General features: G+C 39.7%; 46 protein-coding genes. 33 read left to right on the top strand and 13 right to left on the bottom strand.

Annotation, left to right across the window (positions count from 1 at the left end):
- Together HWQ37_RS29765 and HWQ37_RS29760 are read left to right on the top strand one after the other, a co-directional pair.
- A partial coding sequence (locus tag HWQ37_RS29765; RefSeq protein WP_292754008.1) for a class I SAM-dependent methyltransferase occupies positions 1-750 on the top strand: 750 nt, incomplete at its 5' end.
- 170 nt (positions 751-920) lie between these two features.
- Positions 921-3,185: a cation:proton antiporter domain-containing protein gene (locus HWQ37_RS29760; RefSeq protein WP_292754007.1), complete on the top strand. Its 2,265-nt coding sequence runs from the start codon at positions 921-923 to the stop codon at positions 3,183-3,185.
- 305 nt (positions 3,186-3,490) lie between these two features.
- Here the strand turns inward: HWQ37_RS29760 and HWQ37_RS29755 are convergent, their stop codons facing one another.
- The 5 genes from HWQ37_RS29755 to HWQ37_RS29735 form a co-directional block, all read right to left on the bottom strand.
- On the bottom strand, positions 3,491-4,903 hold the full coding sequence (locus HWQ37_RS29755; protein ID WP_292754006.1) for a TolC family protein: 1,413 nt from the start codon (positions 4,901-4,903) through the stop codon (positions 3,491-3,493).
- 115 nt (positions 4,904-5,018) lie between these two features.
- The gene (locus tag HWQ37_RS29750; protein WP_292754005.1) at positions 5,019-5,690 is read right to left on the bottom strand and encodes an ABC transporter ATP-binding protein; all 672 of its coding nucleotides are present in this window, start codon (positions 5,688-5,690) and stop codon (positions 5,019-5,021) included.
- Positions 5,691-5,890: 200 nt separating this feature from the next.
- Positions 5,891-7,171 (bottom strand): ABC transporter permease, encoded by a 1,281-nt coding sequence (locus HWQ37_RS29745; RefSeq protein WP_465249726.1) that lies wholly within the window; start codon positions 7,169-7,171, stop codon positions 5,891-5,893.
- A 292-nt stretch (positions 7,172-7,463) separates the two neighbouring features.
- Complete coding sequence (locus HWQ37_RS29740; protein WP_292754004.1) at positions 7,464-9,035, bottom strand: efflux RND transporter periplasmic adaptor subunit; 1,572 nt, start codon at positions 9,033-9,035, stop codon at positions 7,464-7,466.
- 101 nt (positions 9,036-9,136) lie between these two features.
- Positions 9,137-9,736 (bottom strand): hypothetical protein, encoded by a 600-nt coding sequence (locus tag HWQ37_RS29735; RefSeq protein WP_292754003.1) that lies wholly within the window; start codon positions 9,734-9,736, stop codon positions 9,137-9,139.
- A 405-nt stretch (positions 9,737-10,141) separates the two neighbouring features.
- On the opposite strand from HWQ37_RS29735, the gene HWQ37_RS29730 reads away from it, so the two are divergent.
- On the top strand, positions 10,142-11,029 hold the full coding sequence (locus tag HWQ37_RS29730; RefSeq protein WP_292754002.1) for a tetratricopeptide repeat protein: 888 nt from the start codon (positions 10,142-10,144) through the stop codon (positions 11,027-11,029).
- A gap of 200 nt (positions 11,030-11,229) precedes the next feature.
- Here HWQ37_RS29730 and HWQ37_RS29725 read toward each other — a convergent pair whose 3' ends face one another.
- Positions 11,230-11,634 (bottom strand): response regulator, encoded by a 405-nt coding sequence (locus HWQ37_RS29725; protein ID WP_094353192.1) that lies wholly within the window; start codon positions 11,632-11,634, stop codon positions 11,230-11,232.
- Positions 11,635-12,028: 394 nt separating this feature from the next.
- Here HWQ37_RS29725 and gyrA point away from each other — a divergent pair, with 394 nt between their 5' ends.
- A complete protein-coding gene (gyrA, locus tag HWQ37_RS29720; protein WP_292754001.1) occupies positions 12,029-14,578 on the top strand; it encodes a DNA gyrase subunit A in 2,550 nt (849 codons plus the stop codon).
- Between the two features lie 398 nt (positions 14,579-14,976).
- The gene (locus tag HWQ37_RS29715; protein WP_292754000.1) at positions 14,977-15,162 is read left to right on the top strand and encodes a chlorophyll a/b-binding protein; all 186 of its coding nucleotides are present in this window, start codon (positions 14,977-14,979) and stop codon (positions 15,160-15,162) included.
- Between the two features lie 131 nt (positions 15,163-15,293).
- Here HWQ37_RS29715 and rpoD read toward each other — a convergent pair whose 3' ends face one another.
- Both rpoD and gyrB read right to left on the bottom strand, forming a co-directional pair.
- Complete coding sequence (gene rpoD, locus HWQ37_RS29710) at positions 15,294-16,463, bottom strand: RNA polymerase sigma factor RpoD (protein ID WP_292753999.1); 1,170 nt, start codon at positions 16,461-16,463, stop codon at positions 15,294-15,296.
- 1,626 nt (positions 16,464-18,089) lie between these two features.
- The gene (gyrB, locus tag HWQ37_RS29705; protein WP_292753998.1) at positions 18,090-20,027 is read right to left on the bottom strand and encodes a DNA topoisomerase (ATP-hydrolyzing) subunit B; all 1,938 of its coding nucleotides are present in this window, start codon (positions 20,025-20,027) and stop codon (positions 18,090-18,092) included.
- A 227-nt stretch (positions 20,028-20,254) separates the two neighbouring features.
- Here gyrB and miaA point away from each other — a divergent pair, with 227 nt between their 5' ends.
- Positions 20,255-21,160: a tRNA (adenosine(37)-N6)-dimethylallyltransferase MiaA gene (miaA, locus tag HWQ37_RS29700; RefSeq protein ID WP_292753997.1), complete on the top strand. Its 906-nt coding sequence runs from the start codon at positions 20,255-20,257 to the stop codon at positions 21,158-21,160.
- A gap of 56 nt (positions 21,161-21,216) precedes the next feature.
- Here miaA and HWQ37_RS29695 read toward each other — a convergent pair whose 3' ends face one another.
- Positions 21,217-21,945: a Uma2 family endonuclease gene (locus HWQ37_RS29695; RefSeq protein WP_292753996.1), complete on the bottom strand. Its 729-nt coding sequence runs from the start codon at positions 21,943-21,945 to the stop codon at positions 21,217-21,219.
- A gap of 171 nt (positions 21,946-22,116) precedes the next feature.
- Here HWQ37_RS29695 and HWQ37_RS29690 point away from each other — a divergent pair, with 171 nt between their 5' ends.
- Positions 22,117-23,073, top strand: a complete 957-nt coding sequence (locus tag HWQ37_RS29690; RefSeq protein ID WP_292753995.1) for a WG repeat-containing protein — start codon at positions 22,117-22,119, stop codon at positions 23,071-23,073.
- A gap of 43 nt (positions 23,074-23,116) precedes the next feature.
- Here the strand turns inward: HWQ37_RS29690 and HWQ37_RS29685 are convergent, their stop codons facing one another.
- Complete coding sequence (locus HWQ37_RS29685; RefSeq protein WP_292753994.1) at positions 23,117-23,239, bottom strand: DUF2281 domain-containing protein; 123 nt, start codon at positions 23,237-23,239, stop codon at positions 23,117-23,119.
- Between the two features lie 301 nt (positions 23,240-23,540).
- Here HWQ37_RS29685 and glcD point away from each other — a divergent pair, with 301 nt between their 5' ends.
- From glcD to HWQ37_RS29650, 7 genes are all read left to right on the top strand, one after another.
- Entirely contained in the window at positions 23,541-25,013 is a 1,473-nt protein-coding gene (gene glcD / locus HWQ37_RS29680; RefSeq protein WP_292753993.1) for a glycolate oxidase subunit GlcD, read from the top strand.
- Positions 25,014-25,368: 355 nt separating this feature from the next.
- Positions 25,369-26,607 (top strand): glycoside hydrolase family 10-like protein, encoded by a 1,239-nt coding sequence (locus HWQ37_RS29675; RefSeq protein WP_292753992.1) that lies wholly within the window; start codon positions 25,369-25,371, stop codon positions 26,605-26,607.
- Positions 26,607-27,170: a hypothetical protein gene (locus HWQ37_RS29670; RefSeq protein WP_292753991.1), complete on the top strand. Its 564-nt coding sequence runs from the start codon at positions 26,607-26,609 to the stop codon at positions 27,168-27,170. The genes HWQ37_RS29675 and HWQ37_RS29670 overlap by 1 nt, the downstream gene beginning before the upstream one ends.
- A 518-nt stretch (positions 27,171-27,688) precedes the next feature.
- Positions 27,689-29,938 (top strand): GAF domain-containing protein, encoded by a 2,250-nt coding sequence (locus HWQ37_RS29665; RefSeq protein ID WP_292753990.1) that lies wholly within the window; start codon positions 27,689-27,691, stop codon positions 29,936-29,938.
- 161 nt (positions 29,939-30,099) lie between these two features.
- Complete coding sequence (locus HWQ37_RS29660; protein WP_292753989.1) at positions 30,100-31,521, top strand: site-specific integrase; 1,422 nt, start codon at positions 30,100-30,102, stop codon at positions 31,519-31,521.
- A gap of 66 nt (positions 31,522-31,587) precedes the next feature.
- The gene (locus HWQ37_RS29655) at positions 31,588-31,758 is read left to right on the top strand and encodes a hypothetical protein (protein ID WP_292753988.1); all 171 of its coding nucleotides are present in this window, start codon (positions 31,588-31,590) and stop codon (positions 31,756-31,758) included.
- Positions 31,759-31,830: 72 nt separating this feature from the next.
- Positions 31,831-32,472, top strand: coding sequence for an endonuclease NucS domain-containing protein (locus HWQ37_RS29650; RefSeq protein ID WP_292753987.1), 642 nt, complete (start codon positions 31,831-31,833; stop codon positions 32,470-32,472).
- A 1,119-nt stretch (positions 32,473-33,591) separates the two neighbouring features.
- Here HWQ37_RS29650 and HWQ37_RS29645 read toward each other — a convergent pair.
- The 3 genes from HWQ37_RS29645 to HWQ37_RS29635 all read right to left on the bottom strand — a co-directional run bounded on the left by HWQ37_RS29645 (position 33,592) and on the right by HWQ37_RS29635 (position 37,138).
- Positions 33,592-33,912 carry a hypothetical protein gene (locus HWQ37_RS29645; protein WP_292753986.1) on the bottom strand — a complete coding sequence of 107 codons (321 nt, stop codon included), beginning with the start codon at positions 33,910-33,912 and terminating at the stop codon, positions 33,592-33,594.
- Positions 33,913-34,548: 636 nt separating this feature from the next.
- A complete protein-coding gene (locus tag HWQ37_RS29640) occupies positions 34,549-36,198 on the bottom strand; it encodes a hypothetical protein (RefSeq protein WP_292753985.1) in 1,650 nt (549 codons plus the stop codon).
- A gap of 175 nt (positions 36,199-36,373) precedes the next feature.
- The gene (locus HWQ37_RS29635) at positions 36,374-37,138 is read right to left on the bottom strand and encodes a phage antirepressor KilAC domain-containing protein (protein WP_292753984.1); all 765 of its coding nucleotides are present in this window, start codon (positions 37,136-37,138) and stop codon (positions 36,374-36,376) included.
- Between the two features lie 1,777 nt (positions 37,139-38,915).
- Between HWQ37_RS29635 and HWQ37_RS29630 the strand changes: the two genes are divergently transcribed.
- The 19 genes from HWQ37_RS29630 to HWQ37_RS29540 all read left to right on the top strand — a co-directional run.
- Entirely contained in the window at positions 38,916-39,359 is a 444-nt protein-coding gene (locus HWQ37_RS29630) for a hypothetical protein (protein WP_292753983.1), read from the top strand.
- A 291-nt stretch (positions 39,360-39,650) separates the two neighbouring features.
- A complete protein-coding gene (locus HWQ37_RS29625; RefSeq protein WP_292753982.1) occupies positions 39,651-39,929 on the top strand; it encodes a hypothetical protein in 279 nt (92 codons plus the stop codon).
- A 54-nt stretch (positions 39,930-39,983) separates the two neighbouring features.
- The gene (locus tag HWQ37_RS29620) at positions 39,984-40,154 is read left to right on the top strand and encodes a hypothetical protein (RefSeq protein WP_292753981.1); all 171 of its coding nucleotides are present in this window, start codon (positions 39,984-39,986) and stop codon (positions 40,152-40,154) included.
- 143 nt (positions 40,155-40,297) lie between these two features.
- Positions 40,298-41,413 (top strand): hypothetical protein, encoded by a 1,116-nt coding sequence (locus HWQ37_RS29615; RefSeq protein ID WP_292753980.1) that lies wholly within the window; start codon positions 40,298-40,300, stop codon positions 41,411-41,413.
- Between the two features lie 188 nt (positions 41,414-41,601).
- On the top strand, positions 41,602-41,994 hold the full coding sequence (locus HWQ37_RS29610) for a hypothetical protein (protein ID WP_292753979.1): 393 nt from the start codon (positions 41,602-41,604) through the stop codon (positions 41,992-41,994).
- Between the two features lie 32 nt (positions 41,995-42,026).
- On the top strand, positions 42,027-42,401 hold the full coding sequence (locus HWQ37_RS29605) for a hypothetical protein (RefSeq protein WP_292753978.1): 375 nt from the start codon (positions 42,027-42,029) through the stop codon (positions 42,399-42,401).
- Between the two features lie 59 nt (positions 42,402-42,460).
- Positions 42,461-42,964, top strand: a complete 504-nt coding sequence (locus HWQ37_RS29600) for a hypothetical protein (RefSeq protein WP_292753977.1) — start codon at positions 42,461-42,463, stop codon at positions 42,962-42,964.
- Positions 42,961-44,226, top strand: coding sequence for a terminase large subunit domain-containing protein (locus HWQ37_RS29595; RefSeq protein ID WP_292753976.1), 1,266 nt, complete (start codon positions 42,961-42,963; stop codon positions 44,224-44,226). The genes HWQ37_RS29600 and HWQ37_RS29595 overlap by 4 nt, the downstream gene beginning before the upstream one ends.
- 7 nt (positions 44,227-44,233) lie before the next feature.
- Positions 44,234-45,727, top strand: a complete 1,494-nt coding sequence (locus HWQ37_RS29590; protein ID WP_292753975.1) for a hypothetical protein — start codon at positions 44,234-44,236, stop codon at positions 45,725-45,727.
- Between the two features lie 145 nt (positions 45,728-45,872).
- Complete coding sequence (locus HWQ37_RS29585) at positions 45,873-46,442, top strand: hypothetical protein (RefSeq protein ID WP_292753974.1); 570 nt, start codon at positions 45,873-45,875, stop codon at positions 46,440-46,442.
- Positions 46,443-46,478: 36 nt separating this feature from the next.
- Positions 46,479-47,429: a phage major capsid protein gene (locus HWQ37_RS29580; RefSeq protein ID WP_292753973.1), complete on the top strand. Its 951-nt coding sequence runs from the start codon at positions 46,479-46,481 to the stop codon at positions 47,427-47,429.
- Between the two features lie 2 nt (positions 47,430-47,431).
- Entirely contained in the window at positions 47,432-47,788 is a 357-nt protein-coding gene (locus tag HWQ37_RS29575; RefSeq protein ID WP_292753972.1) for a hypothetical protein, read from the top strand.
- A gap of 5 nt (positions 47,789-47,793) precedes the next feature.
- On the top strand, positions 47,794-48,108 hold the full coding sequence (locus HWQ37_RS29570; RefSeq protein ID WP_292753971.1) for a hypothetical protein: 315 nt from the start codon (positions 47,794-47,796) through the stop codon (positions 48,106-48,108).
- Positions 48,105-48,578 carry a hypothetical protein gene (locus tag HWQ37_RS29565; RefSeq protein WP_292753970.1) on the top strand — a complete coding sequence of 158 codons (474 nt, stop codon included), beginning with the start codon at positions 48,105-48,107 and terminating at the stop codon, positions 48,576-48,578. Before HWQ37_RS29570 ends, HWQ37_RS29565 begins: the two co-directional genes overlap by 4 nt.
- Positions 48,575-49,189 (top strand): hypothetical protein, encoded by a 615-nt coding sequence (locus HWQ37_RS29560; RefSeq protein ID WP_292753969.1) that lies wholly within the window; start codon positions 48,575-48,577, stop codon positions 49,187-49,189. The genes HWQ37_RS29565 and HWQ37_RS29560 overlap by 4 nt, the downstream gene beginning before the upstream one ends.
- A 1-nt stretch (position 49,190) precedes the next feature.
- A complete protein-coding gene (locus tag HWQ37_RS29555; protein WP_292753968.1) occupies positions 49,191-50,657 on the top strand; it encodes a phage tail sheath subtilisin-like domain-containing protein in 1,467 nt (488 codons plus the stop codon).
- 66 nt (positions 50,658-50,723) lie between these two features.
- A complete protein-coding gene (locus HWQ37_RS29550; RefSeq protein WP_292753967.1) occupies positions 50,724-51,182 on the top strand; it encodes a hypothetical protein in 459 nt (152 codons plus the stop codon).
- Between the two features lie 16 nt (positions 51,183-51,198).
- Positions 51,199-51,606 carry a hypothetical protein gene (locus HWQ37_RS29545; protein WP_292753966.1) on the top strand — a complete coding sequence of 136 codons (408 nt, stop codon included), beginning with the start codon at positions 51,199-51,201 and terminating at the stop codon, positions 51,604-51,606.
- 235 nt (positions 51,607-51,841) lie between these two features.
- On the top strand, positions 51,842-52,562 hold a 721-nt coding region (locus tag HWQ37_RS29540), incomplete at its 3' end, for a hypothetical protein (RefSeq protein WP_292753965.1).

The raw sequence follows: 52,562 nt of genomic DNA, 5'->3' as shown, positions 1-52,562 counted from the left end.
CGATCGCCTCCCATAAGTATTGTCATTTTTCTCTGTTTGTATGAAACCACCCTGCTACATTCGGGACAGAAAATCCTTGATGTGGCGACTGGAACAGGTTTAATTGCGATACCCGCAGCTGAAAAAGTTGGTTCAGATGGGTACGTGATTGGGATTGACATGACCCCTGGAATGTTGTATCAAGCAAGACAAAAAATTGCCGCAGCAAAATTACAAAACATCGAGTTAATTGAGGCAGATGCAGAGTATTTAAACTTTAGCGATCGCAGTTTTGATGTTATCTTTTGCTGTGAGGCAATTGTACTTTTTCCTGATATTCTTGCTATTTTAAAAAAATGGTATCGTTTCTTGAAAACCGCAGGGTTTGTGGCATTTACCTGTCCTCCCGAAACTGCTTATATGGCATCTCTTCAGCAGAGGATCTGTGCTAGGGTTTTGGGTGTATCGCTACCACATATCCTTGAACCACTGGGAAGTCCAGAAAAATGTCAGAATTTGCTTAATCAGGCAGGTTTTAGAGATATCGAAATTAAGATTGAACCATCAGGACGTTATCGCCCTCTTAGGGATAACAGATTATCAGAGATAGCAATTAAGATAAATTTTAAAGGTAATCCCCGGTTGTCAAACTTATCACCAGAACAATTAAATCAGTTGCAAGTTGAGTACCAAGCAGAAATTGAGAAACTAGCAACCGATCGAGGTATTTGGGAAGATACTACAAAGTTGTTTGTTCGCGCTCGAAAATAAGTTGATGAGCTTTGCTGCTGAACTGACAGATGAGGGCGATCGCACACAATCGTCATTGCAATTAATAATGACAATGATACTTTAAGCTTCTAGGCCGATGTGTAAGTAAACATTTTCAGGATTTACTTGAACAGCCCGGTTAAAAATTTGTAATCTCACCTTTGGAAATTATGCAAAACCTGCCCCTGATCTTAGTGCCTGTACTCGCTGCACAGAAAGTAGCAGGTGACGGTGTAATTAAACCTCTTGGTCATCATGAACTACTATTAGTGCTGGTGCAACTGTCACTATTGCTTCTGGTAGCGCGGGGATTAGGTGAGTTGATGCGCCGGATTAACCTACCGCCTGTTGTTGGGGAATTACTAGCGGGTGTGCTGCTTGGCCCTTCTCTATTTGGTTTACTCCTTCCAGACTTACAGGCGCACATCTTTCCCAAAAGTCAAGAACAGTCTAATTTACTTTCGGTAATTTCTTGGTTGGGGGTGTTATTTTTACTGATTGTGACTGGGTTGGAGACGGATCTCAAACTGATTCTTCGTAAAGGTAAAACGGCTCTTTTAATTTCACTAGGCGGAATTATTGTCCCCTTTATCACCGGATTTGGACTAGGCTGGCTATTACCAGAAAGTTTTTTAGCCAATCCAGAAAAGCGATTGGTATTCAGTCTGTTTATCGCCACAGCAATGAGTATTTCGGCAGTACCAGTGATTGCCAAGGTGCTGATGGATTTAAACCTGATTCGCCGTGACATTGGTCAAGTTACCCTAGCTGCTGGGATGACTGACGATACCATCGGCTGGATTTTACTTTCTGTGGTTTCAGGTTTAGCTAGTAGCGGCAAATTTGACTTTGGGACAATTTTCCATTCCGTGAGTGCAGCTATATTATTTTTAGCGATCGCTTTCACAATTGGGCGTACCATCGTAGATCAGATTTTGCGCTGGGTTGATGACTACGTTGGCGGTATCGCCGCTAGTATATCGGTTGTGTTGATTCTTTCGCTCTCGGCAGCAGCACTGACCCACGGATTAGGTCTAGAAGCAGCATTAGGTGCTTTCGTGGTGGGTATTCTGGCCGGTCAATCCCGCCGCTTTAGCAATGAAGCTGGACATCTGTTAGAAGTCTTCACAGCAGCCTTTCTCGCGCCAATTTTCTTTGCTTCAGCTGGCTTGAAAGTTAACTTGCTCACCTTGTTAGTTCCCCAAACGTTTATATTTGGCCTGATTGTTCTCGTTGTCGCTTGTGTTGGGAAATTTACAGGTGCTTACCTTGGTTCTCGCGTCGGCGGTTTGAGTCATTGGGAAGGATTGGCGATGGGTTCCGGGATGAATGCTCGCGGGGCGATGGAAATTGTCGTTGCTACCATTGGTTTATCTTTGGGAGTGCTGAATCCCCAGATGTACTCGATTATTGTTATGGTGGCGATCGTCACTTCCTTAATGGCTCCACCCCTGCTGCGCTGGACTTTATCAAAAGTGGTTATGGGTGAAGAAGAAGCTCGACGTTTGGAACAAGAAGAACAGGACAGCCGCAGCTTTATCAAACAGATTCAGCGTGTCTTAATACCCACTAGCGGTGGCCCCAACATCCAACTGGCGGCGCAACTAGTCGGTTACATGGCTCACCAAAACTCGATAGAAGTTACATCACTATATGCCCTAAGTGATAAGCAACCTCAAAGCAGAGAACGCCGGATGGAGGCAACCCAGCTGAAAGATACCGCCGCCGAACAAGCTATAGCTGCTGTCATTGAGGAAATGCAGCTACCTGCTGATACCATGCTGCAAACAAAAACGGAGTCTGGGCGTAATAAAGCGGAGATAATTCTGCATGAAGCGAACAAAAACTATGACTTGATTGTACTGGGAGCTTCTGAACAGATAAACTCCCAAAAAGCGTTATTTAACTTGCTTGTCGATCGCGTTGTTCAAGAAGCGCCATGTGCAACGATGGTAGTAAAGTCGCACCTACCGCACCCCAAAGGCGAGATATGCAAAATCCCTCAACAACAGCTCAAAAAGATTTTGGTGCCAACGGTGGGGACAGAATACAGCAAAAATGCCGTAGAGATGGCAAGTACGATCGCAGCTCAAACCGGGGCATTAGTGATGATCGTTAACGTGATTAATTTGCCACAGATTGAGTATATTCTTTACGAACAGCGATCGCTTGCTCCAGTAAAGGAAATTGCTCACGATATGCTCGAACAGCAAGCAGCCATTGGCCGCAATCTGGGTGCTGATGTCAAAACTTATATTCTTCAAGGAACCAGCCCAGAAAAGGAAATCCTCAAGTTTGCCCGAGCCGAGGAAGTTGACCTAATTATTCTAGGCAGTAATATCCGAATGGTTACGGGTCGCGTTTTCTTCGGTCATAGAGTCGATGCAATTCTAAGTAAAGCCCATTGCCCAGTAGCAGTAATTACAGTGCCATAAGAGTGCTGAGTGCTGAGTGCTGAGTGCTGAGTGAGGAGTAGGAAGTGGTGAGTGGGGAGTGCTGAGTGAGGAGTAGGGAGTGGTGAGTGCTGAGTATAAACCCAAGTTGCTTCAAGACTTTTAGTAATCAACACTGTGCTAATGCCAATTCTCTATGAAGATGCAACTAATTATCTTGGGACGTAGCGAATTATCTTTAAAAAACCTCCGCGTACCTTTGCGTTAACCTTTGCGTACCTACCCTGCGGGAAGGCGTTCGCGTAGCGTCTCGTAGAGAAGCGCCTATGCGTTGAAAAAAAGTTATTTTAGCGCGATGCCCTGGATGTTACCGATCTTTGCAAATTAGCTAGAGCGCGATTGTAATCCAAAATAGCTGTGACTCGATTACCTTCTGCTCTTGTCAGGTCATTTTCAGCAGCAATCACTTCTGTTTGGGTCCCCACACCAGCTTGGAACCTCAACCTTGCCAAAGTCAGAGCTTCCCTGGCTTGATTTAAAGCCACACTAGAAGTCTGCACATTATTTAAATTGGATTGCAATTGAGCATAGTACTGTTCGACATCAAAGCGAATTTGGTCGCGCTGGGTAGCAAATTGATTCTCTGCGATCGCAATATTCGCTTTCGATTGAGCCGCCTGTGCTTTTGCTGCGCCCCCATCAAACAAAGTTAGACTTCCTTGAATTCCTGCTGAATAGCCATCAGTAACGCTCACGCCATCATTATACCGATCTAGCAGATTGTAGTTTCCTGTCAAACTAATTTGCGGCCCTAGCTGTGAAAGTGCCTGTCGTCGCTGTTGCTCGGCAATATTACGTTGTCCCAAAAACTGCTGCAACTCTGGACGATTTTGAAACGCTTGGACAATACTTTGTTCTACTGTCTGCGGCCAAAGACCAGCTAACTGTACTGGATCTGAGGCACTAATCTCAACTGATTGCGACAAACTTAACGACGTGGCAAGCTGACGACGGGCAATTTGCTGCTGTGAAATCGCATTAGTCAGTTGTTGTTGGGCGTTTGCTAAATTCACCTGAGCTTGTAACACATCAAACCGCGTACCCACTCCCGCCTGTTCTCTGGCTTGAGTATCGCGCAAACTAGCCTGGGCATTTTCGACAGCAGACCGATTAATTCTGACTAGTTGATCTGCTTGTTGCAAATCGTAGTATTGAGTCGTGGCATTCAACCTAATTGTCAAAGACTGACTTTCAACATTTAATTCATCTATCCGTAGCTGTTCCTCTGAGGCTCGGATAGCCGCTTGTCGGTTCCCAGAAGTATAGAGATTGTAATTCAGTTGGGCTGAACCATTAAAAGAGGTACTGGCTTGAGATGAATTGTTACTAAAACCATTACCACTATTAGTCACACTACTATTGAGTCCCAGAGTCGGAAACAAGGCAGCTTGAGACTCGCGTAACGCCGAGCGACTGCGTTCTAGCTGTAATATAGCTACCTGTAAGTTTCGATTGTTGCGTTTTGCGAGTTCCAAAGCTTGTGCCAAACTGATTGGTACAGTTCCCTGAATCTTTACTTCCTCTGGTTTAGTCGGAAATTGGAGAGGATTGGGATTGGGGTTGAGGCGATCGGGAACCTGTATAGAGCTTGAGGAATTCTGTGCTTTTGGCGGAGTTGCTGCACTGACTGCATTTGGAAGAAAAATCGTTAACGCGACAGTAAGCCAGATAGAATGCACGAACAATAAGCTAAAATTCATAATCTAGAATAGTCATTAATTAGGTTTTTTGAGGATATAACAAAAAGTTTTCATCCTGATTCACCTACAGAGATTTTAATCTTAAATTTCCCCTCAAAGCGTTGATCCTAACAAATTAGCCGACAATCAAACCATCCTGAACTCGAATAATCCTTTGGGTTTGAGCAGCGATATCTGGTTCATGAGTGACAATTACAATCGTAATCCCTTGGTTATTCAGTTCAGTTAGCAAACTCATCACCTCATGAGAGGTTTCAGTATCTAAAGCTCCTGTTGGCTCATCTGCCAAAACTAATGCAGGTCGGTTAACCAAAGCCCGAGCGATCGCTACTCGCTGTTGTTGTCCCCCAGAAAGTTGACTCGGACGGTTAGCGATGCGTCCCCCTAATCCTACCTTTTCTAAGGCTTCTAATGCCCTTTCCCGGCGTTTTGGCTTGGGCAAGTTAGCGTAAACCATAGGCAACATGACATTTTCCAACGCTGTCGCCCGCGCCAATAGGTTAAATTGTTGGAACACAAAACCAATCCTTTGGTTGCGAATATAGGCTAATTCATCATCATCAAAAGTCGTTAGGTTTCTGCCCTCAAAAATATAGTCTCCAGTTGTCGGACGATCCAGACATCCCAAAATATTCATGAGTGTAGATTTACCCGAACCTGACGCACCCATAATCGAGACATATTCCCCTTCCTCAATAGAAAGTTGAATTCCCTTGAGTATGGGAACACTAACTTCTCCCAAGTGGTAGGTTTTAGTAATAGATTCCATCCAAATCATTGTTGGCATAAGATTTAAAAGTTAGGAGTTAGGAGTTAGGAGTTAGGAGTTATACCAATTCTGTATGAAGATGCGCCAAACTACCAAACTATATGAGGAACGAACCGCAAAGGGCGCAAAGGACACAAAGAAAGAAAGAAAATTTGGCGCAGCCTCACAAAGAAATAGTATTAGGAATTACGAATTACGAATTACGAACTACGAATTATCTAGTCGCTTCTTAAAGCATTGATTGGATCTAATTTAGATGCGTTCCTTGCTGGAATTACCCCAGCGATTAAGCCAACGGTTAAGGAGAGTACAAAGCCAGCAATGATTGACAAGAAGGAAATTACAAAGGGAAATTTGAAAACGTTTGCAGCCACAAACGCTAATAAAACCCCAGTCGCCATCCCAATACCTCCACCGACAATGGAAATCACGATCGCTTCGGCTAAAAATTGATTAAGTATTGCCGAATTGGTGGCTCCTACAGCTTTGCGAATCCCGATTTCTCGCGTCCGCTCAACCACGGAAACTAGCATAATATTAGCAATCCCAATTCCACCAACCACCAGCGAAATTCCTGCGATCGCTACCACCATGACTGTAAATAAGCCCACAATACTAGTAAAGGTGCTAACAATATCAGCTTGATTAGTCAACCGAAAATCATCAGCTTGTGGCGGATAAATGTTATGACGCTGCCGTAATAGATTGGTAACTTGAAACTGAGCCGCTTCCAACTGCTCTTGATTAGCGCCTTTGACTAAAATCCCATTCACAGAAACCCCTACCAAGGCATTGTTACCAACTAGTCTTTTCGACATAGTAGTTAGAGGAATAAAAATCTGGTCATCTCGATCCATCGGGCCTTGAGCGCCTTTAGGTTCCATCACCCCAATTACTTCATAAGCCTCTCCCTGAATCCGAATTTTCTCACCGATGACATTGGCTCCCTGTTCAAAGAGTGTTTTTTGGACTGTGGGGCCAAGAATGGCAAACTGTGCGGCAGTATCTAGTTCTTCCTGAGTAAAATATCTCCCTTGTTGGGGGTGAGTATTTCTGACTTCTGGGTAGTTTAAATCAGTGCCATAAACGGTTGTTGAGGTATTCTGTCCTGCATATACAACTTGAGCAGTCCGTTGGAGATAAGCAGAAACCATCTGTGCTGATGGTGCTTGGGTAGCGATCGCCTTAGCATCTTCCCAAGTCAAGGTACTACTAGAACCTACTCCTTGACGGACATTCCCACTTCTCGCCGCACCCGCCAAGATTTGGATCACATCTGTACCTAATGCTTGTATCTGTTGCTCAACCCCTTTTTGTACTCCCTGACCGACAGAAGTAATAGCAATAACTGAAGAAATCCCAATAATCACGCCCAACATAGTTAGACCTGTGCGTAATTTGTTACTCCACAAAGTCTCTGCCGCCATTGTCAAGATTTCCAGCAATGGTACTGTGCGGGTATTCTTCGCTTTATAAAAGCCCTTAAATATCTTAAACATAATATTTTATTTGAAACTCAACACAATTGAGTTAAGCATTTCTTTCTTCTCTTCCTTCTCTTCCTTTGCGTCCTTCTCTGACGAGACGCTGCGCGTTGGCGGTTCATTAAAAAAGTTGAACCTTTTTACTCGACAGTTGAACCTTTTTACTCGACAGTTGAACCTTTTTACTCGACAGTTGAGCCTTTTTACTCGACAGTTGAGCCTTTTTACTCGACAGTTGAGCCTTTTTACTCGACAGTTGAGCCTTTTTACTCCCTTGCCTCTTTTTCACTAAACCGTATTTATTGATTTAAGGGGAACCACCACCTGAACGACCCCCGCCGCCACCGCCTGAACGACCTCCGCCGCCGCCTAGACCAGGGAAAACTCCTCCTCTTGGTGTTGACTGCGGACGCGATCCTGGTGGGAAACTGAGCAATACTCTTTCGTCTCCTGTCAATCCAGACTTAACTTCGGTAAAGTTATTTGCGGTAACGCCAGTCTCGATGCGAGTAAACACAGGTTTGTTATCTGCTCCAGCCACAAACACGCCTGTGGCATTTTGTTGGCGCACCACCGAGGCTGTTGGCACTACTAAAACATTTTCAACTTGACCGACTTGAAAATCTACTTCCGCATTCATCCCAGACCGCAGCAGTCTTTGAGGGTCCAAAAGTGATACTCTCACTTCAAAACTGGTAACATTTTGCTCTACTATGGCTTGGGCAGCAATTTGGCTGACTTTACCTTCAAAGGTTTTTCCTGGGTAAGCATCTGCTTTAATCGAGACTTTTTGACCAAGGCTAATTTTGGAAATATTTGTTTCCGCTAAATTGGCGACAACTTCATTTGTAGAAGCTAGAGACAAGATTGAAGAAGAAGAAGAAGAAGCTACTTCACTACTCGCAGTTGTGGGTGTCACGAAAGCACCTGGATCGGCAAACTTCTTTGTCACCACACCATCAAAGGGGGCGCGAATAATCGTGTCATTGATTTCGGCTTGGATGTTTTGCAGCGATCCCCGAGCCGATGTTACTTGGGCGCGGGCTACGTTAATATCTTCTTGGCGCGTTCCGGCTTTCAGGAGTGCCAAAGCTTGCTGTTTCTGCTTCACTACAGCTCGGGCTTGCTCAACATCTTCTGGACGTGACCCGGCTTTTTGCAGAGCTAGTGCTTGTTGTGCTTCATTTACATTAGCTTGGGCGCTGTCACGATTAGAACGGTTTTGATTAAGAGTTTGAAGGGAAATACCACCTGCATTATAAAGTTGCTGATTGCGAGTAAAGTCATCTTCTGCTTGGCGAAGGGCAGCTTGAGCGCTTTGTAAACGTGCCTGTGCTTGGCCAATATCTTGAGAGCGATTACCTGTTTGTACCTTTTGCAGATTCGCCTCGGCTTCGTCTAATGCTCCCTGTGATTGGGCAATATCTTGAGGACGATTACCTGCGATCGCTTTTTGCAAATTCGCCTCGGCTTGTGCCAATTGTCCTTGAGCGGAGGTAAGTTGCCCCCGGAGGTTGGAATCATCCATGTAAGCAACAATCTGTCCTTGTTTAACGAGATCCCCTTCCTTCGCTAACAGGCTTTTCAGGATGCCGGAATTTTTCGGGCTGAGGTTAATCGAGCGCTCAGGTTTCACCGTTCCGTTCGCGGAAACTGTAATTGTTAAACTCTGCCTTTCTACAGGCTTTGTCAGCACTCTACGTCTAGCTTCTTGCCGGGGAGCAACCGTTACTTGGTAATAAACCGCATAGCCAATTCCACCCAAAAGGCAAAGAGCAATTAGCCAAGAGAGCCAGTTACGTCTGCTCTTTTTTTTCTTTACCTCTGGAATCAAAACTGATGAAGATGAATCTACGGTATTTGGTGTATCAATTTTCATATCCATTTTGTCTATAAGGAACGGCTACCGAGCTAGTTATTCACGGCTAAAACTATAGCCTGGTAGCCTAATACTGACAATGATTTTGGGCTTTTAGTGTTTTAAAGGTTTATTTGCAGTACCAATCCACTAGGAAGTCTGAAGTAATCATCACGCACTCTTACTAATCTCCCAGCAGGAACAATTTCCTGATTGGGAAGCAGAATATCCCCATTAGGAAGTCTGAAGTAACCTTGATCGCGCAGTCTAACTATGGATCTAGAAGGAATAATTTGCCCATTGGGATATCTGATATCACCATTACCAAGTCTGACTACTCTGCCATTAAATTGGTTGTCACGATTCCAATTATCCCGATCTCTGGGGTTTCTGACTTCTCCAGAATTGGATCTGCCATCGCGGTTCCAATTATTATTCCTGTCTCTAGAGTTTCTGACTTCTCCAGAATTGGATCTGCCATCGCGGTTCCAATTATTATTCCTGTCTCTAGAGTTTCTGACTTCTCCAGAATTGGATCTGCCGTCGCGATCCCAATTATCCCTGTCTCTAGAATTGGATCTGCCGTCACGATCCCAATTTTGATTGCGATCGCCATCAACGTAGACTTTCGTTTGGGCATTTGCAGGTGCAGTCAAGAGTGTGGGAACAATAATCAGGGCAGCAGCAGCTAATACAATCGATATACGGTTTGGTTTCAACATGAAATTGACTCCTTATTTACATTAAAGTTCTATTCTGCTGAGGTATGGATTAAGCAATCTTAGACAGTTGCTTTTTTGCATATCAAAGTGTTTAATATTTACCTCATCGTATAAATTCATACATAATAATTATCATTCAAAATCTCTAAACTGATGTATGACCAAAGTCACTAGTAATTCCAAACTGATGTATGACCAAAGTCATCAGTTTTTCTAATGGGGCATTGGGCATTGGGAAAGAGGAGGCAGGAGGCAGAAGTTCTTTAATTTTGAATTTTGAATTTTGAATTTTGAATTGATTGCTCATCCTTTTCCCCAAGATTGGTAAGATTTTGCTACCGCCAACAGCGTAGATCGTTTAAGCTAGCTGAAAGATTCTTTGATTAGTGGCTTAAAGGCGGTAGTGTGCCTAAATATGTTCGTTTGATTTCTCTTTTAATGGTCTGTAGTTTATGGAGTATGCCAAAAGCCGCTAACGCGCAGGCCTTAATACCCCATACACTGCAACTAGATGCGACAAAGTTAGAAAAGCAGGGGTTGAGCTTGGCACAAGAGGCAGCTCAACTAGCTCAGTTTCAACAGGTTGATTTAGCTTTGCCACGAGCGCGGCTGGCTAGTCAACTGGCTCCTGGGAATGATAAGGTGTGGTTGCTGTTAGGTGGATTGCAACTGCAAACGAAAGAGTATGATGGGGCGATCGCTAGTCTGAAAAAAGCACAATCTCTCAACCCGAAAAATGGTGATATTTTGTTTGCTTTGGGTTCAGCGAATTTTCAGCAGAAAAATTACCAGGCTGCTGTTGTCAATTATCAAGATGGTTTAAAGTTAAAACCCAACGATCCAGAAGGATTATTTGATTTGGGTAATGCTTACTATTTGCTGGGTAAATTGCCAGATGCGATCGCCCAGTACGATAAAGCCGTCTCCCAAGATAAAAAATTCTGGCCGGCGCTCAACAACATTGGCTTAATCAACTACGAACAGGGTAATGTCCCCGAAGCAATTAAGCGATGGCAATCGGCTGTAACCCTTGAGAAACAAGCCGCAGAACCTTTATTGGCCTTAGCCGTGGCACTGTATACTAAAGGCGATCGCCAACAAGGACTAACCTTGGGAGAAGCTGCACTCCGTATCGATTCGCGCTATGCTAATTTGAATTTCCTCAAAGAAAATCTCTGGGGCGATCGCCTACTGTCTGATACGAAAAAATTCCTCGAATTACCCCGTATTCAAGCAGCCATACAACAACGAGAAAACTCATCATCAGCGCCTAGAGAACAGCCTACTCAATAGGAGCAGGGGAGCAGGGGAAGCAGGGGAGGCAGGGGGAGCAAAATTATTGATTAATTCCCAATACCCCATGCCCCATGCCCCATTCCTATAACCACTTGCGTAACAGTACCTTTTCGTAGTACATCTATACTAGATAAATACAGGAACTAATCGGCCAAAAACATTGGCGGGCGAGTATTCCTGAAATAAGTAGTTAATTCTCAGTGTTCGTCTGTGGGTAGAAGTGCGATGATTTGGTCAACGAACTGTTGATGGTCAACAACTGGCTTAGAAATGTAGCCATCAGCACCGCTTTGCTTGAGAAAGTTCTCGCGATCGCCTTCCATAGCATGGGCTGTCACCAGAATCACAGGTAAGTTTGCTGTTTTTGGATCGGATTTTAACATTTGTGTAATCTTGATCCCATCAACGGACTTGCCTTGGTAAACACTTCTGGAGAGAGAAACATCCATCAAAATCAGGTCGGCTTCTCCTGATTGGGCAATTTTTATGACTTCTTCGACATTTTCAGTGTGTTTCACACCCAAGCCACCACGCTTGGACAAAATTTTGGAAAAAACACGAGCATTAATTAGATCGTCTTCAACAATTAAAACAGTTTTCATGAGAATTTTAGTTATAGAGGTGAGGAGATTCAAGAATTCCAGAATACAAAATTAAGAAATGCAATCATGATGAGAAGGAGTCAGAATTCAGAATTCAGAATTCAGAATACCCCAGCACTCAAATCCAGTCCCACGGAATCCATTGTGAATTCTGTCTCCTGAGTCTTAATTCTTCTTTGGTAAGTATCATGGCTACTAAGTTTATGTAGATTATACTCGTGTGCATCCTTTTTAATAGTCAATGTGCATCTTCGTCATCAAGGATGATAGTACTGCTTTTTCTTCTGTGACTATCAAAATTTTGTGATGAATCTCATTTCATCCGTTATGCTGTGGTTGCCGCAGTATTGAGTTCCATCGGTTTTTGTGTAGTTAAATTTCAGGGAAAAAACTCATGGCAAAACAGTTAAACCTTCTCTCAACGGGACAGGTAATTCCAACAGCCCTGCACACCGAGATGCAACGGTCTTATCTAGAATATGCCATGAGCGTGATTGTCGGGCGAGCGCTACCAGACGTGCGTGATGGCTTAAAACCAGTGCATCGGCGCATTTTGTATGCAATGCACGAACTCGGTTTAGTACCAGATAGACCCTATCGAAAATGTGCGCGTGTAGTGGGTGATGTGTTGGGTAAATACCATCCCCACGGCGACCAATCAGTTTACGATGCTTTAGTTAGGCTGGTGCAGGATTTTTCTAGCCGTTATCCTTTGCTGGCAGGACATGGTAACTTTGGCAGCGTCGATAACGATCCGCCGGCGGCGATGCGTTACACAGAAACGCGCCTCGCACCCATCAGCCATGAAGGAATGCTGACAGAAATCGGTGAAGAAACTGTGGAATTTGTCGGGAACTTCGATAATTCTCAGCAAGAACCAACGGTGTTACCGGCTCAGTTGCCGTTTCTGTTGCTCAATGGCTGTGCTGGGATTGCTGTGGGGATGGCGACAAATGTCCCACCGCACAATTTAGGGGAAGTTGTCGATGGGTTAATTGCCTTAATCGACAACCCAGATTTGTCAGATGAAAAGTTATTTGAGTTAATTCCAGGGCCAGATTTTCCCACTGGTGGAGAAATAATTGGTGAGACGGGAATTCGAGAAGCTTACACCACAGGTAAAGGTGGAATTCTGCTGCGGGGAGTTGCAACTCTAGAGGAAATTCCAGCCGCGAGAGGAAGCAAGCGACGGACGGCAATTATCATTACAGAATTGCCTTATCAAGTTAATAAAGCTGCCTGGATTGAGAAGGTAGCGGACTTAGTAAATCAAGGTCGTTTGCAAGGAATTTCCGATCTGCGAGACGAGAGCGATCGCGAAGGGATGCGGGTGGTAATTGAACTCAAACGCGATACCAATCCCCAAGAAGTTCTCCAGCATTTATATCACCAAACTGCTTTACAAATGACTTTTGGGGCGATTCTCCTCGCAATCGTGGATGGACAACCCCGCCAGTTAAGTTTGCGTCAACTGTTGCAAGAATTTTTGAGTTTCCGAGAGGAGACGCTGAACCGTCGCTACAATTACGAGTTGGGTAAAGCTCAAAGTCGTGTGCATTTGGTAGAAGGTTTGCTGAAAGCGCTGTCTAATTTGGATGAGGTAATTCAAATTTTGCGCCAAGCGCCCGATGGTAGTACGGCAAAAATTAATCTTTGTAGCCAACTGGATTTGAGTGAGGTACAAGGAGATGCAATTTTAGCCATGCCGTTGCGCCGCCTGACTGGTTTAGAAAAGCAAAATTTGCAGCAAGAATTTGAGCAGATCAGCGAACAAATTAGCTTGTTGGAGCAATTACTTAACGATCGCCGCGAATTACTCAAGGCGCTGAAAAAAGATTTGCGATCGCTCAAGCGCAAGTACAACGATCCCCGTCGGACGAAAATTGGGGAGGAGCAGAAGTCTAGGGTAGAGGAGCAGAAGTCTAGAGCAGAGGAGGAAGAGGAACTTAAATCTTCTGAACCGATAGAAGAAGCGGTTTTAGAATTTACCCAACGGGGTTATGTGCGCCGCACCCAGCCATCTGGGAAAAAGTCAAAAGCTGAAAATGGTCTACACGATAATGACTTCATTATCCAAACTTTGTTAACTGATACAGGGAAAGACTTGCTAATACTAACTGGTGGCGGCAAAGTCTATCCGGTGAATGTGGCAGAAATTCCCCTAACTACTGGGCGTTCTCCACGGGGAAAACCTTTAATTACTATGCTTAGTAGTACTGCTCAAGGCGCTCAAGAAGCTGTGGTCAGCCGCTTTGTACTGCCAGAAAATCTCGCAACTAAGCAGATGATTCTTCTAACAAAACAAGGAAGAATTAAGCGTCTGTCTCTGGAAGAATTTACTAACCTGACTCGGCGCGGAATCACGATTTTGAAGCTCAAAGACGATGATGAATTGTCATTTACTCAGTTCACAGCTCCAGGGGAGCATCTGATTTTAGCTAGTTCTGGTGGGCGACTGTTGCGCTTTGCAGTCAATGATGAACAATTACCGGTCATGGGTCGCACGGCCATGGGCTTACAAGCATTTCGGTTATTGAAAAATCAGCAAATGGTTGGCTGTGTCACTGTCGGAAAAGATGACCAATTACTGCTAGTTACTCAAGAAGGATATGCCAAACGGATGCCTGCAAGTCAGTTAAGAGCGGCTAATCGCGGCGATTTAGGGACGCAAGCGCTGAAATTTGCTAGCAAAACTGACAACTTAGCTGGTATGGTGATGGCGATGCCAACTCTTGGAGACGCTACGCGTAGCTTGCTTCCACGAAGTGGTACGGCGGGCTACGCCAACGCATCTGGCGAAGTAGCTTTAGTCACGAATAAGGAGCGGGTAGTGCGGATAGCTGTGGAAACAGTGCCGATTTTAGGCAAAGATGTCAAAGGTGAAAGCATCCTCCAACTCAGCCGCGATGAAAAAATCATCACTGTAGCTGAAGTGCGATCGTAAATTATGTAGGGCTGATCTCATTCCCAGTCTCCGACTGGGAATGCCTACGAAAGACTGATTATTGTAGAGACGGCGATTCATCGCGTCTCTTGCTTTAAACGAATAGTGTTGACCCCGATTTATTGAAGAAGTCGGGGTTCTGGGCAGTGTTTTTGACTCCAATATCTCTATTAATTATTAATTTTAATATTGTCTATAACGGTAAAAATCTAGATAACATTTCTCTTATCTCAGTAAATCTCACTGAAGACTGATGTTTTAATCTGTATAAATAGCTATTTCTATTTATGTCAAGGTATAGAAACAAAAGTATAAAAAATGTTGCCTTTATGAAAATATTTGTTATATTAGTTTACATAAGGCAATAAACCTTAAAAATTAAGTTTGGAGTCCTAACCATGACAAATGCAAGCACAACAAAAGTCACTACTCCTGTAATTGAAGATCGCAACGCTTGGCGTTGGGGCTTTACCCCACAAGCAGAAGTTTGGAACGGTCGCTTGGCAATGATTGGCTTTTCAGCAGCCATTTTGGTTGAAGTTTTTTCTGGTCAAGGCTTCTTACATTTTTGGGGCATCCTGTAAGCTTTAATATCCAAGATGACCTATAAATAAAAAAACCTGGAGTGCAAATTCACTACCAGGTTTTTATTTGTTTGTCATTAGTCAGTTGTCATTTGTTTATTTACTAATGACTAATGACCAATGACTATTGACTACCGAATATATTCCTTAAGAACGCTGTTGCGATTTGGATGGCGTAACTTGCGGAGTGCTTTCGCCTCAATTTGACGAATCCGTTCGCGGGTAACGTTGAAAATCTGGCCGATTTCCTCAAGGGTTTTCATCCGACCATCATCCAAGCCGTAACGCAGTCTCAGAACATCGCGTTCGCGTGGACTGAGACTGTCGAGGACTTTTTCCAGGTCTTCGCGCAGAAGATTTTTGGAAACTTGGTCTTCTGGTGTCTCACCATCGGATTCAATAAAATCGCCCAATCGAGAATCTTCTTCTTTACCAATAGGCGTTTCTAGTGAAATTGGTAACTGAGCGGATTTAGCAATGAACCGCAACTTCTCAATGGTCATTTCCATCCGAGTCGCAATTTCTTCTTCGGTGGGTTTGCGACCCATTTCTTGAGATAGTAGCTTGGTAGTTTTCTTAATCCGAGAAATGGTTTCGTAAAGGTGAACTGGAAGACGAATTGTGCGAGATTGATCTGCGATCGCGCGGGTAATTGCTTGACGAATCCACCATGTAGCGTATGTAGAGAACTTATAACCTTTCTCGTGGTCAAACTTTTCAGCCGCGCGAATCAAGCCGAGACTGCCTTCCTGAATTAAATCTTGGAACGACAAACCACGATTCATGTACTTCTTAGCAATTGAAACTACAAGACGGAGGTTAGATTGCACCATCTTGTCTTTCGCCCGACGACCAACATGGAGGCGATAACGAAAGGCTGGTAGTGGCAGTTGTACTGCTTCTGCCCATTCACTATCTCGAGGATCGCGATCCAATTGCTCGCAGAGTCTTTCGCGTACCCTCTCCAATTCCAGCAAATCCGCTATTTTCCGCGCCAATTCAATTTCTTCGTCTGCCCGCAACAGCCGAATTCTACCAATTTCTTGCAAGTAAAGCCGAATTGAATCTTCGGTATAGTGCTTTTTCTTGCTTTGTGTCCGACGACGCGATTTAGCGGCTTTTCCAGACTTTGCGTCGTCCTCATCAGACTGAGGCTCTAAAAATTCCTCGTCACCTTCATCTACGATCAGCAAGTCCTCTTCGTCGTCTATTAAGAGTTCTTCTAACTCGAGCTCAGGCTGATTTATTATTTCTAGGTCAGGCTGATATATGCTTTCGAGTACGTTGTTAGCCTGGTTCATGCCGCGTTCCTCATGCTCCTTGCAGAATCAATTACTCAAGATGTGTTTGCTGCTCTTTTAAACGAGCCAATTGCCAACCGAAAATAAGCTTTTTGGCAGATTTGCCAGAGATATTTTCGGGCGTTTTGCACCTCCGGTAGGAGGGTTTTTTACTTTAGTTTAAGCAAGTACTAAAGGTGACTTGCTCACTTTAGTAAATGTTATATGTGTTGCTATCACATATTGCTTTCAACTAACTGGTCAAAATAAAGACTCGCCTTGATCAAAAAAATTGCCACTCTATATAAATGAGTTCATACTGTTGGCAGATTTTCGGATAAAGACTCTTCCGATTGTAGCCTGTTTCACAGAAATTGCACTCTTTTTGTGTATTAATCATGAATTCATTAAGCAACTTTTAGCTACTTTCACCAAAAAGACATTGAAAACGGGATTTATACCCTGGAATTTTTTCTCCACTTTTCGGAATTGCAGTGACGTTCTTATTACATTATTGAAGTAAGTACGCTTGCTCATGCCGAATTTCATGTATTTTACACAACACTAATTACTGAGAAAGAGTGCATTTTATGTTAACTCAGACTATTCGTCTTCACCTACCCATTTTTACATTTCCTTCATAAATTAAGCATCCCTTAGACTAAAATTGGTCTTGTCCTTGGGTAAATACAACAACGGTGGTGGTGCTTGCCTGGAAGCAGTTAACCTTCTGCGTACTAACTACCTTAACTGAGGAGTTGAGGTGGTGGCAGAATCGATCCGATCGCAGTTCGATTTAGGTTTACGAATTCGGTCTTATTCACACGTTAGCGCACTGTGGCGATTTCAGCCCTATGAAACTTGACAAACTTTTCTTATTGTATACAAGGATATTTTAATCAATTCAAAAACAATTTGTCCTGTGAACTTGCCAATATCGTCTGATCTTAGGCAAAAGTACATTAGATACATACGATACAATAGCGATCGCCACGACACCACATGAAGATATTAACAAGTTTTCAGCCTTCTGGTGTGTACTTCCAACAGCTATTACCTCGAACACAGATAACCGAGCAGATTACCTGATGATTTAGTTACAAAGCTTTTTTGCGTAAAGTAATTGTAAATTTCAATACTTTTATTTCGGTAAGTTTCTGTCATCTTATGATGAGAAATCCTCAAAATACTTATTAATTGCCGTTTGATAGATGATATTCAGTCATTTTCTTAAAGCATAACAAATGTGTTTCTAACTGGTGGGCAAAATTAATCAGCAAGTCAACGCAAAGAGTATTATCTGGACTAAATCTCTAATGAAGTTGGTAGTTCTGTTAACACTCGACCGTTGATTGTTTGGAAAATATTGACAAGAATCAAATTGTATGGTTTTTCACAACCGAGAAATGGGGATTTTTTGTAGTTATTGTAGTGTTTTCTGGTCATTTGTGTGACAAGTAAACCTAAATTTTTAATTGATTGTTAGTGTCTAATTAAAAGTCAGAGTAGCTTTTAAAAGCTTTATAAATTACATACTTTGTCATCAGCCAAAAGAAGTAGTTTTTATGCAATGCTTCAAAGCCAAAGATCCCCGATTTCTCAAAGAAATCGGGGATCTGGTTTTTTACGAATGATTTAGGACTGAGATTAGATATCTAGATCGGTGAAGTTGAGTTTAGAACCATAGGTTTCGATAAATTCTCGTCTAGGTGCGACCCGATCGCCCATTAAAATTGTAAAGATGCGATCGGCTTCGGCAGCGTCCTCAATTTCCACTTGCTTCATTTTGCGGGTTTCTGGGTTCATGGTGGTGTCCCAGAGTTGTTGTGGCATCATTTCACCCAAACCTTTGAAGCGTTGGATGGTGTAGTTGGCGTTAGCAGGGAATTTGGCGATCGCTTGATTTTTTTCGCGATCGCTATAGCAATACTCATGATTACGTCCCCGTTCTACTTTAAACAGTGGAGGACAAGCAATATAAATAAAGCCTTGTTCGATCAGCGCTCGCTGATATCGGTAGAAGAATGTTAACAACAAAGTCCGAATGTGCGCTCCATCTACGTCAGCATCCGTCATGATGACTATGCGGTGATAACGCAGTTGTGTAGAATCGAATTCATCACCTTTAACACCTAAACCAAGTGCTGTAATTAACGATTGAACTTCGTTATTTTTATAGATTTTAGCGTCGTCGGTTTTTTCAATGTTAAGAATTTTACCACGTAGAGGCAAGATAGCTTGAGTGCGGCGATCGCGTCCTTGTTTTGCACTCCCGCCGGCTGAATCGCCTTCCACGATGAATATTTCCGATTCGCTGGGGTCACGAGAACTACAATCGGCCAATTTACCAGGTAATGGCGAAGATTCTAGCACCGATTTGCGCCGAACTAATTCCCGCGCATGACGGGCTGCTTCTGCGGCTTTGAAAGCTTGAATAGCTTTATCTAAAATTGAGTCTGCGATCGCAGGGTGAAATTCTAGATACTCAGTCAGGACTTCTCCCACTAAAGAATCGACAATTCCCCGCACTTCGGTATTACCGAGTTTGGTTTTGGTTTGTCCTTCAAATTCTGGATCTGGGACTTTAACGGAAATAACCGCAGTCAAACCTTCGCGGACGTGTTCGCCACTGAGATTAGTTTCATTCTCTTTAATTTTATTGCGCTTGCGAGCGATCGTATTTAATGTCCGAGTCAGAACCGCTTTCAACCCTTCTAAGTGCGTACCACCATCCACCGTGCGAATATTATTAGCAAAACCTAGCACATTATCCGTATAAGCATCAGTACACCATTGCAACGAAACTTCCACTTGTACGTTGTTCCGTTCACCCTGCACATAGATAACTTCTTCATGCAACGGCTGCTTCTCGCGGTTCATGTAGGCGATATATTCTTTAATACCACCCTTGTAATCGTAGGACTCTACCTTGGGTGTATCGCTTTTTAATAGTTCCAGGCGGTGGTCAGTAAAGGTAATTTTGACACCTGCATTTAGATACGCCAATTCCCGTAGGCGACCTGATAAAGTGATGTAATCAAACTCAATGCTAACAGTGAAGATTTGGGTATCTGGCTTAAAAGTAACAGAAGTTCCAGTTCTAGCTTCTTTGTAAGGTTTGACTTGCAGATCGCTAACTGGGATACCGCGTTCATAGCGCTGAAGATAAACTTTTTTATCTCGCCAAACTGTAACTTCTACAACCTCAGATAAGGCATTAACGACAGAAATACCAACCCCGTGTAATCCTCCAGAAACTTTGTAGCCACCGCCGCCAAACTTACCACCGGCGTGCAGTACCGTCATCACGGTTTCCAAAGCCGATTTTCCGGTACGCGAGTGAGTATCGACGGGAATACCGCGACCATCATCTGTTACAGTCACTGAACCATCAGCGTTGATATCCACCTCTATATGAGTGCAATGACCCGCCAAAGCCTCATCGATTGAATTGTCCACCACCTCGTAAACTAAATGGTGGAGTCCTCGCGGCCCAGTGGTACCAATGTACATTCCTGGTCTTTTGCGGACGGCTTCCAGACCTTCCAGAACTTGAATCTGATCGGCACTGTAACTGCTCGTCATGTAAACTCTCCTGATGCGTGGGGTTAAAGTCGCCAAAAGGCAAATAAAAGTAAAATCACTCCAAAATTGTAACACAAAAGCCTTGCTAGCGTCTGTAGGGCATTTTCCAGAGAAGTTTATACTGGGGTTGGAGTCCCTTGTTGGAGGGGCAGGGGGAGAAATCAATTAAAAATTAAAAATTAAAGAACTCCTGCCTTCTGATCCTCTTTCCCAATGACTAATGACTAATGACTAAATTAATTGTGATTTGTGGGGCGACGGCAACAGGTAAATCGGGTTTGGCTTTGGCTTTGGCGATGCGGTTGGGTTCTGTAATTCTCAGTGCTGATTCTCGTCAAGTTTACCGTGAGTTTGATATTGGGACGGCAAAACCAAGTTTAGCCGAACAAAAATTGGTGCAGCACTATTTAATAGATATCTGCGAGCCAACAGAGACAATGACGTTAGCAGACTACCAAGAGCAAACACAAGCCTTAATTACTTCTGTTGGTGTTAAACCACTGTTGCTAGTTGGTGGTACTGGTTTATATATACGTTCTATTGTCCAAGGGATGAAAATCCCTAGAGTCGCACCGCAAAAAGAATTGCGATCGCAGCTTGAATCTCTGGGTCAATCACAACTGTACGCCATGTTACAACAAGTTGACCCTGTTGCGGCACAAAAGATTCATGGCAACGACTCAGTGCGGACTTTACGAGCATTAGAGGTATTTTATGTAACTGGATATCCAATTTCAGAACAGCAAGGGGAGAATCCACCTAGTTATCCGATTTTGCAAATTGGTTTAGATTGCGATGTTGAAAAGCTAGCTGCTCGTATTCAACAGCGTACTAAACAGATGATAGCAAATGGTTTGGTTGCGGAGGTGGAGAATCTTTGTCAAAAATATGGCGCTGATTTGTCTTTGTTAAATACTTTGGGATATCAAGAAATTAAGCAATATTTGGCTGGGGATATTTCCTTAGATGAAGCGAAAGAATTAACAATTTTGCATACCCGACAATTTGCCAAGCGACAACGCACTTGGTTTCGAGCATATCCGAAAATTGAATGGTTTGATGCGAACGATCCTGATTTATTAGAGAAGGTTTGGCAGCGAATAAATGAGTTTATAAATTGCACAAGTTCGTAAGATTATTTTGCTCACTGCAAAGACGCAAAAAACTTTGCATTTTTGCAGTAAGTGTCCTATATATTATCGGGATCTACACCCATAGCCCGTAGCTTTTCTGCTAGTAATTGGGTGCGTTGTTCTGCTTGTTCAGCACGTTGTCGTTCTTGTTCAGCACGTTTTCCTTCTTGTTCAGCACGTTCATCTCCAGTCAATAAAACATTACCATCTTGGTAACACCAGCGTAACCAATGATCCTGTCTACCTTCAAATTCACCTTCCCACAGAGTTACACCTAAACCAACTTGTTCGAGCCAAATTTCTGAAGTTTCAAAGTAGCGTGTTCCCCTAAGTTCATAAATGCGTAGTACTTTTTCTCCTAATTGCTGATTTGGGTCATATACGATATAGTAACTAGCCCGCATTTGTTCATAAATTTTCAGCTTTTTGCCAAGTTCATTACCTTCTTTATTAGAGACAATTTCGAGGACAACTTCTGGAGGTTTGCCAAAACGCCAAACCATATAACAACGATTTTGTTTTTCCCACCAATTTTCAGGTACTTGCACATCTAAGCTGAGAAAAACATCAGGTACAATGGGAGGCTGAAGGTCTGTGTAGTAAATACCCACATTAGCTTCAGCTAAAAAAGTCTGGTTTTGTAGAGAACTGTAAAGAGAACTCACTAAAAGGCGTTGTTGTTTGGCAGATGCAAAATTGTCCACAGGTGTATCATCTTCAGTGACTAGCTGGTTGGCATCTGGCACATAGTAATCATCATTATTGATTAGAACTTCCTGAACCATGATTTTATCCAGTATTTAAGAGCGTTATTTCTAGGTTAGTTGATTGGGGATGAGAGGATGCAAGTTAGCCAAAAACAGTGTGTCCACTATTTTTGGCTTTAGGAGATGATTGTGCCATTATTGACAATAAGAGGTTTGTGTTAGTACGAAAAGAAAAGGTAGGCAAACTAAATGACCAACGGCTTGAGTCCATTCCAGGAAGGGGACAAGTGGGGCTACAAAAATCAAAAAGGACAAGTAGTTATTCCACCTCTGTTTGATGAGGCTGGAAAATTTTTTAATGGAATAGCACAAGTAAAGCTTGGTCATAAAGTTGACTACATCGACCAGATGGGGACGATGATTCTTCACTCACAGTTTGATAAGCCTGAAAGATTGTCTCATGAGGTAACGCAATTTGAAGTTAGCAACAAAAGTGTTAATAGAGAGATTGTCACGATTCCGTTTCGGTTTGAAGAAGTGGAAGACGTTGCATTAGGTTTAGAGCGATTCAAGAATGGTGAAAAGTATGGATATAAAGATAAGAGAGGGCAAATAATCATACCTCCTAAATTTACTCAGGCTTGGCAGTTTGCAGAAGGTCTAGCACTGATAAAGATTGACTACAAGTGGGGCTATATCAATTCATTAGGGCAAATAGTCATCAACTGTCAATTTGATTGGGCTGAAAGCTTTTCCCAAGGTCTAGCACGAGTAAAGATTGGCAAGAAATACGGCTACATAGATTTATCAGGACGAGTTATTATACCATTTAATTTTGATTACGCTGATAGATTTTCGGAATGCCTGGCAGCAGTTAAAATTGCCTATAAATGGGGCTATATTGACTTATTAGGGCAGGTAATAATCTCTCCTCAGTTTGATGGTGCTGACAAGTTTTTTAAAGGGCAAGCGCGAGTCAGAATTGGCAAAAATCATGAATATATTGACTATACAGGTCAAATGGTCAATTTTCCCAACTCTAATTTTTTAAAAGATATAGAGATAGATACATCACTAAAAAAAGAATTAAGAGATGAGAAGTCAGAACTTACAACAGAGGAAGAACATAGAATTTCAAATTCAGTAAACGAAACTATAAGAAAACAATCTAAATATGATGAATGCCAAAGTAGTTTTAATGCTTAAAAATTTTTCATGCCTCACTTTTTCCTAACCAAAATTCATCAGGTCAAGGGTCATTGAAATGATCACTTATCCAAATCTTACCTTGGTTTAAACCTAGTACCCGTTTCTGAGGTAGTTGTTGGGGTTGAGCATATTTTTGTGCTAAAAATTCTACAAAATCAAGCACCTTTTGTTGCTGTTCTGGTGCTAGGGTTTGTAGTTTGGTAATTAATCTTGAGGTGGATCTAAAACTTGGTAAGTCATTTCACCCTCTCCTGTTAAATGTCTGACTCTATCTTACTTTAAGCCCATAATTAACAGAATATTAGATTTTACCATAACTCAAGACGCTTGTTAAGAGACATCGCACCTTGCGTAATCAAATCATGCGATCGCATTTTACTCACCTTTGACTGCTATTCTTGCAACAATAGTAATTACAGCTATACTAACCAGCCTGCAACATCTACCTTGAACTTTAAAAAACTATGCTTACCCAAGATAAAAAACAACACAACTGGAAACCCATCATCAAAGCATTCGAGGCTGTCCTTGGTAAAAATGGTGTGGTGCAACGCCGGGAAGAACTCATTACCTATGAATGCGATGGTTTAACTGGCTATCGCCAACGTCCGGCTGTGGTGGTGTTACCCAGAACTACCGAACAAGTTGCACAAATTGTGAAGATATGCAACCAATATTCTATACCCTTCATAGCACGCGGTTCTGGCACTGGTCTATCGGGTGGTGCTTTACCAGTGATAGACTCTGTTTTAATTGTCACTTCATTAATGCGGCAAATCCTCAGTATTGATTTAGAAAATCAACAGACAGTTGTACAACCTGGGGTGATTAATAGTTGGGTAACACAAGCTGTTAGTGGTGCTGGATTTTACTACGCTCCTGACCCTTCCAGTCAAATTATCTGCTCTATTGGGGGCAACATTGCGGAAAATTCTGGTGGGGTACATTGTCTCAAATATGGCGTGACTACTAACCACGTTTTAGGCTTAAAAATTGTTACGCCAGAAGGAGAAATTATCGATTTAGGCGGACAAATCCCTGAAATGCCTGGTTATGATTTAACAGGTGTATTTGTTGGTTCTGAAGGCACTTTAGGAATTGCTACAGAAATTACTTTGCGAATTCTCAAAAGTGCAGAATCAATTTGTGTGCTGTTGGCAGATTTTACCAGTATTGAAGCTGCCGGGGCAACTGTTTCTGACATCATCAGCGCCGGCATTATTCCTGGTGGTATGGAAATGATGGACAACTTCAGCATCAATGCAGTTGAAGATGTTGTAGCAACTAATTGTTATCCCCGCGATGCTACTGCTATTTTGCTAATAGAAATTGACGGTTTAGAAGTGGAAGTTGTAGGCAATAAGCAGCGAGTTACTGAAATTTGTAAAAAGAATGGGGCGCGGAATGTCACTTCTGCTAGTGACCCAGAAACCAGATTGAAATTATGGAAAGGACGCAAAGCTGCTTTTGCTGCGGCTGGCCATTTAAGTCCAGATTATTATGTACAAGATGGTGTAATTCCTCGGACTCAGTTGCCTTATGTTTTACATGAAATTGAGGCATTAAGTAAACAATACGGTTATCGTGTTGCTAATGTGTTTCACGCTGGCGATGGTAATCTTCATCCGCTAATTCTTTATGATAATTCTATATCTGGAGCATTAGAGCAAGTAGAAGAAATGGGTGGTAAAATTCTCAAACTTTGCGTCCAAGTCGGTGGTAGTATTTCTGGCGAACATGGCATCGGTGCAGAGAAAAAGTGCTATATGCCACAGATGTTTAGCGAAGTTGATTTAGAAACTATGCAATGGGTAAGACAAGTTTTTAATCCTAAAGGATTGGCAAATCCTGAAAAAATATTCCCCACACCACGAACTTGTGGCGAAGCTGCAAATGCATCGGCACTCAAACAATTTGAAGGTGTGGAAAGATTTTAAGAAGAAAGAATTCAGGAGTCAGAATTCAGGAGTCAGGAGTCAATACAGTTCAGATAAAACCAAAACACTTGTAAAAACGGCGATTTATCGCGTCTCAAAAACCCACGATTTTGTACAAGTAGCGCTTAACTGAACCGTATTGAGTTAGGAGTTAAGGAGTTTAAATTCCTAATTTATTACGTTTTGGTATCGTTAACTATATTCATGACCAAAATAGCTCCGTATTATTTCAACTATTCTGACTACTGAATTCTGAATTCTGAATTCTCAATCATCATTTCTTTACATCATCCGGAGGATTACAACTTTATTTTGTAGTTATATATATTCCGATCGCACTAGGTCACGCTTACAAATGAATCGGGTTGCCCGCCGTTGTGTTTATTACTTGCTGTGTTTGGGATTAATAGTCGCTTTAACAGGTTTTTTACCCTCTTCACTGCCAGTTTATTCCCAAAAAACCAGTCCTTTAACTACAGAAATTCGCGGCGTTTGGCTTACTAATGTTGCTAGTGGTGTATTATTTGTTCCTTGGGGTATTAACCGTGCTATAAATCAATTATCGGCTCTCAACTTTAATACAATTTATCCTGTAGTTTGGAACCGAGGACATACTTTTTATAAGAGTACTGTAGCCAAAATCACTACAGGTTCAGAAACTCAACCTTTGCTTAACTTCATGCACGGTGGACAGGATGTTTTAGCAAAAATAGTAACACTTGCTAAAAATAAAGATTTGAGAGTAATTCCCTGGTTTGAATATGGGTTCATGACACCACATTATTCACAATTAGCAAGGCGTTATCCTGACTGGTTAACAATTGGGCAAGAAGGTATAAATTCTATTCAAGATGCCCCACCAGAAGAAATTGACAATCTTTTAATCACTAAACAAGCTTGGTTGAATCCCTTACATCCACAAGTTCAAGAGTTTATCCAAGGGTTAATTTTAGAAGTAATCAGAGATTACGATGTGGATGGTATTCAGCTTGACGACCATTTTGGAATGCCTGTACAGTTCGGCTACGATCGCTTCACTATAGAACTCTACCAGCAAGAACATCAAGGTAAAAGTCCCCCTCATGACCCTTTTAACTCAGAATGGATGCGGTGGCGGGCAGACAAAATTACTGATTTTATGGCAGAAATCTACCAAGCTGTCAAGGCAGTTAAGCCGAAAATCAAAATATCTCTGTCTCCTAATTATCAAGCTTTTGCCTACAAATACTATTTGCAAGATTGGGAAAATTGGGTAAAAAAAGGTTTAGTTAATGAGTTGATTTTGCAGGTATATCGAAATGACAAAAAATCTTTTATCGCTCAACTAGAACAACCATCGATAAAATTGGCTCAAAGTCTAATTCCTGTAGGTATTGGCATCTCAACGGGAACGGTAGGTAGTCCGGTGAAAATGGCACAAGTTAGAGAACAGGTTCAGGTTGTGCGCGATCGCAATTTTGATGGGATCTCCTTTTTCTACTGGGAGAGTCTGTGGGGTTATATTGTACCAGAATCTCCGCAACAGCGACGCAAAGGTTTTTTTGAGATGTTTAATCCAAAAACTGTCAGACTATTACAACCAAAGAAACTTTGATGCCATTCGCGCCCAATAATACTAAATTTGGCTTTACATTACTGTGGACTTTAGCTACTTTTGGCGGATTTTTATTCAGTTTACTCTTAATTGAAGTCGGCGAAAAGCCAGATGTGGGAGTGGTAGAAGCCGCTATTGGCGGATTTGCAATCGCACTTCCTCAAGGTTGTCTTCTCAAACAACCGATATTTTGTATCAGGTGGATTTTGTCAAGTCTTTTGGGTTGGAGTATGATCGCTGCGATCGGTATTGGTGCTGTGGGTTGGATTGTACCTAGCACTCAGATTCTTCCCCTGAGAATTTTGTCAGGGACGATTTATGGTGGATTTGGCGGTTTGGGGATTGGATTAGCACAATGGTTAGCAATTCCTCAGCCTGTAGCTTGGCGCTGGATATTTGTCTCTGCGGCAAGTTGGGCTGTTGCTGTCCCCGTGGGTTCGGCTGTGGGAATCATCTTGCACTGCTTAACCCAGTTATTTTTAGGCGAAGTCATCGGATTAGCCATCACTTGGCTGCTAGTTGGCATCCTCACAGGAATCAATGCTCACAAATTGCGATCGTAAGTTCCTACTTTATCGAAACAGAATTCAGGAGTCAGGAGCCAGAATGGGCTAAACCTTAGCTATCCGCTAACAGAATGAATTTTGAACGAAAAAGCGGATAGCGTAGCGTTAGCGAGTCCGCGCACCCTTACAGGAAAGCAAGCTACGCGCAGCGTCTCGTAGAAAGCGTCTTGATTCTGACTCCTGAATTATTCTTCAATTATTAAGAAATATCAATTATATTGATATATACTGAAGTTTGTACTTAGATATATGCAAAAATCCTGAAAAACTGTTAAAAATAAATTCCAGTAAGTTTGCCCTCACCTGCAAATGTATTTTCATCTTCAAAAAGCAGGATTTTGTTAAGCTGACTCCTATTAGCTTTCCTAGATTTCTGATAAGAAGTAGAGAAAGATCAAAATTTCGATGAGCAACAGCTGACAATAGTTTGCTATAGGCGCTAAAGTGCATCTACTACAAGCTTAACGACAAGAGAGCGCCTAGAAGAGTCAGTAATACAAGAGTGGGACTCTCGCATGAATATAAATCCAGTGGAATCAACTATGGAGTTGACAAAATTATCACCACCTCAAATTCTTTTTGGCACAGAAGTAGATGAAAAAAGTAGTAGCGAGCAGTTTCTACTAAGCATGTATGATTCTGTACAGGCATCAATATTTGTAGTTGATGTTTTGGAGGATGGAGATTTTCGATATGTGGCTCTTAATCCTACTCATGAAAGGTGGATAGGGATTCGCTCAGACGATCTCCGGGGCAAAAAACCAGAGGATATTCTTTGTGCTATTGATGCTGCAAAGGTGCGTCAACATTATGCTGACTGCGTGCGATTTGGCACAACTATTTCTTACGAGCAATGTTTGCAATTCCAAGGAGTTCCGACTTGGTGGAGTACGACTCTCACGCCACTCAAAGATGTTAACTCTAGGGTTTATCGACTGATTGGTACTAGTAGCAATATTACCTCTGTGAAGCAAGCAGAGCAAGCAGTTGGACTCCAGGTTGAACGAGAGCAACTGCTAGAAGCGATCGCAGGACGGATTCATCAATCTGTAGAATTAGAGACAATTCTGCATCAGACTACAATTGAACTGCGACAATTTTTGAATTGCGATCGCGTCTTAATTTATCGTTTCGAGGCTGATGGTAGTGGAATAATCATAGCCGAATCAACTCTAGCTGCGATCGATCCACTGTTGGGCAAAAACATCACCGATCCCTGCTTGAGTGGCAAGCATCGAGAACACAACGGGCGAGGTTGCATTCAAGTTGTCGAAGATATTTATGCAGCCGGGTTGCATCCTTGCCATAGAGATTTCCTGACATCTTTGCAGATTAGAGCCAATCTCGTCATGCCGATTTTCCAAAAGCAAGATATGTGGGGGCTATTAATTGCCCAGCATTGCCACCAATCGCGTCAATGGCAGCAAACAGAAACGGACTTGCTCAAGCAGCTGGCAACTCAAATCGGCATTGCAGTCCAACAGGCAGAACTTCATCAGCAACTGCAAGCTCTCAAAGGCAAAATGGAGTTACAGAAACAGACGCACATCAATCAGTTGCAGCAGGTGCGAAACTTTGAAGCCTTGGTGCGACGCATAACAGAACAAATCCGCGACAGTCTAGATCAAACTCAGGTATTGCAGACGCTGACTCAAGATTTAGCCCAGTTACTGAACCTTGAGCGTTGCCAAATTGAACTCTACAGTACCTGCCAAACTCTAGTTACTATTACTTACGAGTACAGCATTAACTTGCCCCAGTGTCAAGGATTAACCAAACAGATTGCCGACCATCTGGAAGTTTATCAGCCCCTGTTGGAAAAACAACCATTGCAATTTTTGGAAATTGTACCGGGATGGCAACCAAAGTTGTTAGTGATGTCCCAGATGGCTTGTCCCATTTTCGATACTCAAGGGATTTTGGGAAATATTTGGTTGACAAGACGATCACAAGAGGCTTTTGACGAATTTGAAGTTGAGCTAATGCAGCAAATAGCAAATGAATGTGCGATCGCTATTCGTCAAGCCCAACTTTACAAACAAACCCAAGTACAGGTAATAGAACTAGAAAAACGCGATCGGCTCAAAAACCAATTTCTCAGAACTCTTTCCCAAGAACTACGGACACCAATAACCAGCATTAGCCTTGCAGTCCAAACTCTCGAAAGTGTCCTCACACCAGCAGAAATATTAGAGATAGAAATAGTGCCGCAACTCTTGCAGATTCTGCATAACGAGTGTGGGCGAGAAAGCAAGTTAATCAACGACCTACTCACACTCACATATCTCGAAGCCGAACCCGATCCCCCAACCTTGATTGCCATTGACTTTCAAAGCTGGCTTCAGCCCATTATCGAGTCTTTTCGACACCTCACCAACTGCCAGCGACAGCATTTACACCTGAGTGTCGATGGTGCGCTACCGCTTTTGGAGACAGATATCACTGATTTGGAGCGGATTATCACCGAACTGCTCAACCATGCGTGTAAGTACACCCCAGCCGGAGAAGCGATCGCTGTTTCTGTTCAGTTGAGAGGGAATGCAGTCGAGCTTAGTATTACCAATTCGGGAATAGAGCTTACCAGCAATGAACTCTCACGGATTTTTGAGCCTTTCTATCACCTTTCCAAACACGATCCTTGGAAGCATAGCGGCACTGGGCTGGAATTGGCATTAGTGCAGAAAATGGTCAGACATTTAGGCGGCTCAATTGATGTAGAGAGTGCAGCAGGTCAAACCACCTTCACTGTCAAATTCCCCTTTTAACTCGTTTTTGGGCGCAGCACTAGCTAAATTATCAGAGTTGTGCTATGATTTTTAATCGTGCGGGTGACTAGCTCAACGGTAGCATCCATTACACGAATAACCCCTAAAATAAGGGTTCTCACTAATATCTCTCAATGGTTCCATCCCTTATTGAGAGATAAATGAGAGACGATTCTTCAGACAATTTAATTGGCTTTGAACGCTTACTAGCCTTATTTAAGGATGTTCAAAAGCAGGCCCCTCCTGGAGTTGGGCTGAAAAGAGAAACTAAGCCTTATGGCACCTACATACTAATTCAGTTTAAATTAGGAACTAAGCGGGTAGCTAAAGCTTGTGGGTGTACCTTTACTCAACTGGGAATAGTTGAAGCCCTCCAAAAAGCTAAAAAGGTGGCTGAGGCTTTAAATAGCTTTTCCACTGAAACAGAGTTCTGGAGTTGGTATGACCAAACCATTCTCGCTAAAAATATAATCCAAAATAACCTAATTACCTTTAAGCAGTCTATTCAGGTAGCAGAGGATTATTTTTGGAATAATGTGAGGAAAAAGGGAGTAAGGGATAAAAGTAATCCTTCTCATCAATCATGCTGGAATGATGCTTATGGTAGGTTCTATAAAAGCCTTCCCTTAGATAAAGTATTTAATATTACAGATATATTACAAGTTATTAATTCAAAGGAGAAGGGGACTAAAAACTTCAAAATGTGTGTGAGAGCAATGAAGAAATTAGCCCAGCTTAATAATCAAGAGAATTCCTACAAAGAACTTGAGAAAATTAATGCAACCCAAGTTAAGTTTAAGCAGGATTTACAAAATATATCTCTTGATGATTTCTTGCAGATGAGGGAGCAAATACTAGATGTTCCTGCAAATGATAAAAGGTATAGGATTGAGTCACGTAAGTCTTGGTTATTTGTTTTCTCAATGCAGGTAATCTACGGATTGAGAATTAGTGAAGTATTTGCTGTTAAAAATATTGACCAACCTTTTACAACTAAAGATGGTGTAACTATACCTGCCTTAAATGACCCTACTAATCTAGGTATGGTGGTCGTAGTTGGTAATGAAACTTTACTAGGAACAACCACCAAAACTGGCTACAGATTATCTATCCCATTAGTACCACCTAAACATAATGACCTAATTAATAAGCTGGAAATTAAATCAGGTCAGTTACCTACACTCACTTTAAATACAGATAATCCTGTTTCAATAAGACATAAATACACTAAAACTGCTAGAAATAATTTAACTACCTGGCTAAAGGGTAAGTTCACACAAACTCATGCTCTCAGACATCTATCTAATTTACATGGGATAATGTCAAACGTTTCATTAGAAAAGAGAGCAATGTCACTAGGTCACTCTCCTGCCATGAATGATTCTACCTATAAGAAGCGGCGCACTACTCAAACTACATTAGACTTATTGACTCAATCTAATAACCAAGTTATTCCATTACAATCAGCTATAACTATTGCTAAACAGTTAGGATGTGCTGATGATAAGAAATCAGTAAAGTTATTAGCCGCTATATTTGGTTTAACTGAAGGTGAAATATCTTCCCTACTAACAGGTAATTAAAACTAAGGAAAACCTAAGCTGCCTGAACTTTAATATATACATCAATCAAATAAACAAGGAGTTATTATGAGAGACCTTGATTTGCTTAAACATTACTTGGAGCTACTAAGCGTAATGCATGATGGGTGTGAAGTTCGTTTTGCTGATGGGAAGATTCTGCGAAGAATGGACGGCATAATTTGGGAAAGCATACTTTTTATTGAGGAAGAAGATGAAATTAAGGGTGAAGATAAATAGGAAACTTAAAGACTACTCATTATTAGGTATAATCAAATTTATTTAAAAAAGCAGCCTGATGCAGCAAAGACAGTGTTAGAACAATTAAGTTTTCTAATTAAAAGATATAACCTTCAATGGATTTTATTTGAAGGTGAAATGAAGTTTGTAGTGGGTCACTTAGCAAAGGCTAAAGGAAAAGATTCAAAAGATTTTGCTAAGAATTTTATAGTAAATGGGAAGTGTGGTCTACCAGGAAAGTTTGAGTTATTAACAGGGGAGAGGTTAAAGATTTTTAAATATAACTTTAATTATAGATATGAGGAAACTATACCAAAAGCCCGTCAATTATGGGTTGCAGATCATTTAGGTGCATACTCCTACTTAGTTTTAAATACTTGTTTACAGCCTACAGGTATGGTCTTTAGAGAGGTTGATATAGAAAGTGAGTATCAATTTAACTTTGGTGGGCAGAGGCAACTTAAATTGGATTCTGGGAGAGCAGATATCATCACCATTGATGAAGTAGTTGAACTTAAAAGACACACCATAGATTGCAACTCTGTTGGGCAGCTACTACGTTATCTTAAAGATACTGATAGATTTCGAGGAAAACTAGTAGCGCCTCATATTCATGCAGATGCTTTAAATCTAATCTCTCTTCTAAATGAGCAAGGATATGAAATCAAATATATTAATGTAATCTTAAACAATGAGTATAAAAAGCTACACTAGTAACCTGTCTAGTTCTATTGATAGTCTGGATCTATTTTTAGAGAAGCAGAACTGCAATTGTTCTACAGCAAGGATTATAGCCATTTTATCTAACTTAAATTAAAAGAAATAATAGAGATAGATACGTAGATGACTTATCTCAATTATTTTCCCTACAGTATGTTCATTACTCTGTGTGTGGTGGGTTAATAGCTTACTTCTCTACAAATAATTAAGCTAACCATTTTTGGTGTGATAAATTATTTCAAGCCGCCTCATTAATAATCACATAGAGATATAATCACCCACTAAAATATATAATATCCCCACTTATCCAGGGTAAGAGTATAGAGGAATGTGATAACTGACTAATCAACTACACCTGAGAAGACCTACAAGCAGCCTGTATTTTCTACCACACAAATATACCTGAACTATAGTAACAGCAACGTGTTGATCCTTGTGGTGGTCTGTGCATAGATGGGTGATTCAGTTAAGGTTTAGCTAACTTTTAAGAATCCTACTCAAGTTCCCTTAACAAATTATCCTTATGCTTAAGGGGTATTCAATCACTTTTCTTTATGAAGATATCTATTGTTAGTAAACCTAATAGTTAGCATATTAAGTAATATTGAATAGAAATCTGAGACTGAAGTTTTCTGTGGCTGTGATTTCTTAAAAGTTCAGGGATAGGGAGATAACTATTCAAAATATCTGTTGAGATTTCTACTGCCAGTTCTCTTCTTATGTTATCTACTGTGGGTGTCTCTCTTCTCTCTCTATTAATAGTGCCGCCCAAACTTCAGTAGTATTTATACTTAGTGAAACCATACTTGCAGCGATCGCTTATGTAGATGGCTTACCCTTGGTAACTCACTAAGCAATTAAGTTAAGAAAGACTAAGAGGTTAACCTAGCTTGGGGGTGCTTATTCTATATGTAGCCGCACTAAAGTTAAACTACGACCCTTCCAAGAAGAGGAGTTACTGCATCAGCGTTTTACACAGTTAAACTACAACCATCTGCAGATAGGAGTTACTGCTGTGTGACTAGTAAGTTGGTACATTATAGCCTTGAAATTTCCTGTATGGTGCGATCGCTACAAGGCGGGCTGCTCAATCTAGAAATCTATAGGTGCAGGTTAGTTTTGTTTTAAATCTTCTTCTTTAAGAAATTGTTCTATTTTATCAGAATCATAATTACCTTCAGAATTTATAAATGAAACATTCTCTTGACTTGCTATATGTTCTATGTACTTATAAATTGCTAAACCTATTTCACTAAGATCGTTTCTGTAATCCTTATTACTAAAGGATAATATAAGATTTTCAGTCTTTGGGTATAATCCAAAGACTTCCTTATATAAATTAAATAAAATTTCAATAGCCTCTTTTCTCTCTTTCAACATAGTAGTAACCTTGTATAATTTATCAACTATACCGGGATTCTGCAGGGGTTCCACTGGTGAGGCTACTGAATTAAGACATCCTGGTTTCAGGCCCCCTACAGGACAGAATGCTATAGGCTGGGGTAACTGTTACTGTGGTACCTTAGCAGCCTACGGCGTATGAGTGGGTTGAGGATTACTGCACCATTTAGGTTTCTACCAGTAGCGATCGCACCCAATATCCCTTAGTTGTAGTTACCTGAGACAGGGTAATTTAAATAGTAAACTTTACCAATTTACCTTAATGTTTTCCTACTGTAGATTTCACACCTAATGTTTACTGTGGTTAGTTTACTTATGGTGAATATTACTATAATTAGTTGACTATTTGGTGCGATCGCATGAGAAGGAATCTTGACTTATGGGGCCTGAAACTAAGGTGATTTATAAGTTAAAACGAAGCAATTTTAAAACTCTGTAACCTTTACTAGGTAAACCTTTCAGCCATTATTTTACTCTATAAATAATCACCTATACTATGCCTTGCTATCTATACCTTTCTTATCTTCTCTAGTTATCTATTTCCCCTTTCTATTTACCTTACTTTTCCTCTGTTACCTTTTACCTAAGAAAATTGAAAAAGGGGCGGCAAAGCTTAAGCTCCTCCACCCCTTATGTTTCCCCAACGGGGCTGTCAAGTAATCTTCAGCTTTAGAAGTAATTTAGTAGTTCCTCTGCTTCTAATTCTCCTGAACTATCTTCTCTCTCTATAAGTTCTGCTATCAATTCTATTCCTTCTAAAGCTTTCTCTTCTAAGATGGCTCCTTCTAACCCTGACATAACAGCAGCCTTATCAATTGCCGCTTGAGGTATCACACCAAGGGTTACTACACCATCATGCTCATTACTTATAACCTGAAAGTTATATTCAATACTTGCCAATGTCAGGTTATGAATAAAGCAGGATTCCTGACCTTGGAGAACAAAAGCAGAAACCATAGCTTTTACTTTCCATAATGGGTAGTCTCTATTTAAGTCAGTTATACATAGTTTCTTACCTGTAGGATTTTTAACATAACACTTTCCATCCTTAGCTAAGTAACCCACTTTAATTACCCAGGTGTCTAGTAACCAGGTGTGCCACTTACCAATTTCTACTTTTAAAGGAGCTACAGCTTCCTCAAATTTAGTGATGTATTCTAAAGCTAATGTGATATCTCCTTCAGCTTCCTCAAATAAAGAATCCATTATTGCATTTAACTTCTGCTTAGGTTGCCCCTCTTCTGTACCCTCTAAGTCCTTCAACTTACCTTTAGTGCGATCGTTAGCAGTAGATACATAAGCTCCAAACATTAGGGCACAAAGGCACTTCTTCCAGCAATCTACACTGATACCAATTTGAGATGCATAGTCCCTTTTAGCATTAGGATTTTCTCTATAGTCTTCTAACCAAGCTGAGTCTAATTTAGCCCATTTAAATTGTTGAATTAATCCACTAACTTGAGAAGCTTTCAAATCGTAGTTTCTTAAATCTTCTATTCCCATATAAGCAGCAGCCTTCATTCTTCTACTAGCGGATTGTAACCCTCCTAAGATGTGGCTAACCCTTCCACTCATTTGAATTCTATAAGCAGGGCTGTAGCACCATATCTCTTCACTTATTTTAACAGGAGACTGGTTGAGGATAGCTTTAAAGCAGTGGTCATCATTAATAAGCCTAGCTCTAGCTTTCTTATGCTCTTTAGAATACTGCCCATATTCTTCAGCAGCTTTATTTTCTTCTCTGGTTAACTCATCTAAATGTACAATGATAGCCTTCATATTAAAGAAACCGTGCTTTATTAAGTCAATTGCACTAGTGATCAATATAGGTTCTTCATTTCTATTCTCATCATACTTTTGGTTAGTTAACTTGCTATCAGATTTTTTACCAGTGAATAAATTATATTTAGTGCTGTTAATAATTTCCTCAGGGGATAAATTAGATAACTCTAGGAAGCGGTCTAGGATAACATCAGTGACCTTGAACTCTCTAGATAACCCATTCTCATGTGAGTAGTTAGTTACTTCAATTAAACCTAATTCTTGTAGAACCTTCCAGCTTGCTTTCTGAATCTCCTTTTTAATTAAGGTTGAAGATACTGGAATCCATTCAATCTTCTTGATGCTGATAATAACACTAACTAAGATGTGGCAGAATAAAGTTCTAGTATTCTTATTACATAATAAAGCTCCAGTGCCTTCATCAACAACATCTAATAAACTATTAACAAAATCTAACTGAGACTTAAGAACTCTGTAACTTGAAATTATATAACCTTTACAAACTGGAGCTGATTTCTTTACTTTAGTAGCTGTCATAATCTTAAATTAAAATATTAAAGTTAAATATAAATTTGTTTCTTATACCTACCATTATAGCAAGTTGTGCTACAAACGGCCACATAAAAGTGACACTAATTAAGCATTAGTAAATAATAAAAAAGAGGACTTATTTAAAGTCCCCTGTGATTAGATTATTGAGTTAGTATTAGAATTAAGCAGCTAACTTAGAAGGAACATAGTGACCATTCTTCTGTAGTAGTCTGATAATATAGTCAACACCTTTAGGAGTTACTAGAGTAGTAACATAGCTGAATCCATTCTTTACTCCTCTGATACAAGTAAAGTAATTAGAGTCAAACTCATATCTAGAATAAGGTTCATTATTCTTCATTAAGACTTCTTGCTTCCTAAGGAAATCAAATAGTCTATTAGGTCCCATGTTTGCCACTCCTAATAGTTTAGCTACTTCACCAACCTTAAGGTTATCTCCTGCCTCAGCAATGATGTCGTATACCTCAGCTTTGGGAGTTAAGTAAACTACTTTCTCCTCAGCGATCGCAGCTAAAGCACGTGCCTCTTTAATAGCAGTAGCAGCTTGCTCTAACATAAATACAATATCAACAGGTTTAGCAGGCAAAGACTTGAGTTCTTTCAACTCCTTCTCACACTTAATAAAGTAAGCTCTGACTTCCTTACCTCTAGAAGTATTAGACATCATTGCCCAACCTTTCAGACAATCTTTAGTTAGGTATATATTTTCACAAGGTCTACCACCTGATAGGTTTTGCTGATTGTCCAGCAAAACTATATAGTCAACTTCTTCAACAAATCCACAATTAAGAAAGCTAGCTTTAGCATTAGCCTTTTTAGAATAGTCTAACCACTGCCAACCATCATCAAAGTTAACTGAAAATTCTACTTCTGATTCAACTGTAGCTTTGATCTGAGATTGGATTGAAATATTTAGGTTTGTCATAATTTTAAGATTTATTTATTAAATAATTTATTAATGAAATTAAGAATAGTAGGTGGGGCTTAGGTGCCCCTGAAAGTAGTTAAACAATACCTTTAGACTTATAGTAGTGAAGCAATGCTCGACGTATTATATCTGCCCTACTTAGTAACTCATTCTGTGCTTCAGAATCTACTAAGTTACAAAGGGTAGAGGGAATTCTAACTGCAATGTGCTTATCGTTTGCCATAATGTTATAAAAGTGTTTTTAATATAGTTTAGGAAGGGTTTGTTTTCTCTTCCCTTATACTATCTATTATAACAAAATGGATTATAAATGGCCACTAAAAAGTGGTATTAAATGAGCAGCATTCTAAGTTATTTAGTAAGATATTGACTCACTGCAATAGCTATTAGAGCAGATACGCTTATATCCCTTCTACCAGCTTCTACTTCCCACTTCTGTTTAGTGGTTGAGTTGATTCTAAAAGTCACTCTGTCATCTTTCATAATGTCATCCTTTGTTAGTACTCTCTACTATATATATCTGTCCCAATTATTTATTTTAAGGGGTTAAAACGAAGCAATTTTAGACGCTGTAACTTATGCTGGGTATACTTTACAGAGTATTGAAATAATCACCTATACTATTACTATGTATCCTTATCTACTTTTCTCTTATACTTCTCTCCTATAGTTCTCTATTTCTCTTCTTTCTACTTCAATTTACTTTACTTTAGAAAATTGAAAAAAAACCTTAACTCTGCCGCTCCAAGTTAAGGTTCAATTCTTTCATTCCCCTCGTGCGCCGCAGGCTATAAGTCAACCAAGTATTCAGCACCATTTAACTGGTTCCTCATAATAGTTAACTGAACCTGACAGGCAGATTAATGCGATCGCAGGTGATTACCCTTGCTTTATTAATTACTTGTACAACTTAATACTTTCAATATATATGACTATGTGTTTTTACAAGAAGGGTTTACACTGGTGCGCTTATTTGTAAACCCAGTTATATTAGGCTCAAGCAGTCAAAAGCTGCTTAAAAATCCTGCGCTTTGAGTAACTAAATTGTAAAGGAGTTACATGTTAAACAAACAACCACTTTGTGACCCAAGACCCCCAACTAAAAAGCAAATAATACAGAGAAAGCACGTTGCTTCTTCTCGACTTCAACATCTTTAGTTGGGGGTCTTGGTAGCAGAGTTCTTTACCCCTACCAAAGCCTCTTATGTACGAACCCCAACACCTTAACTGCAAACTTCACCTGATCATCCTGCTCATTGAATCCCAACAGGTTGCTCCAGAAGATTTGCAGAGAGAGTCTTCTGAAATACAAGAAGAGTGCAAGGATGAAATGGTTGTGATACATACCCCACCTAGCAATAGGGAGTATATAGTTTATGGAGTAACTTTGCCATTAAAGTCTTCTAGTAGGTATACCAACTACCCAGTTCATTTTATTGCTCCCAAGGCTATTGTGAACAATGATAAAAAGAAGACTGCCTTAAATAGTATAGTAAGGCGCATTAAAACTTGGGAAGAGTTAATAACGGTGTTGAAAATAGTCTTCAATCTAGCTAGTCTTATACTAGGTATTTTTGGTTTTTTTATGTGATAACAAGAGAATAATAACATTCATTTTTAAGGAGGGGCTTTCCCCTCCTTTTTCATGGGTTTCATTAGCTGAAGAATTATAAATATAGAAATCTAAAATGTGCAGGTAATTCCTCACATCCACTACTGCGCCGCAGGCTATCAAGTTTACTTCAGTAATAGCTATCTTCAGCGTACTCCTCCTGTGTTAGAAGGCAATACTAGGTATTTAAAAAAGATGACTTATAGGATGTATACTATAAATGCTCAACTGATTGGTTTTTTTATTAAATTTATGGATGTTATAACCCTAATTCAAAAGCTCATTAAATTATCAGGTAACACAAAAGAGTTAAAAATTGTCCCCTTGCCTGAATCATTAGGAGTACAAATAATATTTGATGAGGGATCACAGTTAGTAGTAGATGAAAACTTTTCTAAGGAAGATGAGCTATTACATCTTTTAATTAAAGAGATAGAAAGTCAAAAATGGAGCTATGTGATTAAAGCTACTTGGTTTGAAACAGATCAAGTAGGGGCTTTAACTTACAACCGCTATGATTATTATGTAAAAGTTGACACTGAAGTTGCTATAGCTGAGAGTAAAGTAGAAGCGCTAATAGCTGCATTAAGTAGAAAACTAACTTAATACTTTAACTATTTACCAGACCTAGAAGCTTTAATAGGTAAACATAAAATGTGCAGGTAATTCATCATCCCCTATTGCGCTGCAGGCTATAAGTTAACACATCTCCAGTTCACTTCAGCTTGAGTTACCTGCCATCTATTTACTCCCAATAACCTAATACTATAGCAGCCATATTTAGACACCTTCATGGATCTCCTGAGTGTAGGTATTTACTAATAGAATACTGCCCACCTTCTCCTATTAGGTAACAGTTATAGTAGGTGCATAAGATTAAAAAAGGAATTTAAATTTATGTCTAACTTAACTGATCGTGCTCTTATTACAGGTTACAAAGGTGAACAGACTACAGCATTCTGGTTAACTTTAAGTTCTAGCCAGAGATTGATGGTAGGAGGTCGTGAAGGCTTAATAGAATTACTAAAGGATATTTTGTTCAATAAGTTTATTATCAAGTCACTCAGGACATCACAGAACACTAAATACCCAGGTAACTTCGCTGTATATCAATTGAACTTGGTAGTTGGTATTCTTCAACTGCTAATTGATGATATCAGAAACCCACTAAAGTAAATTGAATAAATGGGAAGCCTAAAAACTTCCCACCATATAATAAAGGATATTAAAATGATTGCTATAATCACGCTGATTATTTTTACTTTGATTTTGTTCAGTTTTGTACTTGGGTTATTGGTAGGTAAATTACTTCTACAACCTCAACTAATAGAAGCAAATGAACTTACAGATAGTTATGCTGACTTCCAAAAAGACTTCTTAGATTTTAGTGAACGTAACTAACATCAACATACAGGTTTCTAACTAACAGCCTCCTATTTGTAGTAGGAGGCTGTATTTGTTTGCCTACATTTTTAATATAGGTACTGAGTATCATATATATAGAAGGTTGAAAGAGACCTAATTAAAACTAACTAATATATAAAATGACACTTATTAATTCTCCTTTAAATTCCACTGCTAATTTAAAATCAGCTATTGAAGCGATCGCACCTAAAGTTGACCCTAGTGTTCTTGATGAGTTATGTAGATGGACACGCACTAAAAATCTTAAATGGGTATCAGATAAGAATGGTAAAAATGCTTACTATATTATGTCTGATTTAAGTTTGGCTAAAGATTTGGATGCTGAAGATTATAGGAAAAATTGGAGTCCAGATGCTAAAGTGACGACAGCTATAAAAGAGCGGTCGTCAGAAAGGTTAGCAGGTAGGGCTTTGAAATTAGAAGGAGAGAAGTTAGCTAATTTCAAGATCCTATATAGAGAACAAAATGGTATATCACTAGGTAGAATTAATTCTATTTGGGTTGGTGATTTTTTACACGCTTATTCCTATTTAGTTCAAGGTGATTCTACCACAGCTAAAGGTTTCCAATTTTTAGGAGCTAAAGCAATTGAGGTAGCTTCAACTAATGAAATCAATCATGTAATTGAACCAGACTTACAGAAACAACTTATTGAACTTGTTGCTTACTCAAATGTTGGTTTCAAGTTTGAGGTTGCTATCCTAGATTCCTTTAACCCTGGTTCACACCGCAGATGGGACTTTGTAGAGCGTTTACCTAAAGTAGTTAAAATCTATGAACTCAAAGCTCACACACTTTCAGAACAAGAGGTAAAGACCACCTTAGTTAATAAAAAGTATATTGAGTTAGCTCTTGAAAAGTACCCTGGTAAATCAATTGAGTTTGTCTTTACCTCACCAAAAGGAATTAACTGGGAAGCTAAAAGTTACATTGAGGAAGTCAATAAGAACGCCAAGAAACTGTATCCTAACGCAAAGGTCAAAGTAAGTTTTATTGATCTACAGAGCATCACAGAGAGGGTGATAAACAACATTGTAGATAACTCCCCAATTGAATCTCACTTCTTCTTTATGAAGAAACTAAGAGAAGAGTTTGTAGCTACAGTAGGTCAACGAACAATTAGTAAATTAAATGACTCTATAGCAGAAGCTTACAAAACTGGAAGATTAATCAAGAAAGCTAAAGTAGATAACGTTGTTCCAATCCTTAAATTAAAGAGTGCTCAAGCAGCATAAATCAAATAGTTAGCAATTAAGAACCCCTCTAATAGGGAGGTTTTTTAATGTCAATTTATATACAAGGCAGCAGTTATTCCTAACACCCTCTATGCCCCGCAGGGAGGTAGTTACCACAGCTTTGCTCACCTTTTGCTAGTACCTTTAAAGTATTATTTAAAGCATAGAGAACAATATAAAACACCTAAATGAGTACTACTATTGGTCGAGCTTACAAACTGTTTTTAAAGGGTTACAGCTTACGCGCATTAGCCAAGATATTTAAGATTCCTAAGTCAACATTAAGTTACAAGTTCAGAAAGGTTTATGGGGCAGATTATGCAGAGCAAAGGAATCACTGGGGTCTGTTACCAATAATTCAAGAGTATGTAAATGATAAAGATTTATCAGCTAGAGATAGACAACAAATCAAAGATTGGATGAACAGAAACTTTGACAAGATTATTGAATCTGAGAAATCTAATTTAGATAAGCCTTTGTACACAAACCGCAAACTTCAACAGCTAACTGAGTTGGAGTGCAGCTACAAAAAAGGAGATTGGAAACAGTTATTTGAGAACACACTAACTTCAACTTATTAATAATCTAACTAATAAATAAAAGGATATACATTATGACTACTCAATTATTGACTTCTTACATTAACACCCCAGATTTAGAAGAGTGCTTAGAGTTATTCTTCCAAGGAACCTTTGATGATGTTGACCAATATCTACCCCGTTTGTACAAAAATTTAAGTGAGATGAAGCCTGGTAATGCCTTGTTTGGTCAAATTGACTCTGCTGAACTTGAATTAGCTATCTGGGGTTTAGGTTCTTTACATAGAGCAGCTATTGAATTTCACTTTATAAGTAGTGAAGTTTCCTGGTTATTACTAAGACATAACTACTTCCAGAGTGAGCAGCAAGGGTCAATAGAAAGTTGGATAGGGGAAACATACCTTGACGCTTTATACCTACTCTCCAGTGAGGTCATGGGGCTGATTTAGGACAGATTAATTAAATAGATATCTAAACTATATGGGTGCTTTAAGAGGCACCTTTTTTTATGGGAACAAATAAAGCATTCATGCTGACACAAACTCAGCGTGATTTTTTAATATTATTACTTTCAATTCAGCCTCATTTATCTCAACCTCAAATGACTGCCTTATTTGCAGATAAGTTTGATATAGAGCTGACAGCACAACAATTAAAAACACTAATTAAAAATAGTAAACAGAAAGTTGAAGAACTTCAGAAAAGTGAAGCTTTAACTATGCAGCTAGCTGTCAAAGTTGGGTTGATTAGTTTAAGTTCTAAAATCAACCGTACTCTAGAGCTTCAAGAGATTGCGTTAATGGGTAAAAATGGCTATCTATGCCAAACTCAAAGTGCGCGAGGTGAGGTTGTCTCCTATGTAAAACATGACCTAAAAGTTGCAGTTGAAGCTATCAAGGCTATTAAAGCTGAGTGGACTGAGGAGATACAACAGCAAGCAAACTACCAAATAATTATAGGAGACTCTGTAGCTCCTCAAGAAGAGTCACTTGAAGGAGATGATGAATTGTGACCTTCAAGATTAACTTACATAATAAACAAAAGGAGATATTTACAGACCCACGTAGATTTAAATTATTAGTTTGTGGTAGACGGTTTGGTAAGTCACACCTACTTAGAACTCAAATTATTATAGCTGCATTAAGTTGTAATCTCCCTCATGACCCTAACTTTCCTGTTACCATAGCTTTGATAATGCCCACGCTGAAACAGGCTAAGGCAGTACATTGGAAGAGTTTGGTTTCACTATTAAAAGATGCTCCTTTTGTAGAGAGTATTAATAATTCTGAATACCGAATAGTTCTAAAAGGTAATAAGCCTGACATTATTTTGAGAGGGTCAAATGATGATGAGGGTAATGGTTTACGTGGACTTAAGTTTTTCTTTGTAGGAATAGATGAATTTCAAGATGTAAAACCTATAGTTTGGGAGGAAGTAATTTCTCCAGCCTTAGCAGATACTGAAGGCTCCACAGCGACATTAGTAGGTACACCAAAGGGTAAATCACATCCTTTATATAGGTTCTATCAGAAGATTAAAGACTTACCTGAATGGGCTTATTATCACTTTAAAACAAGGGACAATCCATTCTTCCCTAAACAGAGACTTAGGTTAGCTAAAACTGAAATGCCACCTAAAGTATATAGGCAAGAGTTTCAAGCTTCCTTTGAGGATTTTGATGGGCAGTTGTTTGACCAAATAGATTCTACTAAACATTATGTAAAAGATATCCCTAACAACCTCAGCTATTATCTTGGAACAGATTGGGGCGATCGCAACCCAAGTGCAGTTGTCATTGGATTAAGTGAAGATAGAAGTAAATTTTATATAGTTGACTATTGGTTAAATCGATCTGGAGAGACTATACCAGAAGAAGTTTTCCTAAGAGAAATAGCTAGACTTTGTACTAAATATAATGTATACCGATGCTACATGCCAGATGACCGTGGTGGCAGTGTTAAGTCAGCAAGAATATTAGGTAAGCGTGAGAATATACCTGGCATGAGTAGGGCTGTAGAGGTCAGTAGAACTAAGTTGGGACTAATGCCAAGTGTAGACATTATGAATAATTTATTCTACCAAGACAACCTTTTTATTAAAGCTAGTTTAACTGAATTGATATCTCAATTTGAAGACTACCATCGGGCAGTTGATAGTGAAGGTGAGTTGGTAAATAAACCAGCAGACCATCAAGAAGACCATACCGTAGATAGTGCCCGTTATTGTATAGGCTCCTTATATAACACTCTTCAAAATAAACAACTTAGAAATTAAATAATATATGTACCCAAATCAATTACCTCTAGAATTCCTAGAGTCAAAGAATGCTGAGTATGTTGAGATGTTACCTGCCTTACAAGAAATTGATTTATTGATTTCAGGTGGTTACAAACTCAAGAATGCTATTAGACATTTCCTCCCTCAACGTGCAGGTGAAGAAAATGAAGTTTATGAGACCAGACTTAAGAAATGTACTTATTTAAATATTCTTTCAACAAATGTAAATGAGCAGGTTAGTAAGCTTGCTAATGCTCCTCTGACAATTGATGGTTTAGATGCTAACCTTAAATTTTGGGCTAACTTCAGAGAGGATACAGACCTAGCTGGACGTTCAGAAAAGAATCTGATTACCTTAATCTTTAGAGAACTTTTAAAGTTTAAGAAGATTTATGTTCATGCTGATAAAAATAAGTCAGATATAATTCCTACCAACAAATTACAGGAAGAGGCATTAGGTTTACGTCCCTATGTCGTAACCTATAGTCCACTTCAGGTTATCAACTGGTCAGAGAGTAAAGGTAAACTTAATTGGCTAAAGATTAGACAGATATCAGAAGATAATTCTAACCCTATTGCTGCCCCCAGAAAGGTCTGCACATGGACAATTATTGATGATACTTATATTGCTAAGTACTCTGCAATTGTGGAGCTTGATGCTCATGGTAACATCACTAAAGCCAATAGTGAAATGATTAATGCTGACACTACTATTAGTTTATTAGCACTTCCTTTAGAGCATGGGTTTGGTCAAGTTCCAGTTTTCAAGATAGAATTACCTGACCAACTTTGGGTGGCTGATCAAGCTGCTAGTAAAGCGTTAGAACATCTACGAATAGATTGTTCAAAATATGATTTGTTGACTATGAGTTACTTCCAAAGAACTTTTAAACGTTCTTTAAAACCTGATGGAGACTTGGAAAATTCTTATGAAGATGACGTTCCACCCCCAACAGGTCTACAGCATGTAATTGAGGTCGATCAATTTCAGTGGGCAGAACCAAAGGGAGACATTATTAAACACATGGCTGACTCCTTACACGCCATAGAGTTGCAGGTAAGAGATTTGATAGCTGCTGGGGGTGTGTCATCTTCTAATAAAGCTATAAGTCAATCTGGTGTCTCTAAGCAACTGGATTTTGCTAAACAGGAATCAATGTTGAGAAGTTATGGGGAAATCATTATTGATTTCTACCAAGATTTACTTCAACTAGTAGCCAAAGCAGCAGGTTTAGATGGAAGTAAAATCTCTGTCACAGGTTTGAACTCCTTTGAGAATGACACTTTAGATTCTGTATTAATGAAGCTGGATTCTGTCAGTAAACTAAATATAGATAACCTGAAAGCTAATCTACCACCCTCTGCACTAAAGGTAATTTATGAACAGATGGTAGGAATGTTAACTGGTAATTTATCCGCCTCTCAAAAAGATGAAGTAAACAAAGAAATAGAGTTATTACTAACGTCTATTAAGACTTTGGACACTTCTATAATGTAGAGACCCTCACTCCTTAAGACATAACAGACACATTCCTTGCTGTAGAGTTTCGGACTGAGGGTAAACCAACTGGCTAAGGTTAAAACCAGATAAGTTTTACTGACAACTTTAAAGACAGACACCTATAAATACAGGATTATTTAAAATGACAGAACAAGAAATTCAAGCTTTGATTGATGCTTCACTAAATTCTTTTAAAACTGAAATCAGTACAGAATTTACAAAAGCTAATCAAGGACTTGCAGCATCCGTTACTAAAGAGATTAAGAAACTTCAAACAGCTCAACCTACTGTAGTAGAACCTACTGAAGCAATTCAAGATAAGCTAACCCTTAAGGCTCTAGAACAGCAGCTAACAGACCTCAAGACTCAATTAGCTAACAAAGATTTGGAGGCCATTGCAGCTAAACGTAGCAGTGCAGTTTCTCAGGTAATTGCTAACAGTAAATCACTAAGTCCTGCGATACTACAGAAAGTTTTCTTACTTGATTACGCAGATAAAATCAAGCAAGAGGGTGACAAGTGGTATGTGACTGAAGGTGACACTGTTTCAACTTTAGAAGATGCGTTGAATTCTTATTTGTCAAGTGAAGATGGAAAAGCCTTTGTACCTGCTTCAGGAGTTAGAGGTTCAGATGCTCAGGAAACAAAGGTAACTCCAGTTGACCCTAATCAAAAAGTTAAGGCTGCTGATGCCTTATTTGAATCATTCTAATTTACTCAAAAATACTAAATAATTTTATAAAATATTATGGCAGTTATTGCTAGTTCAATTGCTTCTTTACAACTTTTGGTTGATGAGGAAGTTGCAAGTCTTCAGTACAATGCTTATCCTGTATTGAATCGTATTCAAAAGAAAGTTGCTGGTCAAAAAGTTATCAAGTGGAACGCCAATGTGGGCGGAGCTACTGTAACAGGTGAAGCTACAACTTCTGATATCTCTACCTTCTCTGAAGATTCAGTTATTGGTGCTTCCCTAGCTATTGGTACCAACCGCTTACGTCATTCTTTTCAAGTTCAAAAAGAAGACATTGAAGAAGCTAAAAATGCGGGTAGAGGTGCTTTACGCGACTTACTTGGTTATGAAGTACAGTCTGGTATACGTGCCATCCTTGAAGCTCTAAGTGGGTATGTTTACTCTGGTACAGGTCTAGCTGCTCAAGGTGGAGTAGTTGGTTTGGGAGCTGCTGTAGCGGCTGCTGCTTATGCTGGTATTGACCCAACTACCTATACTGCTTGGGCACCTTACCTAAATACAAATGGTACCAACCGTTCACTAACTCAAGCTTTACTTCTGTCAGTAGAAACTGGAATTCTTACCAAAGCTGGTAATTATACAGCTATCTACACCAGCCCTGTAATTGTTGAAGCTTACAAGAAATTGTTTGCTGCTTCTCTTATCAATCCACAACTGAATAACAACATTGCTGACCTTGGTTTCTCTGGCGTTACTTATGCTGGCAGACCAATTATTGCCGACCCCTACTGCAGCGCTAACGCAATGTATTTTGTGAATGAGCCTGAAGTTACTTTGTACTCCTATGGTCAAAGCAATACTCAAGGTATGAATGGTATGCAGTTTGCTATTGAGCAACTACCTAGCTCTAACCCAGATGCATTGAAATATGCTATCTACGTTAAGCCTCAACTGCAAGTTAAGACACGTAACAAAGGTATTGCTGGTCTATTGGCAATTCAGTAATCATGACACAATTCACCACAGTTCAAGCTGAAGAGTTTGAGAGAATTTTAGGATTCTTTTCCTTTAGTTCTCTCATCAGAACAGAATTAACTTCTAATTATTCTGACACTGTAATAGATAGAACTCTAGCTATTTTGGATGAGTTGGTGAGTATTGATAATTTACTAAAAGAATCCCTTGAGACTAGTTTTGTACAGGAATCTAGGGGTTCTAAACTAAGTTATCGCAGTCATGTAGCTCACCTAAAATCAGAAGGTACTAGGTTATTAACTGAGTTAGGACGATTACTAAGAGTAGGAGTTAATTACAACAAATACTCACCTAATAAAAAATGTAATTCAACAGTAGCTTACTGGTAAGTCAAATGTTTAATTACACCATCAAGGCTTCTGGTCCACTATTTGAAGGTAAAGTCACTACTAAGCAGATTCTAGTATCTGCTTTAAAAGAAACAGCAGACTTTGCAAAGAATACAGTTAAGAATGTTACTCCTGTAAAATCAGGGGCACTAAAATCAGGTTGGCTTACAACTGTAAACAGGAAATCAGTAACATTATCAAACTCTGTAATTTATACACCTTATGTTGAAAAGAAAGTGCAAATTGTAAATAGGTCACTACCTGTTATTAATGAAAACTTAGAACAGAATATAGCTAAAGGAATCAATAAACTCAAATGAACCTATATGAAAAGCTGGCTAAAATTGAAAACAAGCTGGCGTTAGTAGAGACTTCCTTGGGGGTTCCGCAGCGTAGATATTTGTTGGTAAGGCATACAGTAACAGACCCTATTACTCGTACTCCCAGTATAGAAGATACTTTAATAAATCCCAAAGCTTATATAACTTCAGTCTCCCCTAAATTTGTCAATCTGCAGATAGCAATTCCTGGGGCAGATTCAATTTATGTATCTATTAATGATCTACAAGTAGAGATTCCCAAAGTCTACCCTATTACATTATTTAAACCAGAGGGTAAGGCTAGGGCAATGTTTATTTTAGATCCTCCAGTAACTTATGGGACTATTGTTTATTCTAACCCTACTACCAAAGCTTTTGATAATCCTAAAGTTTATAGCTTAGTCTATGTAGATGATACTCAATCTACTGTATATAAATTAATTTTAACTGGACAGAGGGATAAGAAATGAATATACAATTAGCCCATCAGAAAGTTAGAGAATTTTTAACTATTAGGGTAAAGATTGATGCTTGGGATTTAGATGTACCAGAAGGTGTATATAGTCCTACTTCAAATAATTATCAACCAGGTAGTAGTGCGATCGCTCTCCCAATACAGAATTTAGTTCATAAGAGAGCAGGTCTAAACTTAATAGAAACTTCAGTAAGATTGCCTTATAGAATTACCTATAGATTTCCATACGATTTAGCTTATGATGTATTACCTTTTAGTGGTTTAGAGGGAGTACTTAGTACTGTACATTTACTAGCACTACTTCAATTACCAGATGAAAATATTAAATCATTTCAACCTGCTGAAGTAGAAGATTCAATAACAGTAGAAAGGATAGCTCAAGAGGATGGAGATTGGTTAGTAAACCTTAACTTTGCTTTTGATGTAGTTTTCAATACAACTGATTTTCCTGATATCTCAAGTATTCAACCTGCTGATTATTACAACATTGAAAATCCGCCTCCTTTATCTGAAATAACTATTAGGGTTAATAGAGCTAAACCTGAATTTATAAAAAGTAATACTTCTACTTATATAGAAGATTCAACAATTAATATTATTAAATAATATGACCTCACTTTTCACAAATTTTAAGAGTCCTGGAGTTAGGATAGTAGAAACCCAGCAGGGCTATCGCTCCCTTGAGATTGCTTCATTTGAGACGCATTATATTATTGGTTCCTCAGCAACTGGAGCTTACCTTTACCCAACTCAAGTAAGCAGCTTAGTAGACTTTACAAATCAATTTGGTGCATCTCCCAGTGAAGCTTCAATCCGCCTTTTGTTCAGAAATGATAAAAGAGCTATTGTATTCTTTATTCGCACTCCTATAGCTGTTAGACGCACAGTTACAGTATCCACAGCAGTAGCTGGTACATATACAGTAACTGTTGCAGGTACAGCAATAAATTATGTAGCTACAGGTACACCTGCAAAAGCAGATATTGTCTCTGGTTTAATTGCAGCTATCAACTCTTCAGCAGTGGCTAACCTAGTGACAGCACAAGCTGGTTTGACTACTGATGCTTTGATAATCCGCAATGATAGTCCTGTTGATGCTAGCCCAACTTTGGTAGCAGGAACCAATTTAATTTTAACAGTTACCACACCCACAACTCCTGCTTCAGGTGACTATATTTATTCAATTGAAAACAGCTTTGATGCTGAAGATTCTTATTCACAAGGTTTTATCTACAGCCCTGAAGCATTCTCGCTACTAAGTCTACAATCTGACCGTCAAGCAGTTGGTTTAGCTTTGGAAGCACAAGCATCTGACTCAGCTTTTGACTGGGTTGCTTTGATTGATCCAGGCACAGGTTTAACCCCTGCTCAAGCTCAAGTTGAAGCACTGCTATACAACAGTCCCCAAGGTCACTCTGCATTCTTTTTCCCATATTTGGTAGACCTTGAAGGTACTATAGTTCCTCCTTCTGCTGCTGTAGCTGGTCTACACACAAGACGCTTCAGAGAAGAAGGTCTACAACAACCTGGTGCTGGTGCTAAATTCCCAGTTCTAGGAGTACTTGATGTAGTAACTAAAGTTAATACTCAACAGCAAGAAATCCTTAACCCAATTGGGGTTAATGTTATCAGAAATCTGAGAAACAAGGGAGTCTGTGTTTGGGGTATGAGAACTCGCTCTACTAGTGAATTCTATACATTTTTACCTGTTAGAGTTGTTATGAATGTTCTGAATGGAACACTCAGATCAGGTTTTGATAATGACCTTTTCACTTCCATTGATGGGTTTGGTTTGCTATTAAATGCAATCTCTCAAACAGCTTTCTCAGTGTGTAATAGACTGTGGAGAGGTAGATTACTTTTTGGTGCTACTGAAGCTGCTGCTTTTGAAGTTATTTGTAACTTCACTAATAACACTCAAGAAGAACTTGAGCGTGGAAATGTAATTCTTGAAGTATATGCAGTTCCTGCCCCTGCTTTAGAGAAGCTATTAGTTAACACAATCAGAGTAAGTATTGGCACGTTGCCTTTGAATCAGGCTCAGACTGTTGCTACTCAATTACCTGCTGCCTAATCTAATATCCTGTAGGTTAAAGTTTATCTTTAACCTACTTAAACTATTAATAAAATAAATAAAAATATGGCAATTTTATCAACGATTAATCCTGTTGCTAACTCTGATTTTACTATCACATTAACTGCACTTCCTAATATCTATTGGACAACGTTTAGTGGTATCAAGACTACTTACAAACGACCTACCTACAATGATGGCTTGAGTCAAGTTGAAAGAACTGCTGGTGGTGGTACAAAAGCTAATGCTAATATCACTATCTCAAAACCTTACGATCCTGAGTCTGATGATGCTATCAATAGCTTCCTTGCAGATCATGAAGAAGGTGATGTATTTGATATGAGCATTACACCTATTAAACGTTCTTCAACTGGTGAAGTACAAGGTCGTGGAACTAAGTCTTGGAAGATGACTGGCTGTAGAGTTGCTAGTTCAGAATTGATGTCTTCTATTGACACTGGAGATGGTAGTAAGACTGTTGTAACCACTCTTGAATTCTCTTATGAATCCGCTACATTTGCATAATAATTAAATAAAGATAATGACTAGAAAATTAGTAATTGAAGAAGTAAAAGAATTAGATAAAGTTGAGGCTGCTTTACCTGAAGTAGAGAAGTCTGATGAATTTGAAGCTGTCTATAATCAAGATGAACAGACAGTTGATTTTGAATTAACTGATGGTACTTCTGTACAAGTTAAATCCCCTAAAGCTAAACAGTTTTTATTACTAGAAGGATTCCTTAAAAACTCTCCTGAAGAGTATAAAACTGATAGCTTTGCTATTCTAAAGTTAGCCTCCCTTTGCGTGACTAAGTTTGGTAAGAAGTCTAAAGTATCTTTTGAGGAATTATTAGATATTTTAGAGCTAGAAGATATTGCGAGGGTAGCTGCTGCTATTGGTTACTTTCGAGATAAGCTTGCTTATTTGGGAAGCAAAGCTAAGGATTAGTGTTCAAGGGCAACCTTACTTTACATTTACAGAACTTAATAAATTACTAATAATAGCCTGTGGGGGGCATCTTAGCTCCTCATACTACATGATGCAAGAGATGGAAATATCTGACTGTCTCTATCATCTTTATCTTTATATTGATATACAAAACGAGAAGGCTAATAAGCAACAAGAAAGTAAGTTAGCTGAGTGGGGATTCTCTGAGGACCAAATGGAAATGGTTTAATAATAAATGGCAACAAATGGAAATAATATTACAGTAGTCTTAAATGCCAAAGATAATGCTTCTGGGGTATTTAAAGGATTAACAGGACTTATTGAGGGAGCTACCCTTAAAGCAAATCTTTTATCTGAAGCATTATCAGCAGGACTATCAAAAGGGGTATCAGCCTTAACAAGTAAGTTTAAAGAAGCGGCTGACATTCAGTTAAATAATATCTCAGCAGCCTCCACTTATGCTGCCTTAACAGGGCGTAACTTTGCAGATGCTGAAAAGGTATTTAGTAACTTAGATAAACGTATTAATCAAATAGCCGCAACCTTACCAGGTTCTACTGAAGATTATAAGAGATTAGCATTAAGCATCCAGGATAACCTTGTACCTGCCTTTGTAGATGCTGGGGGTGTATTGGATGAGGGAGCTTTTCTTGATGGCTTAACTAACATCACAAGAGGCTTAGGATTCTTGGGAGCAGCTTCCAATGTTGCTTCAAAAGACGTTGCTAAGTTTACATCAAAATTTCTGGGTGGTAGTTCAATAGCTGAATTAGAGAAGTTACTATTTGCTGAAACTAATCCAGCCTTTTTAAGTTTAACGCAAAAGAAATTAGCTGAAACTGGTAAAAGATTAGAGGACTTAACTGTTAAGGAAAGAAAAACAATACTTGAAGCAGTTCATGGTCAACTTGTTACTGAAGATACTATTAAAGCCGCAGGTAATTCAGTTAGTGGGT

Origin of the sequence: Nostoc sp. NMS4 (assembly GCF_017115095.1) — a bacterium.
Classification (GTDB): domain Bacteria; phylum Cyanobacteriota; class Cyanobacteriia; order Cyanobacteriales; family Nostocaceae; genus Nostoc.
This window is presented reverse-complemented; position numbering and strand designations above follow the sequence as displayed.

Bases quoted from the DNA above. Each gene is read 5' to 3' on its own strand.
- HWQ37_RS29760 (WP_292754007.1), top strand. From the start codon at position 921: ATGCAAAACCTGCCCCTGATCTTAGTGCCTGTACTCGCTGCACAGAAA.
- HWQ37_RS29555 (WP_292753968.1), top strand. From the start codon at position 49,191: ATGACCTCACTTTTCACAAATTTTAAGAGTCCTGGAGTTAGGATAGTA.
- HWQ37_RS29620 (WP_292753981.1), top strand. From the start codon at position 39,984: ATGATTGCTATAATCACGCTGATTATTTTTACTTTGATTTTGTTCAGT.
- HWQ37_RS29610 (WP_292753979.1), top strand. From the start codon at position 41,602: ATGAGTACTACTATTGGTCGAGCTTACAAACTGTTTTTAAAGGGTTAC.
- HWQ37_RS29605 (WP_292753978.1), top strand. From the start codon at position 42,027: ATGACTACTCAATTATTGACTTCTTACATTAACACCCCAGATTTAGAA.
- HWQ37_RS29570 (WP_292753971.1), top strand. From the start codon at position 47,794: ATGTTTAATTACACCATCAAGGCTTCTGGTCCACTATTTGAAGGTAAA.
- HWQ37_RS29550 (WP_292753967.1), top strand. From the start codon at position 50,724: ATGGCAATTTTATCAACGATTAATCCTGTTGCTAACTCTGATTTTACT.
- HWQ37_RS29695 (WP_292753996.1), bottom strand. From the start codon at position 21,945: ATGGTTCAGGAAGTTCTAATCAATAATGATGATTACTATGTGCCAGAT.
- HWQ37_RS29575 (WP_292753972.1), top strand. From the start codon at position 47,432: ATGACACAATTCACCACAGTTCAAGCTGAAGAGTTTGAGAGAATTTTA.
- HWQ37_RS29745 (WP_465249726.1), bottom strand. From the start codon at position 7,171: ATGTTTAAGATATTTAAGGGCTTTTATAAAGCGAAGAATACCCGCACA.
- miaA (WP_292753997.1), top strand. From the start codon at position 20,255: ATGACTAAATTAATTGTGATTTGTGGGGCGACGGCAACAGGTAAATCG.
- HWQ37_RS29655 (WP_292753988.1), top strand. From the start codon at position 31,588: ATGAGAGACCTTGATTTGCTTAAACATTACTTGGAGCTACTAAGCGTA.
- HWQ37_RS29755 (WP_292754006.1), bottom strand. From the start codon at position 4,903: ATGAATTTTAGCTTATTGTTCGTGCATTCTATCTGGCTTACTGTCGCG.
- gyrA (WP_292754001.1), top strand. From the start codon at position 12,029: ATGGCAAAACAGTTAAACCTTCTCTCAACGGGACAGGTAATTCCAACA.
- HWQ37_RS29735 (WP_292754003.1), bottom strand. From the start codon at position 9,736: ATGTTGAAACCAAACCGTATATCGATTGTATTAGCTGCTGCTGCCCTG.
- HWQ37_RS29545 (WP_292753966.1), top strand. From the start codon at position 51,199: ATGACTAGAAAATTAGTAATTGAAGAAGTAAAAGAATTAGATAAAGTT.
- glcD (WP_292753993.1), top strand. From the start codon at position 23,541: ATGCTTACCCAAGATAAAAAACAACACAACTGGAAACCCATCATCAAA.
- HWQ37_RS29615 (WP_292753980.1), top strand. From the start codon at position 40,298: ATGACACTTATTAATTCTCCTTTAAATTCCACTGCTAATTTAAAATCA.
- HWQ37_RS29635 (WP_292753984.1), bottom strand. From the start codon at position 37,138: ATGACAAACCTAAATATTTCAATCCAATCTCAGATCAAAGCTACAGTT.
- HWQ37_RS29585 (WP_292753974.1), top strand. From the start codon at position 45,873: ATGACAGAACAAGAAATTCAAGCTTTGATTGATGCTTCACTAAATTCT.
- HWQ37_RS29670 (WP_292753991.1), top strand. From the start codon at position 26,607: ATGCCATTCGCGCCCAATAATACTAAATTTGGCTTTACATTACTGTGG.
- HWQ37_RS29560 (WP_292753969.1), top strand. From the start codon at position 48,575: ATGAATATACAATTAGCCCATCAGAAAGTTAGAGAATTTTTAACTATT.
- gyrB (WP_292753998.1), bottom strand. From the start codon at position 20,027: ATGACGAGCAGTTACAGTGCCGATCAGATTCAAGTTCTGGAAGGTCTG.
- rpoD (WP_292753999.1), bottom strand. From the start codon at position 16,463: ATGAACCAGGCTAACAACGTACTCGAAAGCATATATCAGCCTGACCTA.
- HWQ37_RS29580 (WP_292753973.1), top strand. From the start codon at position 46,479: ATGGCAGTTATTGCTAGTTCAATTGCTTCTTTACAACTTTTGGTTGAT.
- HWQ37_RS29750 (WP_292754005.1), bottom strand. From the start codon at position 5,690: ATGCCAACAATGATTTGGATGGAATCTATTACTAAAACCTACCACTTG.
- HWQ37_RS29640 (WP_292753985.1), bottom strand. From the start codon at position 36,198: ATGACAGCTACTAAAGTAAAGAAATCAGCTCCAGTTTGTAAAGGTTAT.
- HWQ37_RS29675 (WP_292753992.1), top strand. From the start codon at position 25,369: ATGAATCGGGTTGCCCGCCGTTGTGTTTATTACTTGCTGTGTTTGGGA.
- HWQ37_RS29715 (WP_292754000.1), top strand. From the start codon at position 14,977: ATGACAAATGCAAGCACAACAAAAGTCACTACTCCTGTAATTGAAGAT.
- HWQ37_RS29725 (WP_094353192.1), bottom strand. From the start codon at position 11,634: ATGAAAACTGTTTTAATTGTTGAAGACGATCTAATTAATGCTCGTGTT.
- HWQ37_RS29625 (WP_292753982.1), top strand. From the start codon at position 39,651: ATGTCTAACTTAACTGATCGTGCTCTTATTACAGGTTACAAAGGTGAA.
- HWQ37_RS29660 (WP_292753989.1), top strand. From the start codon at position 30,100: ATGAGAGACGATTCTTCAGACAATTTAATTGGCTTTGAACGCTTACTA.
- HWQ37_RS29740 (WP_292754004.1), bottom strand. From the start codon at position 9,035: ATGAAAATTGATACACCAAATACCGTAGATTCATCTTCATCAGTTTTG.
- HWQ37_RS29665 (WP_292753990.1), top strand. From the start codon at position 27,689: ATGAATATAAATCCAGTGGAATCAACTATGGAGTTGACAAAATTATCA.
- HWQ37_RS29690 (WP_292753995.1), top strand. From the start codon at position 22,117: ATGACCAACGGCTTGAGTCCATTCCAGGAAGGGGACAAGTGGGGCTAC.
- HWQ37_RS29590 (WP_292753975.1), top strand. From the start codon at position 44,234: ATGTACCCAAATCAATTACCTCTAGAATTCCTAGAGTCAAAGAATGCT.
- HWQ37_RS29600 (WP_292753977.1), top strand. From the start codon at position 42,461: ATGGGAACAAATAAAGCATTCATGCTGACACAAACTCAGCGTGATTTT.
- HWQ37_RS29565 (WP_292753970.1), top strand. From the start codon at position 48,105: ATGAACCTATATGAAAAGCTGGCTAAAATTGAAAACAAGCTGGCGTTA.